The sequence below is a fragment of the Paraburkholderia sp. SIMBA_027 genome (assembly GCF_046535315.1).
In the GTDB taxonomy this organism is placed as follows: domain Bacteria; phylum Pseudomonadota; class Gammaproteobacteria; order Burkholderiales; family Burkholderiaceae; genus Paraburkholderia; species Paraburkholderia tropica.
Genome location: NZ_JAWRWY010000009.1, coordinates 1 through 56911, shown reverse-complemented (window position 1 = coordinate 56911; position 56911 = coordinate 1). Strand labels below are relative to the sequence as shown.

The 56911-nt window shown below is 66.6% G+C and carries 50 protein-coding genes (1 of these 50 cut by a window edge); 14 read left to right on the top strand and 36 right to left on the bottom strand.

The genetic code is table 11. The features are described 5' to 3' along the window. Nucleotides 1-1836: the 5' portion of a transketolase gene (tkt, locus tag SB764_RS18100; protein ID WP_074981522.1), read on the bottom strand. The gene continues 207 nt to the left of window position 1, outside the view; 1836 of the gene's 2043 nt are visible here — the first part of the coding sequence; the start codon lies at nt 1834-1836; its stop codon lies beyond the left edge, outside the window. Between the two features lie 576 nt (nt 1837-2412). On the opposite strand from tkt, the gene speE reads away from it, so the two are divergent. The 3 genes from speE to SB764_RS18085 all read left to right on the top strand — a co-directional run bounded on the left by speE (nt 2413) and on the right by SB764_RS18085 (nt 4553). Beyond that, nucleotides 2413-3276 carry a polyamine aminopropyltransferase gene (speE, locus tag SB764_RS18095; RefSeq protein ID WP_176080365.1) on the top strand — a complete coding sequence of 288 codons (864 nt, stop codon included), beginning with the start codon at nt 2413-2415 and terminating at the stop codon, nt 3274-3276. A 103-nt stretch (nt 3277-3379) separates the two neighbouring features. Then, the gene (locus SB764_RS18090) at nt 3380-3793 is read left to right on the top strand and encodes a VOC family protein (RefSeq protein ID WP_065065161.1); all 414 of its coding nucleotides are present in this window, start codon (nt 3380-3382) and stop codon (nt 3791-3793) included. A 19-nt stretch (nt 3794-3812) separates the two neighbouring features. Continuing rightward, a complete protein-coding gene (locus tag SB764_RS18085; RefSeq protein WP_065065162.1) occupies nt 3813-4553 on the top strand; it encodes a 16S rRNA (uracil(1498)-N(3))-methyltransferase in 741 nt (246 codons plus the stop codon). A 144-nt stretch (nt 4554-4697) separates the two neighbouring features. Here SB764_RS18085 and SB764_RS18080 read toward each other — a convergent pair whose 3' ends face one another. The 3 genes from SB764_RS18080 to SB764_RS18070 form a co-directional block, all read right to left on the bottom strand. Further along, nucleotides 4698-5270, bottom strand: coding sequence for a barstar family protein (locus SB764_RS18080; RefSeq protein ID WP_065065163.1), 573 nt, complete (start codon nt 5268-5270; stop codon nt 4698-4700). A 16-nt stretch (nt 5271-5286) separates the two neighbouring features. Then, nucleotides 5287-5658 (bottom strand): ribonuclease, encoded by a 372-nt coding sequence (locus SB764_RS18075; RefSeq protein WP_373681568.1) that lies wholly within the window; start codon nt 5656-5658, stop codon nt 5287-5289. A gap of 455 nt (nt 5659-6113) precedes the next feature. Next, complete coding sequence (locus tag SB764_RS18070) at nt 6114-8408, bottom strand: NADP-dependent malic enzyme (protein WP_065065164.1); 2295 nt, start codon at nt 8406-8408, stop codon at nt 6114-6116. A gap of 183 nt (nt 8409-8591) precedes the next feature. On the opposite strand from SB764_RS18070, the gene thiL reads away from it, so the two are divergent. Genes thiL through SB764_RS18050 form a run of 4 tightly spaced genes read left to right on the top strand, consistent with a single transcriptional unit; the run spans nt 8592 to nt 11379 of the window. Further along, complete coding sequence (gene thiL / locus SB764_RS18065) at nt 8592-9605, top strand: thiamine-phosphate kinase (RefSeq protein ID WP_065065165.1); 1014 nt, start codon at nt 8592-8594, stop codon at nt 9603-9605. Next, nucleotides 9595-10209 carry a phosphatidylglycerophosphatase A gene (locus tag SB764_RS18060; protein WP_410864247.1) on the top strand — a complete coding sequence of 205 codons (615 nt, stop codon included), beginning with the start codon at nt 9595-9597 and terminating at the stop codon, nt 10207-10209. The genes thiL and SB764_RS18060 overlap by 11 nt, the downstream gene beginning before the upstream one ends. Nucleotides 10210-10258: 49 nt before the next feature. Further along, nucleotides 10259-10759, top strand: a complete 501-nt coding sequence (locus tag SB764_RS18055; protein WP_065065166.1) for a CinA family protein — start codon at nt 10259-10261, stop codon at nt 10757-10759. 59 nt (nt 10760-10818) lie between these two features. Further along, a complete protein-coding gene (locus SB764_RS18050; protein WP_410864245.1) occupies nt 10819-11379 on the top strand; it encodes a cupin domain-containing protein in 561 nt (186 codons plus the stop codon). Between the two features lie 113 nt (nt 11380-11492). On the opposite strand, the gene SB764_RS18045 is transcribed toward SB764_RS18050, so the two are convergent. The 14 genes from SB764_RS18045 to SB764_RS17980 all read right to left on the bottom strand — a co-directional run bounded on the left by SB764_RS18045 (nt 11493) and on the right by SB764_RS17980 (nt 27900). Beyond that, complete coding sequence (locus SB764_RS18045; protein ID WP_074981515.1) at nt 11493-12443, bottom strand: OmpA family protein; 951 nt, start codon at nt 12441-12443, stop codon at nt 11493-11495. A gap of 57 nt (nt 12444-12500) precedes the next feature. Then, nucleotides 12501-13583 carry a YadA-like family protein gene (locus SB764_RS18040; RefSeq protein ID WP_410864243.1) on the bottom strand — a complete coding sequence of 361 codons (1083 nt, stop codon included), beginning with the start codon at nt 13581-13583 and terminating at the stop codon, nt 12501-12503. After that, complete coding sequence (locus SB764_RS18035; RefSeq protein WP_410864241.1) at nt 13580-15157, bottom strand: ESPR-type extended signal peptide-containing protein; 1578 nt, start codon at nt 15155-15157, stop codon at nt 13580-13582. The genes SB764_RS18040 and SB764_RS18035 overlap by 4 nt, the downstream gene beginning before the upstream one ends. Before the next feature lie 780 nt (nt 15158-15937). After that, on the bottom strand, nt 15938-16753 hold the full coding sequence (gene pyrF / locus SB764_RS18030) for an orotidine-5'-phosphate decarboxylase (RefSeq protein WP_065063119.1): 816 nt from the start codon (nt 16751-16753) through the stop codon (nt 15938-15940). Nucleotides 16754-17042: 289 nt separating this feature from the next. Continuing rightward, nucleotides 17043-18233: an aldose 1-epimerase gene (locus tag SB764_RS18025; RefSeq protein WP_410864239.1), complete on the bottom strand. Its 1191-nt coding sequence runs from the start codon at nt 18231-18233 to the stop codon at nt 17043-17045. A gap of 381 nt (nt 18234-18614) precedes the next feature. Continuing rightward, on the bottom strand, nt 18615-19547 hold the full coding sequence (locus SB764_RS18020; RefSeq protein WP_410864237.1) for an SMP-30/gluconolactonase/LRE family protein: 933 nt from the start codon (nt 19545-19547) through the stop codon (nt 18615-18617). Further along, nucleotides 19544-20344, bottom strand: coding sequence for an SDR family NAD(P)-dependent oxidoreductase (locus SB764_RS18015; RefSeq protein WP_176079407.1), 801 nt, complete (start codon nt 20342-20344; stop codon nt 19544-19546). Before SB764_RS18015 ends, SB764_RS18020 begins: the two co-directional genes overlap by 4 nt. A gap of 39 nt (nt 20345-20383) precedes the next feature. Further along, the gene (gene araH, locus SB764_RS18010; RefSeq protein WP_074981509.1) at nt 20384-21424 is read right to left on the bottom strand and encodes an L-arabinose ABC transporter permease AraH; all 1041 of its coding nucleotides are present in this window, start codon (nt 21422-21424) and stop codon (nt 20384-20386) included. Between the two features lie 13 nt (nt 21425-21437). Then, nucleotides 21438-22949, bottom strand: coding sequence for an L-arabinose ABC transporter ATP-binding protein AraG (gene araG / locus SB764_RS18005; RefSeq protein ID WP_065063111.1), 1512 nt, complete (start codon nt 22947-22949; stop codon nt 21438-21440). A gap of 107 nt (nt 22950-23056) precedes the next feature. Next, nucleotides 23057-24058 (bottom strand): arabinose ABC transporter substrate-binding protein, encoded by a 1002-nt coding sequence (locus SB764_RS18000; protein ID WP_065063109.1) that lies wholly within the window; start codon nt 24056-24058, stop codon nt 23057-23059. A gap of 210 nt (nt 24059-24268) precedes the next feature. Beyond that, on the bottom strand, nt 24269-25048 hold the full coding sequence (locus tag SB764_RS17995) for an SDR family oxidoreductase (RefSeq protein WP_110325406.1): 780 nt from the start codon (nt 25046-25048) through the stop codon (nt 24269-24271). Further along, a complete protein-coding gene (locus SB764_RS17990) occupies nt 25045-25731 on the bottom strand; it encodes a 2-dehydro-3-deoxy-6-phosphogalactonate aldolase (RefSeq protein ID WP_410864234.1) in 687 nt (228 codons plus the stop codon). The genes SB764_RS17995 and SB764_RS17990 overlap by 4 nt, the downstream gene beginning before the upstream one ends. A gap of 103 nt (nt 25732-25834) precedes the next feature. Further along, on the bottom strand, nt 25835-26863 hold the full coding sequence (locus SB764_RS17985) for a 2-dehydro-3-deoxygalactonokinase (protein ID WP_234774596.1): 1029 nt from the start codon (nt 26861-26863) through the stop codon (nt 25835-25837). Nucleotides 26864-26886: 23 nt separating this feature from the next. Further along, entirely contained in the window at nt 26887-27900 is a 1014-nt protein-coding gene (locus SB764_RS17980) for an IclR family transcriptional regulator (protein ID WP_410864233.1), read from the bottom strand. 472 nt (nt 27901-28372) lie between these two features. Here SB764_RS17980 and SB764_RS17975 point away from each other — a divergent pair, with 472 nt between their 5' ends. Continuing rightward, on the top strand, nt 28373-28750 hold the full coding sequence (locus SB764_RS17975) for a type II toxin-antitoxin system RelE/ParE family toxin (protein ID WP_244145573.1): 378 nt from the start codon (nt 28373-28375) through the stop codon (nt 28748-28750). Then, nucleotides 28747-29067, top strand: a complete 321-nt coding sequence (locus tag SB764_RS17970) for a helix-turn-helix domain-containing protein (protein ID WP_110325400.1) — start codon at nt 28747-28749, stop codon at nt 29065-29067. The genes SB764_RS17975 and SB764_RS17970 overlap by 4 nt, the downstream gene beginning before the upstream one ends. A 70-nt stretch (nt 29068-29137) precedes the next feature. Here SB764_RS17970 and SB764_RS17965 read toward each other — a convergent pair whose 3' ends face one another. From SB764_RS17965 to SB764_RS17955, 3 genes are all read right to left on the bottom strand, one after another. Continuing rightward, complete coding sequence (locus tag SB764_RS17965; RefSeq protein ID WP_065063098.1) at nt 29138-29527, bottom strand: RidA family protein; 390 nt, start codon at nt 29525-29527, stop codon at nt 29138-29140. Nucleotides 29528-29607: 80 nt separating this feature from the next. Then, nucleotides 29608-31098 (bottom strand): N-acyl-D-amino-acid deacylase family protein, encoded by a 1491-nt coding sequence (locus SB764_RS17960; RefSeq protein WP_410864230.1) that lies wholly within the window; start codon nt 31096-31098, stop codon nt 29608-29610. Between the two features lies 1 nt (nt 31099). Beyond that, the gene (locus tag SB764_RS17955) at nt 31100-32080 is read right to left on the bottom strand and encodes a MurR/RpiR family transcriptional regulator (protein ID WP_074981505.1); all 981 of its coding nucleotides are present in this window, start codon (nt 32078-32080) and stop codon (nt 31100-31102) included. Nucleotides 32081-32245: 165 nt separating this feature from the next. Between SB764_RS17955 and SB764_RS17950 the strand changes: the two genes are divergently transcribed. Next, nucleotides 32246-33538: an amino acid deaminase gene (locus tag SB764_RS17950; protein ID WP_065063094.1), complete on the top strand. Its 1293-nt coding sequence runs from the start codon at nt 32246-32248 to the stop codon at nt 33536-33538. Nucleotides 33539-33622: 84 nt separating this feature from the next. Here the strand turns inward: SB764_RS17950 and SB764_RS17945 are convergent, their stop codons facing one another. Continuing rightward, nucleotides 33623-34075 carry a MarR family winged helix-turn-helix transcriptional regulator gene (locus SB764_RS17945; RefSeq protein ID WP_065063092.1) on the bottom strand — a complete coding sequence of 151 codons (453 nt, stop codon included), beginning with the start codon at nt 34073-34075 and terminating at the stop codon, nt 33623-33625. Between the two features lie 72 nt (nt 34076-34147). Beyond that, nucleotides 34148-35743, bottom strand: a complete 1596-nt coding sequence (locus SB764_RS17940; protein WP_410864227.1) for an MDR family MFS transporter — start codon at nt 35741-35743, stop codon at nt 34148-34150. Between the two features lie 196 nt (nt 35744-35939). On the opposite strand from SB764_RS17940, the gene SB764_RS17935 reads away from it, so the two are divergent. Next, on the top strand, nt 35940-36821 hold the full coding sequence (locus SB764_RS17935; protein ID WP_373681567.1) for an EcsC family protein: 882 nt from the start codon (nt 35940-35942) through the stop codon (nt 36819-36821). Nucleotides 36822-36866: 45 nt separating this feature from the next. Here SB764_RS17935 and SB764_RS17930 read toward each other — a convergent pair whose 3' ends face one another. From SB764_RS17930 to SB764_RS17920, 3 genes are all read right to left on the bottom strand, one after another. Continuing rightward, a complete protein-coding gene (locus tag SB764_RS17930; RefSeq protein WP_065063086.1) occupies nt 36867-37850 on the bottom strand; it encodes an alpha/beta hydrolase in 984 nt (327 codons plus the stop codon). Nucleotides 37851-37929: 79 nt separating this feature from the next. Further along, nucleotides 37930-38364 carry a CHRD domain-containing protein gene (locus tag SB764_RS17925; protein ID WP_065063085.1) on the bottom strand — a complete coding sequence of 145 codons (435 nt, stop codon included), beginning with the start codon at nt 38362-38364 and terminating at the stop codon, nt 37930-37932. A gap of 284 nt (nt 38365-38648) precedes the next feature. Further along, nucleotides 38649-39764 (bottom strand): porin, encoded by a 1116-nt coding sequence (locus SB764_RS17920; protein ID WP_410864225.1) that lies wholly within the window; start codon nt 39762-39764, stop codon nt 38649-38651. A 542-nt stretch (nt 39765-40306) separates the two neighbouring features. On the opposite strand from SB764_RS17920, the gene SB764_RS17915 reads away from it, so the two are divergent. Then, a complete protein-coding gene (locus SB764_RS17915; RefSeq protein ID WP_410864223.1) occupies nt 40307-41248 on the top strand; it encodes a LysR family transcriptional regulator in 942 nt (313 codons plus the stop codon). Between the two features lie 197 nt (nt 41249-41445). Here SB764_RS17915 and SB764_RS17910 read toward each other — a convergent pair whose 3' ends face one another. From SB764_RS17910 to SB764_RS17885, 6 genes are all read right to left on the bottom strand, one after another. After that, nucleotides 41446-45963: an ATP-binding protein gene (locus SB764_RS17910; protein WP_234774585.1), complete on the bottom strand. Its 4518-nt coding sequence runs from the start codon at nt 45961-45963 to the stop codon at nt 41446-41448. Nucleotides 45964-46220: 257 nt separating this feature from the next. After that, a complete protein-coding gene (locus tag SB764_RS17905; RefSeq protein WP_110325396.1) occupies nt 46221-46982 on the bottom strand; it encodes an aquaporin in 762 nt (253 codons plus the stop codon). Between the two features lie 286 nt (nt 46983-47268). Next, nucleotides 47269-47946 (bottom strand): response regulator transcription factor, encoded by a 678-nt coding sequence (locus tag SB764_RS17900; protein ID WP_237181315.1) that lies wholly within the window; start codon nt 47944-47946, stop codon nt 47269-47271. Between the two features lie 12 nt (nt 47947-47958). Continuing rightward, nucleotides 47959-48639, bottom strand: a complete 681-nt coding sequence (locus tag SB764_RS17895) for a response regulator transcription factor (protein WP_183712779.1) — start codon at nt 48637-48639, stop codon at nt 47959-47961. Nucleotides 48640-48667: 28 nt separating this feature from the next. Beyond that, complete coding sequence (locus SB764_RS17890) at nt 48668-49426, bottom strand: response regulator transcription factor (RefSeq protein WP_080180187.1); 759 nt, start codon at nt 49424-49426, stop codon at nt 48668-48670. 161 nt (nt 49427-49587) lie between these two features. Further along, on the bottom strand, nt 49588-50925 hold the full coding sequence (locus SB764_RS17885; RefSeq protein ID WP_237181314.1) for an MFS transporter: 1338 nt from the start codon (nt 50923-50925) through the stop codon (nt 49588-49590). A gap of 124 nt (nt 50926-51049) precedes the next feature. Here SB764_RS17885 and SB764_RS17880 point away from each other — a divergent pair, with 124 nt between their 5' ends. Continuing rightward, nucleotides 51050-51958 carry a LysR family transcriptional regulator gene (locus tag SB764_RS17880; protein ID WP_065063071.1) on the top strand — a complete coding sequence of 303 codons (909 nt, stop codon included), beginning with the start codon at nt 51050-51052 and terminating at the stop codon, nt 51956-51958. A 72-nt stretch (nt 51959-52030) separates the two neighbouring features. Here the strand turns inward: SB764_RS17880 and SB764_RS17875 are convergent, their stop codons facing one another. The 4 genes from SB764_RS17875 to hcp all read right to left on the bottom strand — a co-directional run bounded on the left by SB764_RS17875 (nt 52031) and on the right by hcp (nt 56519). Continuing rightward, nucleotides 52031-53002, bottom strand: a complete 972-nt coding sequence (locus SB764_RS17875) for a threo-3-hydroxy-L-aspartate ammonia-lyase (protein ID WP_065063069.1) — start codon at nt 53000-53002, stop codon at nt 52031-52033. Then, nucleotides 52999-53679 carry a transcriptional regulator gene (locus SB764_RS17870; RefSeq protein ID WP_065063067.1) on the bottom strand — a complete coding sequence of 227 codons (681 nt, stop codon included), beginning with the start codon at nt 53677-53679 and terminating at the stop codon, nt 52999-53001. Before SB764_RS17870 ends, SB764_RS17875 begins: the two co-directional genes overlap by 4 nt. 112 nt (nt 53680-53791) lie before the next feature. Next, on the bottom strand, nt 53792-54832 hold the full coding sequence (locus SB764_RS17865; protein ID WP_410864219.1) for a 2Fe-2S iron-sulfur cluster binding domain-containing protein: 1041 nt from the start codon (nt 54830-54832) through the stop codon (nt 53792-53794). Nucleotides 54833-54851: 19 nt separating this feature from the next. Next, entirely contained in the window at nt 54852-56519 is a 1668-nt protein-coding gene (hcp, locus tag SB764_RS17860) for a hydroxylamine reductase (protein WP_065063063.1), read from the bottom strand. 192 nt (nt 56520-56711) lie between these two features. Between hcp and SB764_RS17855 the strand changes: the two genes are divergently transcribed. After that, on the top strand, nt 56712-56870 hold the full coding sequence (locus tag SB764_RS17855) for a hypothetical protein (RefSeq protein WP_410864217.1): 159 nt from the start codon (nt 56712-56714) through the stop codon (nt 56868-56870). The last annotated feature ends 41 nt before the right edge of the window (nt 56871-56911 follow it).

Below are 56911 nucleotides of genomic sequence, written 5' to 3'. Positions count from 1 at the left end.
GTACTCGGCGTCCTGACGGTCGAACACGTTGGTCGACGGCATGGACACGACGCGGGCGCCGATGCCTTCGCGCTGCAGCGCTTCGACGGCCTTCATCGCCAGTTCGACTTCCGAACCCGTGGCGATCAGGATGATCTTGCGGCTCGGGATGTCGTCGTTCCAGTCCTTCAGCACGTAACCGCCCTTGGCGATGTTGGCGATCTGCGCATCGGTGCGTTCGTTGAACTGCAGGTTCTGACGGCTGAAGATCAGCGACGACGGGCCTTGATGCGCAATAGACTCGGTCCAGGCCACGGCCGTTTCCACCGTGTCGGCCGGACGCCAGAGCGTCATGTTCGGGATCAGGCGCAGGCTCGGGACCTGTTCGATCGACTGGTGCGTCGGGCCGTCTTCGCCGAGGCCGATCGAGTCGTGCGTGAACACGAAGATCGACGGGCACTTCATCAGCGCGGCGACGCGCAGCGCGTTGCGGCTGTAGTCCGAGAACGTCAGGAAGGTGCCGCCGAAAGCCTTGTAGCCGCCGTGCAGCACGATGCCGTTGAGCGCGGCGCTCATGCCGAACTCACGCACGCCGTAGTTGACGTGGTTGCCCCACTCGATGCCGGCTTCGCCTGCCTTGGCGGCGCGCACGGGCTTCGAAGCCTTCCAGTTCGTGAGGTTCGAGCCGGTCAGGTCGGCCGAGCCGCCGAGCAGTTCGGGCAGCGCTGCGGCGAGACCTTCGATGGCTTGCTGCGACGCCTTGCGGGTCGCGACGGTTTCCTTGCGCGAGTCCGCGCCCGCGACGATCGCGGCAGCCTTCTGCGCCCAGTCGGCGGGCAGCTTGCCGGCCATGCGGCGCTCGAATTCAGCGGCTTCCTGCGGATATTTCGACTTGTACGCGCCGAACGATTCGTTCCATTCGCCTTCGAGCTTCGCGCCCGTGGCCTTCGAATCCCAGTCTGCGTAGACTTCCTGCGGCACGACGAAGGGCTCCCACTTCCAGCCCGCCGCTTCGCGCCACTTGGCGATTTCTTCGGCGCCGAGCGGCGCGCCGTGCACGTCGTGACCGCCGGCCTTGGTCGGCGCGCCGTGACCGATCTGCGTCTTGCAGCAGATCAGCGTGGGCTTGTCCGATGCCTTCGCCTGGGCGATGGCCGCGTCGACGGCGTCGACGTCATGACCGTTCACGTCCGCGATCACGTTCCAGCCGTAGGCTTCGAAACGCTTCGGGGTGTCGTCGTGGAACCAGTGCTCGACGTGGCCGTCGATCGAGATGCCGTTGTCGTCGTACAGCGCGATCAGCTTGTTCAGCTTGAGCGTGCCGGCGAGCGAGCAGGCTTCGTGCGAGATGCCTTCCATCAGGCAGCCGTCGCCGAGGAACACATAGGTGTGGTGGTCGACGATCTTCGCGTCGGCCTTGTTGAACTCGGCGGCGAGCAGCGCTTCGGCCAGCGCCATGCCGACCGCGTTCGCCAGACCCTGGCCGAGCGGGCCGGTCGTGGTTTCGACGCCCGGCGTGATGCCGAATTCCGGGTGACCCGGCGTCTTCGAGTGCATCTGGCGGAAGTTCTTCAGCTCTTCGATCGGCAGATCGTAGCCGGTCAGATGCAGCAACGAGTACAGCAGCATGGAGCCGTGGCCGTTCGACAGCACGAAGCGGTCGCGGTCGTTCCAGTGCGGGTTCGTCGGGTTGTGGCGCAGATGGCGCGCCCACAGCGCGACGGCGATCTCGGCCATGCCCATGGGCATGCCGGGGTGGCCGGAATTCGCTTGCTGAACGGCGTCCATGGACAGCGCGCGGATCGCGTTGGCCATCAACGAGGTGGTAGCGGGGGAGGCGGAGGACGAGGTCGTCATGTCGAGTCCGGGGATCGAGTGCAAAAAGCGGCGTGGGCGGGCAAACGATGAAACGGTTTGCGGATCGCGCACAGCAGCGAGACTTCCGGAAGCTCGGCAAACGCCCGCTCCGGCGCGCGATGCGGCGCCAGGTAGACGCAAACGGCCAGAGCAAACGGACAGGGCTGCAAAGGCGGACATTCTAGCAGATCATGGGGATTTTCCCGGATCGGCAGGAGCAGGATCAAACTCTGGCACGCGGCGATTGGACCCTGTTATGACGCGATCGACGTTGCGTTATGACGCGGCGACGTTGCGGCGCGGCAACTCGGCGGCAATCGGCGGCAACTCGGCGGCAACTCGGCGGCAACTCGGCGGCAACTCGGCGGCAACTCGGCCCCGCCTGCCGGCACACGGCGGCGCCCAGCACGCGGCGGCGGGCCACACGCCAGCCGCCTTTATAATTGCGACAGATGCCGATGTCGCCCTGATTCGCGCCTGCCTGCCGGGTTCGGCCAGCGCACCACGCTCGCCCTGCTCTCCATAGGGTCGCATCGCTTTTAGAAACGAATCCGCACCGATCGCCTCGACTCCGCCGTGACCGCTCCGCTCGTCTTCCGCCCCGCCGCCGACGCCGAATACGGCTTCCCCGGCGCGCGCCTGCTCGCCGCCGCCGATTCGGTCTGGCAGCACATCGAGGTCTGGGACACGCCGCAGCTCGGCTGCCTGTTCACGCTGGACGGCCGGCCGATGACCTCGGCCGGCGACGAATTCATCTATCACGAGTGCATGACGCACGTGGCCGCGCTCACGCATCCCGCGCCGCGCGCGGCGCTCGTGCTGGGCGGCGGCGACGGCGGCGCGGCGCGCCAGTTGCTGCGCCATCCGGGCATCGAGCGCATCGTGGTGGCCGAACTCGATCCGGACGTCGTGCGGCTGACCGGCGACTATCTGCCGGACGTGCGCGGCGGCGCCTTCGACGACCCGCGCGTGGAACTGGTGATCGGCGACGCCGCCGACTTCGTCGCGCGCGCCGCAGAACGGTTCGATCTGGTCGTGTTCGATCTGACGCCGCCCGACTCGCCCGCCGCGGGCCTGTACACTGCCGCGTTCTACGCCGCGCTCAAGCGCGTGATGAACGACGATGCGCTGGTTTCCTTGCATCTGGGCGCGCCGTATCATCACGCCGCGCGCATCGGCGCGCTGCTGGCCGGATTGCGTGGCGCGTTCGCGCGGGTGCGCCCGCTCGGCGCCTACGTGCCGCTTTACGGCGCGTTCTGGCTGATGGCGGTGGCAAGCGACCGTCTCGATCCGATGACGATGGACGCCGCCGCGATCGAAACGCGCCTCGCCGCGCGCCAGATCGAGGAACTGCGCTTCTACGACGCGCAGATCCACGGGGCACTCCTGGTCGCACCCCGGATGGCGCGCGATAAACTAGGCCAATTCCTACAGCTTTAGCAGGTGTGACGTTGGAGAATCGCTGGGTTCCTTACACTTTTTTGCGTACCCGCCGAAATCCGCCCACCCAGGTCCTTGCCCGAACCGAATCTGGAGAGACTCGATGACCCCACCCCGCCCCGCCGGTGTGCCGTGGCTGACGCCGTATCTGACGGTGCGCGATGCGCGCGCCGCGATCGCCTTTTTCGTGGCGGCATTCGGCTTTGCGGTACGCGACAGTGTCGAGGACGACGGCGCGGTCATGCACGTGGAAATGACCTATCACGATCAGCTGATCGTGATGTTTGCGCCCGAAGGCGCGTTCGGCTCGACGGCGCACACGCCCAAAAGCTCGAACACCATCGCTCCCCAATCCTTTTATCTGTATGTCGACGACGTCGACGCGGTGTATGCGCGCTCGCTCGCAGCCGGCGCCAAATCGTTGAGCGAACCACAAGACCAGTTCTGGGGCGACCGTTTCGCCCAGGTCGAGGACCTCGACGGTTACCGCTGGGCGCTTGCCCGCCATTTGTCATGAAGCAATGAGAACCTGTCTTATGCCCCGCTTTTTCGTCGGCAATTCCCTGGAATCCGGCGACGTCTTTACCCTCCCCGACGAAGTCACGCGACACGTTCAGGTGCTGCGTCTGCAACCCGGCGACACGGTCGTGCTGTTCAACGGCATGGGCGGCGAGTTCAGCGCCGAAATCGTCGAAATGGAGCGGCGCGAGGTGCAAGTGCGCGTCGGCCCGTATCGCGACATCGAAACCGAGCCGCCCTACCGGCTCACGCTCGCGCAAGGCATCGCCGGCAGCGACAAAATGGACTGGCTGATCGAAAAGGCGGTCGAACTGGGCGCGACGAATTTCGTGCCGCTCACCACCTCGCGCAGCGTCGTGCGCCTCTCGGGCGATCGCGCCGTGCGCCGCCAGGCGCACTGGCAGCGCATCGTGCAGGCGTCGTGCGAACAATGCGGGCGCAACCGCATGCCGGAAGTCGCGCCCACGCGCGAGATGGGCACCTGGCTCGGCTCGCTGTCGAAAACGCCTGCCGAAGGCGAGTTGCGCGTGCTGCTTTCGCCGCGCGCGAATGTCTCGTTTGCCACCTTGCCGGGCACGCCGCCGCACGGCGAAGTGACCGTACTGGTGGGGCCGGAAGGTGGGTTTTCGTCGCCGGAAGAAGCCGCCGCGCTCGATCACGGCTTTATCGCCGTCGGCCTCGGGCCGCGCATCCTGCGCACGGAAACGGCGGGGATCGCCGTGCTCGCGGCGCTTGCGGCGCGCTGGGGCGGCTGGTAATCCGCTTGCGCAGATAACGCAGACGTCGCCTGAACGGGCGATCGAGCACGTAAAAATGACAAGGCCCGCCGAAAGGCGGGCCTGTGCGTTTGTGTCGCGCGAATGCGACGATGGATGCGCGGCGACCGCGCCAAACCGGTCCGTTCAGGCGAACGAATAAAAGACCCGGAACGGCACGCCGCGCTCGGCCCAATATTCGGATGCCTCGCGGAACACGTCGAGCAGCGTCTCGCGGCCGTCCTTGTCGAACTTCTGCGCGATCGGCAGACCGTCGAGCACGACCACGAAGCCCGGCTGCTCGCCGGCTTTCTGCACCAGATCGGTCAGGCAGTCGTACAGGCCGTCGTAGTTCTTGCCGAAATGCTTCGGAAACAGAAACGACGTGGCAATGGTCTCCAGCACTTCCTGCTTGGTCAACGCATTGGCGCAGAACGCATACAGGAAATGCTGCTTCAGACGCTCAGCCTCGTCGGCGAGATCCTGCACGCGGAACGCGCGGATCGACTGGACGATGTTCGGCCTGACGGTCGAAAACAGGCTCATGGCCGCCTCGTTCGATGAATGCGCCTCGTCCGTGTGCACGCTGCCGTGCTGCTGATCCTCGCGTTGCTGATCGTCCTGCTTCATCTGCATGACGCGCTGGAACAGGTTGCCCTCGCCGGACGCGAACAGATCGCTCGCGACCCGCGGGTCGTGTGCGTAAGTGTTATCGCTCATGCCGCTCTTCCCGGTGTCATTCAACAATTCGCTTAAAACTGGCGTAGTGGTCGTCGGAGTAATAGCAGTTGTCGGTATGCCTGAGCGGCCCGCCGCAGACGATGCGCCGTGCGCCGCGATTGCGCGCATGCGGCGTGGGGACGGTGTACTCGTGATAGAAGCCGCGCCGGTGATGCGGCAACTGCCGCTCGAAATTGCCGAACACGACACCGTCCTTCTCGTACGGATAAGGCCCGCCCTCGCCGATCAGACCCAGCGTGGCAACCGCCTCGCGCGGCAACTCGCCCACGTTGACGGTTCCGACCGGCACGTCGGCCGCGTTGCCGCCGGATTGCTCCCACGACGAACCGCGCGCCGCCGCGCCTTGCGCGAACGCCAGCGCCGCCACCAGAAAAAAGCCCGAAACCGCGCGCCCAAGCCGACCGGCAGCGCCGCCGGCGCGACCGCGAAATGCTCTTGGGGAACAAGGATTTACTCGAACCTGACTGGTCGATGCGACGCCATCTTGCGCGCGATTTTCGTCAGGCAGTCCTATGCATGCCATCTGCGCACCATTTATGGATTTCCGCCCCAAGTTTTATCTTGGGGATTACGCGTTCGACGACCATGAAAGATGTAAGGGTATCGCTAATGGGACCTGGAAGCAATCGCAGCCAGGCGCCGATACCACACCGTTGACCCCGCACAAGCGGCAAACCGGTAATTATTACAACACTGAAAAGTGCAAAAAAACGGCGCGCCGGAAGCCCGGACGCGCCGTTTCGGGACTGCCGCCGAGGCGGCCAATCCGTGGTCCTATCGTGACACTTCGCGTGACATCGCGCGTGACACGCCGCGCAAAACTTAACGCGCCGCGTTCACATCCGCGACCAGCAGCGCCGTCATGTTGACGATGCGGCGCACCGTGGCCGACGCCGTCAGCACGTGCACCGGCTTGGCCGCGCCCAGCAGGATCGGCCCGATGGCGATGTTGTTGCCGGCCGCCGTCTTCAGCAGGTTGTACGAGATGTTGGCCGCATCGATGTTCGGCATGATCAGCAGGTTCGCCTCGCCTTCGAGCGTCGACTCCGGCAGGATTTCCTGGCGCAGATTCGCGTCGAGCGCGACGTCGCCGTGCATTTCGCCGTCAACCTGCAGATCGGGCGCGCGCTCCTGGAGAATTTCCAGCAGGTCGCGCATTTTCTGCGCGGAAGGCGCGTTGCTCGACCCGAAGTTCGAATGCGAGCACAGCGCGATCTTCGGCTCGATGCCGAAGCGGCGCACTTCTTCCGCCGCCATGATCGTGATTTCGGCGAGCTGCTCGGGCGTGGGATCGACGTTCACGTGCGTGTCGACGATGAAAATCTGGCGGTTCGGCAGCACCAGCGCGTTCATGGCGGCGAACACGTTGCAGCCCGTCTTCTTGCCGATCACCTGGTCGATGAAGTGCAGATGGCGGTGCGTCGTGCTGACCGTGCCGCAGATCATGCCGTCGGCTTCGCCCTTTTCCACCAGCATCGCGCCGATCAGCGTGGTGCGGCGGCGCATTTCGAGCTTGGCCATTTGCGGCGTGATGCCCTTGCGCGCCATCAGCTTCGCGTAGGTCTGCCAGAAGTCGCGATAGCGCTCGTCGTGATCGGTATTGACGACCGTGTAGTCCTGACCCGCGACCAGACGCAGCCCGTAGCGCGCCATGCGCTGCTCGATCACCGCCGGGCGGCCGATCAGGATGGGCTTCGCGAGCTTTTCGTCGACCACGATCTGCACCGCGCGCAGGATGCGCTCCTCTTCGCCCTCGGCGAACACGATGCGCTTCTTCTCCGGCTCCACGGCGCGCGCGAGCTGGAAGATCGGCTTCATGGTCGTGCCGCTGTGGTAGACGAACTGCTGGAGGTGCTGTTCGTAGGCGTCCATGTCCTCGATCGGACGCGTGGCGACGCCCGCGTCCATCGCCGCCTGGGCGACCGCCGGCGCGATCTTCACGATCAGGCGCGGGTCGAAGGGCTTCGGAATCAGGTATTCGGGGCCGAACTGCAGATCCTGAATGCCGTAGGCCGTGGCGACGACGTCGCTCTGCTCCTGGCGCGCCAGTTCCGCGATGGCGTTCACGGCGGCGATTTCCATCTCGCGCGTGATCGTGGTCGCGCCCACGTCGAGCGCGCCGCGGAAGATGAACGGGAAGCACAGGACGTTGTTCACCTGATTCGGATAATCCGTGCGGCCCGTGGCGAGCACGGCGTCCGGGCGCACTTCCAGCGCCAGTTCCGGCAGGATTTCAGGCGTGGGGTTCGCGAGCGCGAGAATCAGCGGCTTCGCGGCCATCTGCTTGACCATGTCCTGCTTGAGCACGCCGCCCGCGGAGAGGCCGAGGAAAATGTCGGCGCCTTCGATCACTTCGGCGAGCGTGCGCGCCTCGGTTTCACGGGCGAAACGCTCCTTGTCCGGGTCCATCAGCTCGGTGCGGCCCTTGTAGACCACACCCGCGAGGTCGGTCACGAAAATGTTTTCGAGCGGCAGGCCGAGGTCGACCAGCAGATCCAGACACGCCAGCGCTGCCGCGCCCGCACCCGAGGCCACGAGCTTGACCTGCTTGATGTCCTTGCCGACGACCTTCAGGCCGTTGGTGAACGCCGCCGCCACCACGATGGCCGTGCCGTGCTGGTCGTCGTGGAAGACCGGAATCTTCATGCGCTTGCGCGCTTCGCGCTCGACGATGAAGCATTCCGGCGCCTTGATGTCTTCCAGATTGATGCCGCCGAAAGTGGGTTCGAGCGCGGCGATCACGTCCACGAGCTTGTGCGGATCCGACTCGTTCAGCTCGATGTCGAATACGTCGATGCCCGCGAACTTCTTGAACAGCACCGCCTTGCCTTCCATCACGGGCTTCGAGGCGAGCGGCCCGATGTTGCCGAGGCCCAGCACGGCCGTGCCGTTCGACACGACGCCGACGAGATTGCTGCGCGCCGTAAAGCGCGCGGCGTTCAGCGGATTCTCGACGATCGCCTCGCACGCGAACGCAACGCCCGGCGAGTACGCGAGCGAGAGGTCGCGCTGGTTGATCATTTGCTTGGTCGGCGCGATCGCGATCTTCCCGGGGGTGGGAAACTCGTGATAGTCGAGGGCGGCTTCGCGAAGCTTGTTCGTGGCGGAATTCGACATGGGAGGCAGGGCGTGAGTGCGGATTAGAATGACAGTTCGAACGCGAATGTGCCCGATTGTAGCGCCATTCCCCAGCAGGATTCCTTTCAGTTCAGGCGCAGCTGCCGCGACCGCCATGGAGACAAAGCCGCGCCGGCGGCCCGCTCAGCGGGCTCGCCATTCATTCGTCATACACCTTTCGTCATGCTTTCCGAGTTCACCCTGATCGACCATTATTTCGCGCGGCGCGCACGAGAACACACACGCCGCGCCGCGCTCGGCATTGGCGACGATTGCGCGCTGATCGCGCCCGCGCCAGGCGAAATGCTGGCCGTCTCCACCGACATGCTGGTCGAAGGCCGCCACTTCCTGCCCGACGTCGATCCCCACGCGCTCGGCCACAAGACGCTCGCCGTCAATCTCTCCGACCTCGCGGCGATGGGCGCGAAGCCGCTCGGCTTCACGCTCGCGTTCGCGCTGCCCAAGCCGCGCGAGGACTGGCTCGCCGCCTTCAGCGCGGGCCTCTTCGAGCTGGCCGATCTGCACGACTGCGAGCTGGTCGGCGGCGACACCACGGCCGGGCCGCTCAATCTCTGCATCACCGTGTTCGGCTCGGTGCGGCAGGATGTCGCACTTCGGCGCGACACCGCCCAGCCCGGCGACGACGTCTGGATCTCGGGCACGCCCGGCGACGCGCGCGCGGGTCTCGCGGTGTTGCGCAACGACTGGCCGCAAATGCCCGTCGACGCCGCCGATGCCGCATATTTCCGGCGCGCGCTCGAATATCCGCAGCCGCGCGTGGCGCTCGGTCTCGCGCTCGCGGGCGTGGCGCGCGCGGCGCTCGACGTGTCGGACGGGCTGGCCGGCGATCTGCGGCACATCCTCGAACGCTCGCGGGTGGGCGCCGCCATCAACGTGGACGCGCTGCCGGTCTCGCCCGCGCTCGCGCGTCTGCCGCGCGAGCTTCAGGTGCAATGCGCGCTCGCGGGCGGCGACGACTACGAACTGTGTTTCACCGCCGCGCAAGCCCGGCGTGACGATGTCGAGGCGGCGGCGCAACAGGCCGGTGTGCGCGTGACGCGCATCGGTACAATAACTTCGCCTCAAGGCGGGATCGGCGCGAATCAGGACGCGCGGCCCGCGATCGCCTGGCACGACGCCGCCGGCGCGCCGCTCAACCTGACGTTGCAAGGCTTCGATCACTTCCATGCAGACTGACTCCACGCCCTCGCCCGCCGGCAACGGTGCGACGCATGCCGATGCGCCCGGCGGCGCTTCGGAGCCGCCCTCATCGCTGACCTCGCTGCCCGGGGCCGAAACCGCAAGCACGCCGAAAGGCCCGCGCCGCGCCGATGCGCCTTTCATGCTCACGCATCCGCTGCACATCGTTTCGCTCGGCTTCGGCTCGGGCCTCTCGCGGCTCGCGCCGGGGACGGCCGGCACACTGTTCGCGTGGGCCGCGTTCGAAGTGCTCAACCGCTATCTGAGCGTGCTCGACTGGGGCGTGCTCATTATCGGCGGCTTTCTCGCGGGCATCTGGATCACCGACTTCACGGCGAAGAAACTGCGCAGCGACGATCCCTCGTCGATCGTCTGGGACGAAATCGTCGCGTTCTGGCTCGTGCTGCTGATGGTCACGCCGATCGAATTCACCGGCAAGCTCTGGGCCTTCGTGATCTTCCGTTTCTTCGACATGGTGAAGCCGCCGCCCATCCGCTATTTCGACCGGCGCTTCAAAGGCGGCTTCGGCATCATGATCGACGACCTCGTGGCCGCCTTTTTCACGCTGCTCGTGATCGCGCTCTGGCGCATGTCGGTCTGATTTTTCGCGTCGCTCCCCCACCCTCGGCCACCGCCACGGACACACCGCCATGCCCACCGATTCCGTCGTCCACCAACTCGCGATCCGCGCCGGCAACAAGCTGCGCGACGCGCGCCTGATGCTCGCCACCGCCGAGTCCTGCACGGGCGGGATGGTCGCCGCCGCCATCACCGACATCTCCGGCAGCAGCGGCTGGTTCGAGCGCGGTTTCGTCACCTACTCGAACCAGGCGAAAACCGAAATGATCGGCGTGCCCGCCGAGATGATCGACAAACACGGCGCGGTGAGCGAACCGGTCGCGCGCGCGATGGCCGAAGGCGCGCTGCGCAACAGCCGGGCACAGGTTTCGCTGGCCATCACCGGCATTGCCGGTCCGGGCGGCGGCACGCCGGAAAAGCCGGTCGGCATGGTGTCGTTCGGCTGGAGCAACCGGTTGCACACGAACGTCGAGACGCTGGTTTTCAAAGGCGATCGCGACCAGATTCGCGTGCAGGCCGCCGCGCACGCGCTGCGCGGGCTGCTGGCGCTGATCGACGAACAGGAACGCTGACGAAGCGCGAATGCCCACGCCCGCGCGTGGCCGGACTCGCCCACCAGGAGACGCATGCCATGACGCAACCGACTACCCCGTCCACCGCGACGACGAGCGGCGCGGTCGAAGAACTGATTCGCCGCTTCGGACTCGAACCGCATCCCGAAGGCGGTTACTACAGCGAGACCTATCGCTCCGACAAACTGGTGTTGCGCGACGGCGGCAACGACGCGGACGGCACGCGCGCGGCATCGACCGCGATCTATTTCCTGCTCGCCGACGGCGCCTATTCCGCCTGGCACCGCATCCGTTCCGACGAACTCTGGCATTTCTACGCGGGCACGCCCATCGAGATCCATTCGATCGACGAGCGCGGCGTGCTGTCCACGCGCAAGCTCGGCCACGCGCTCGATCATCCGGGCACGGTGTTCCAGGCCGTGGTGCCGGCGGGCCACTGGTTCGCCGCGCGCTGCGTGAATCCGTCGAGCTGGGCGCTGGTGGGCTGCACGGTCGCGCCGGGCTTCGAATTCAGCGAATTAGAAATCGCCGACGTCGATGCGCTGCTCGAGCGCTATCCGCTGCATCGCCCGATCATCGAACTGTTCCGCAAGCCCGCGGCGGCGGCGAAAAAAGCGTGAGCGCATAAAAAAAGCGGCGTGCCCGAAGACACGCCGCAAATCGCCCTACATCCTCGGGCGGCGCTGCGCGCGCCGCCCGGCTCACACCCCGCTCAGCGCGTGCGAACGCACGCTTACTTCGCGGAGATCTCCACGCGCCGGTTGGGCGCGAGACATGCCACCACCGCCGGCGTCGCCGTCTTGCCCGGACACGACTTGACCGGATTCGACGCCCCGCGCCCGTTGATCTCGAAACGCTGCGCCTTCACGCCTTGTGCCTGCATCTCGCGCATCACCGCCGCCGCACGCTGATTCGAGAGGCGATCGTTGTGCGCGGCCGAACCGAAACGGTCCGTGTAACCGGTGATGCCGACCACGCCCAGCACCGCGCCCGACTCGCGCCACTGCTGCGCGAGCAAGGCGACCTGACGATGGCCTTCGGGCTTGAGCACGGCGCTGTCGAAATCGAACAGCGCGTCGGCCGACAGCGAGACCGGCTTCACGACCGGCGCGACCACCGGCACGACGACAGCCGGAGCGGGCGGCGGCACGCACTGATCAAGCTCGCCGTTCACCTTCTGCGCGAGTTTCTGCGCGCGCTCGATGGCGTCCCAGCCGTGCACCCAGCGCGTGCCATGCGTTTCGTCCTGTTCCTTCCAGGCTTCGTCGGTGAGCGCGCGCAGACGGCCCGCGTCCTCGCCCTTGCACGGCGACTGATCGGCGCGCTGGTTGGTGCGCTCGATCTCCTGCAAGGCCTTCACCCACTTCTCGCGCGTCTCGACGGGCGGCCAGTTCTTCTGGCCGTAGACCGGCTGAAACGGCACGCTGCCGTCGATATAGTGGCGCCCGTTGTTGAGCGCGCGCGCCGCCGCATCGTTGTAGACCTTCGAGACGAGCACATGGCTGTCCTGACGATCCGCGATTTCCAGCCAGCCTTCGGCCAGACCGCGCTGATACGGATCGGCGAGACGTTGCGCGGCGGGCATGAGCGCTTCGGCGTCGCTGCCCACGCCGGCAAACGCCGGAGCGCTCGACAACGCGGACAACGCCGTGGCCAGCGCGCCACATAGCAATAGTTTCTTCATGACTTCAATCTCCGTGCCCGCCACGGCTTCCCGTGGCGGGCCTGGTTAGCGCTCCGCTCAGAAGCCGAACGTTGCACCGACCGATGCGCCCGTGCTGCCGCCGGCGCCCGTCGAACGCGCGACGTGCGCGTTCAGCAGGAGACGGTCGCTGACGTACCAGTTCGCACCGAGCGCCAGCGCGCTTTCACCGCCGTACGTACCCGCCGCGACGGCCATCTGGAAGTTGCCTTCCGCCCGCGCGTTCGGGATCAGCGACGACGCCGCCATGGCCGCCGCACCCAGCGAGTTCATCTCGCGACGAACCTGACCGATCTGCTGGTTGGTGTACGCGTTGGCTTGCTGCACGCCTTGCGCCACCGCCTGCGTCGTGTACGACTGGGCATTGACCACCGCATCGTTCAACTGGCTCACGTTGACGGCGTCGGTGCCTTGCGTACCTTGCAGCGTCGTCACCGCACCTTGCACGTTGCTGATGCTCGTCGTGTTCGCCGTCACCTGCGTGTTGGTCGCATACAGCTGCGAACCGTTCACCGCATCGGTGCTCGTCGACGTCACGCGACCCGCCGCGACGTTCGACACCTGACGCTCGGCCCCGGCCGCGCCCACGCTCACCACGCCGGTCGGCGTTGCACCGGCATACGTGAACGTCTGACCGCCGATCACGCCATTGGCCGTGCCGACAGCAGCAGCCGTCGTCGCGCCGTTACCCAGCGCCACCGAATTCGCCGTCGAAGCATTCGCACCGTTACCGATCGCGATCGCGTTCGACGCGCTCGCCGACGCCACCGGCCCAATCGCCGTCGCGTTAGTACCCGTCGCCGACGAATCGGCCAGCGTCGAGTTGGTGTGGACGTACTTGATGCCGCCACCGCCGTTCACGATGTTGTTCACCGTGTTCGAAACGTTCGAGACATTCGCATTCGTCGCGTACAGCTGCGAACCGTTCACCGCATCCGTGCTCGTCGACGACAGCGTGCCTGCCGCCACGTTCGTCAGCTTGACGTTCGTGCTCGCGCCCACGCCGCCCAGCGTCACCGAGTTGTGCGACGACGAGTCGTACAGCACCGCATCAGCGAGCTTGCCGTTGATGTTCGTAATCTGGCCTTGCAGCGTCGTGACATTGCCCTGAAGCGTCGTCACCGCAGGGTCCCTTCAATGTACGCGTTGCGACCAATCGCGATAGCACCACTACCGGTATTGTTGATCCGGGCGCTTGCGCCCAATGCGATATTGCCGTCCGCAGTACCGCCGGCACTGGTCGCGGCGTTGTAGCCGAGTGCGATGCTGTTCGCGCCCGAGGCGACGGCCGCCGGCCCGATCGCCGTCGCGTTCGTACCCGTCGCCGACGAATCGGCCAGCGTCGAGTTCGTGTGGAAATACTTGATGCCCGTGCTGCCGTTCACGATGTTGTTCACCGTGTTCGAAACGTTCGACACGTTCGCGTTCGTCGCGTACAGCTGCGAACCGTTCACCGCATCCGTGCTCGTCGAGGTGACTGCGCCGGCCGCCACGTTGACGACCTGACGCTCCGCGCCCACCGCGCCGACTGAGACCGAATTGGCACGGTCCGCGATCGAGCCGTAGCCCAGCGCAACGGAGTTGTTGGCTGCCGCCGTCGCGTTTTGGCCCAGCGCGATGCTGTTCGTGCCTTGCGAGGTGCTCGACTGGCCAATCGCAATCGCGCCCGCGGCGGAGCTTTTCGCGCTCGGGCCCATTGCAATCGCGTTGTCCGCCGAGGCAACCGAAGCATCACCCAACGCCATGGCGTACGCTCCCGACGCGTTCGATGTGCGACCGAGCGCGATCGCATAGTCACCGGCGGCCGTCGAAACGAAACCCAAAGCGGTTGAGCGGGCGCCGCTTGCAGTACTACGCACGCCTACCGCGACCCCGCCAACCTGCGAGGCGGTGCTGCTTGCGCCAATTACAATCGAGGCCCCGTTGGAGGCAGTCGCGCCGATCCCGATGACCACGTTGGCGTTGACGGGATTGTTACCGGCTGCGTTGGTCGGGTCGCTCACCGCGCCCGCGCCGATCACCACGCCGCCGACCTGGGGCGTCGTCGCGCCATTGCCGATAGCGACGGAGTTCAGGCCAAGCGCACCGGCGTTTTGGCCCAGCGCGACCGCACTGGTGCCGCTCCCCATCGAGCCACTGCCGAACGCGATCGCATTCGACGCGCTCGCCGACGCATTCGCGCCGATAGCAACAGCGTTCGCTGCACTGCCGGTCGCCTTATAGCCTAATGCAGTTGAATTCGCGCCGGTCGCGTACGCCTGAAACCCGATCGCGGTAGCGTTGGCTGCCGCGTTGGCGCCGAATCCGAATGCCGCCGCATAGTCGCCGGTGGTCGAAGCGTACGCGCCGAACGCCGTTACGGCGACATGATTTCCGCCCGACGCCGAGCAGCCGGCGATCAAAGAGTAAGTTCCGCTGCCATCGATCGGATCAGTTTCAGCGGCATACGTAATTCCGCTCAGGGTCGTCCCACCCGTGGTGCAGCTACCGCCCGTCGTGGTTCCGGTATAGCCCGTGATCATCGCCGCATTAGCGTTTGACGCGACCCCGCCGACGCCCGCTATCACGGAAGCAGTCACCGCCACCACGCCGACCGCGCTGCTAGTCGCTCGTTTCCCCCGCCCCTTCGCGTTCTCCTGCACCGCCATCCACGTCCCCGCGGACTCGTTCCATACTGATCGATATGCCTTATTCATTTTGCAATCCTTAATAAATTCCCTAGTCCCGTGAGCTTTTTCATTCGTGCCCCGGTCTCAATTCATTTCCGGCCTACGCCAGGCGACCACACAGGTCGATGCGCCTGGCGAAGCGCTTTTGTTCCAACGGCGCGCACACGTCAGAACGTGAGCGCGCCACCTGTTCGCGCGTTATTTCGTGTTCGGCTTGTGCCGCTCGCTTGCTGCTTCCGTCTGGCCTGTCACGGAAGGCGCGACCGCGACACAGCCGCCGTTACCGGTTCATCCGCACGGCGCACCTCGCATCAACCTGGAATTGTTCAAGCGAGTCCGTGACGGATCGCTACCCGCGAACGCAGACGTGCTCGCGCACGCGAGAATCGAGATCCTCGCGGCGCGAAAAATGGTGATTTTCATGACAGAACCCGTCCAGACTCCTGCAGATCGGTTCTACCGATCGCTACGAGCGCGAGAGCGCCCCGGTCAGCGGGCCGCGTGGGCGGCCCAACCAGGTGTCGCGACGATGCTTGCCGTCACGACGCCAGCGGATCGAGGCACGATGCAGCCAGCTGCACGGCGCGCCGCCTGAAGCCCAGGCAGCGGGAAAATTGCGGCGTTTAACATCCGGGCATCGCAAATTCCACATCGACCATGCCATGTTAAGAACTGACGGCGGTGCGACGAATCAGACGGTTCTTAAAATCTGAGTGAGCGATCTGACGTTTTCTGAATATTTATGTGTGTCAGATCGAAAAACCGAGAGGCGAACGATTCGAATACCGAACCGTTCGCCCGAACGCATCAACGGCAGGCGTTGATCGCGTCGCGCGTCTTTTCAGCAGCCGTTGCAGCCGCTTGCGCGTAGTCCTCGCCCTTGCTCGCGAAGATGATCGCGCGCGACGAGTTGATCAGCATGCCGGTGCCGTTGGCGCTGCGGCCGGCCTTGACGGTCGCTTCCACGTCGCCGCCTTGTGCGCCGATACCCGGAATCAGCAGCGGCATGTCGCCGACGATGCCGCGCACGATCTCGATTTCCTTCGGGAACGTTGCGCCCACAACCAGTCCGAGTTCGCCGCTCGCGTTCCACTTGTTCGCGGCGAGGTCGGCCACGACCTGGTAGACCGGCTTGCCGTCGACGGTGAGGAATTGCAGATCGGAGCCGCCGGGGTTCGAGGTACGGCACAGCACGATCACGCCCTTGCCCGCGTGGGCGAGGTAAGGCTCGATCGAGTCGAAGCCCATGTACGGGTTGACCGTCACGGCGTCCGCCTTGAAGCGCTCGAAGGCTTCGCGGGCGTACTGCTCCGCCGTGCTGCCGATGTCGCCGCGCTTGGCGTCGAGAATCACCGGCAGGCCCGGATGCTTCTCGTGGATATGCGCGATCAGCGCTTCGAGCTGGTCTTCGGCGCGATTCGAGGCGAAATAGGCGATCTGGGGCTTGAACGAGCACGCGTAGGGCGCGGTTGCGTCGACGATATCGCGGCAGAATTCGAAGATCGCGTCGCTGCGGCCGGCCAGCGCGGCCGGGAACTTCGCGGGCTCGGGATCGAGGCCGACGCACAGCAGCGAGCCGGTGCGCTGCCAGGCGGCGGCGAGGTCTTGGGTGAACGAGGTCATGATGGATCGGGCGGCGAGCCCGGTGCAGGGAAAAGGGAAACAGGGGAAACGGCGCGTATTTTAACCGGCTTGCCGGGTGGCTTCCCGACAAGGCGCACGCGGCTTCGGCAAGCGCCGGGAAGCGGCGCCGGGCGCAAGCCGCCGGCGGCGAAGCGGCGAAACGCCGGCCAACGAGCAGTTGGCCACCGCGAGCCGCTTCCGGGCTGCGGCGCAATGATCGGAGGAAACGCCGCGAGGCCGCGCGCGCCGCCGCCGGATTGGCCGTAGGCGTCGCCGAACCCCGCCGCGTTCAGGCCGCCTGCGTGCGCGCCCGGCCGCCCTTCGGCCCGCGCGCGCCGGTCCGGCCCCGCGCGCCCGAGCGATGCGGGCTGGCCGCCGCGCGCAGGTCCATCCGCTCGACCGTGAAGCTGAACCGCCGCGCGAGGCGCTCGCCCGGCGCGAGCACGGTCATGCCGTGCGCGCCGCCGCCGCCCGCCAGATTGACCGCGTTGATCGGGTGATCGACGGGCTCGAAGCAGAAGAAGTTTTCGCCCGGCGGCGTGTAGAGCACGTAATAGTCCGTGTTCGCGCAGATCGACAGCGACAGGCGGCGGCGCTCCCAGACCACGGCCGCGCGTCCGCTCCAGCCGCTGAACGCGTGATTCACCATCTGCTCGGGCAGCGGATACGCCACGCCGAACTGCCAGGCGGGCGGCGCGGGCACATGGCGCACCGGCAGCCAGTCGGCGCCCGAGAGCCACAGGCCGCTTGCAGGCGCCGAGAGTTCGGTGCTCGCGTCGCGCGCGAGAAACGGATGGACGCCCAGCCCGAACGGCAGCGCCTCGCGGCCCACGTTCTCCACTTCGAGCGACATCGCGAGCGTCGGGCCGTCCAGCGCGTAGGTGAGCGCCGCGCGATACGCGTAAGGCTCACCCTCGCTGCGGTCGAGCACGAGACGCACGCGCTCGCGCTCGGCGCTCTCGACGCTCCAGTTCGCCAGCCAGCCGTCGCCGTGAATCGGCAGCGCCTCGCTCGCGCGATTGCGGGCGATTTCGACGTCGCGTCCGCCGAACTGGAAGCGCCCGGCGGCGATCCGATTGGAATACGGCAGCAGCGGATAGCACGCCAGTTCGTTCGGGTCCATGCGCGCGCTCACCTGCTCGCAGCGGCGGAACACGGGTTCGAGCGCGCCTTCGCTGCGCCAGTCGAAGCGCGTGATGCCGCCGCCCAGTTGCGGCGCGACGTCCAGACGGAGATACGCGTTGATGAGGCTGACGCAGGCCACGTCGCCCGTGCCGGCCGCGCCGATGGCCACGGCGGACGTGCTCGGCCCCGGCATGACGGGATGCGTGGTCGCTTCCAGCCGCGCGCGGCGCGCGGCGGCGGGCGAACCGGCGGCGGGCGGCGATGCGGCGGGGTCGGCCGTGCCGGCGGCAAGCGGCGACCGGGAAGCGTTACGGGAACGAGCTGTTGGACGCAAAGCGGAATTCGCGACGCTCATGAGCGGCTCCTCGAGAGGCATGATGGATCGCCGCCCAGGATGGCGGCGCATTGGCGGCCTGCCGGTCGCATCGCCACGACGGTCCTTCAGCGCGCTTCGATCGCCGCGCGCTGCCTGCGTCGTGTGACGGCCGCTTCTTGTTCAAGTCCTGCTGAATCGTGCTGACTGGTGCTGATCGGTGCTGCCTTGTACAGCTAGCACCTTAGAGACGGCGGCGGTTTGGCGCCACACCGGCGCGCATCCGCCCCGCTCTTTTGCGCCTTTTTGTTGTCTCGCTACAACGCAGGCCCCGCTCGAAAACGATTCCGCGCTGCGCTCATGTCGCTCACGCGAACGCGTCGGCGAGCACGCCCTCACACGACGAACGATCGTTCGCTTTCCTTACCGTTTACCCTGGACACCGCCCTGGAAGCCACCCAGGAAGCGCGGCTCGGCGAGCCCCGTGCGGCGCGTCTGCGCCACGAACACGCCGCCCGCGTGCGGTTCGCGCTCCAGCGTGTCGCTGTCGAGGCCGTCGCGCGCGCTCGTCACATACAGCATCGAATAGTCTTCGCCGCCGAGCGTCACGCAGGTCGGCTGCACCGTGGGCACGCGGATGCGCTCGGTTTCCACGCCGTCCGGGCCGTAGCGCACGACACATTCGCCCGCCCACTGCGCGTTCCAGAGGCCGCCTTCGCTGTCGACCGTCGAACCGTCCGGCTCGCCTTCGTGCGACGGCACCTGCACAAAGAGCCGATCGTTTGCAATCGTTCCATCGGCGCCGTAATTGCAGGCGCGAATCTCGCGCGTGAACGAATCGGCGTAATACATCGTGCCGCCGTCGGGACTGAAGCCGATGCTGTTCGAAATCGCCGCCACCGGCAGCGGCAGTTTCTCCAGCGTGAGATCGTGATTGAGCCGATAAAAGCCGCCGATCTTCTCGAACGGCTTGCGCTCGTACTTCGTGCCGAACACGAAGCGGCCCTGACGGTCGCAACGGCCGTCGTTCAGACGCGTCGGCAGATCGGGTTCCACGTCGACGATCGGCGTGATCTCGCCCGTGCGCAGATCGAAGAACGCAAGCCGCGAGGCGAGCCCGATCAGCAATGTGTCCGCGTCTTCGCAAAGCGCGAAGCACGCGAGACGCTCGGGCATCGGCCAGACGCGATGCGAACCGTCGGCCGCGTCGTAACGCGCCAGGCTCGCGCCTTCGATATCGTTCCAGTAGAGCCGCCCGCTGCGCGAGCACCACGTTGCGCCTTCGCCGAGCGCGTTCTTTGCGTGCACCAGCAGTTCGGCGACGTCGCCCCGCGCCGGTTGAAGCTGATCGCTCATGCCCAGCCTCCGTCCACCACGATGTCCTGCGAAGTGATCATGCGGCTGTCGTCGGCGGCCAGAAAGAGCGCCATGCGCGCGAGGTCTTCGGGCAGCAGTTCGGCGTCGATGCACTGGCCACGCTTGATCGCCTCGCGGCCTTCGTCGGTGAGCCACAGGTCGCGCTGCTTTTGCGTCATCACCCAGCCCGGCACCAGCGAATTCACGCGAATGCCGTGCTGGCCGAGATCCTTCGCGAGCCCGCGCGTGAGTCCCTGCACCGCCGACTTGCTCATCACGTAGACGGGATAGTCGGCGTTCTTGAGCATCCAGCTGATCGAACCCAGATTGATGATCGAGCCGCGCCCCGCCGCTTTCATGTCCTCGGCGACGGCCTGCGCCGCGAACAGTTGATGACGCACGTTCACGGCGATGCCCGCGTCGAAGAACTCGGGCGTGACCTCCGCGAGCGTGTGACGCTTGTCGTTCGCGGCGTTGTTCACGAGCACCTCGATCGGACCGAGCGCGGCCTTCACGTCGGCGATGGCGGCGCGCAGCGCGGCGATATCGGTCAGATCGACGCGCGCGAACAGCGGCTTGTGACGCGAGTCGCCGAGTTCGTCGGCGAGCGCTTCGCCCGCCGTCGCGTCGATATCGAAGAACGCCACGCGCGCGCCCTGGGCCGCGAAGTGCTCGACGAACGACGCGCCGATGCCGGTCGCGCCGCCCGTGATCAACACGACGCGGTCCGCAAGGCTCGGATAACGCGCGAAGTTTTCATGCGCGTGGCGCGCGACGGCATTGGCGGGTGAAGACATACGTTGAGCTTCCTGGTTTTTTGAGTCGTGGCCGCGGGCTTAATCGCGCGCGCCGCGGTTCTTCAACTGGTCGAGCAGCACCGCCGCGAGCAGGATCGCGCCGCGCACGAGGTACTGATAGAACGCGTCGATGTTGAGCAGGTTCATCACGTTCTCGACCGTGCCCATGATCAGCACGCCGATCACCACGCCCGAGATCGTCGCGCGGCCGCCCAGCAGCGACACGCCGCCCAGCACGCACGCCGAGATCACGTTCAGCTCGAAACCTTCGGCCGCGTTCGGCTGACCCGAGGTGATGCGCGCGGCGAGAATCACGCCCGCCAGCGCCGTCACCGCGCCCTGAATCAGGAAGATCCACACGCGCGTGCGCTCGACCTTGATGCCCGCGAGCCGCGACGCTTCCGGATTGCCGCCGATGGCGAGCGTGTTGCGTCCGTATACGGTCTGATTGAGCATCACGCCGAACACGATGAAGCAGAACAGCGTGACCCAGATCGGCAGTTGCACGCCGAAGAAGGCCATCGTGCCCATCGCGATGAACGTATCCGACGACACACCCACAGCCTGACCGTGCGAAACGATGAAGCCCAGGCCGCGCACGATTTCCATCGTCGCGAGCGTGGTGATCAGCGCGTTGATGCGCAGATACGCAATGACCGCGCCGTTCACGAAGCCGATCGCCGCGCCCGCCGCCACCGCCGCGACGATCGCGATGAAGGTGTTGTTGGTCGCGTTGAGCACCATCGCGCAGAGCACGCCCGCGAACGCCACGGTCGAGCCCACGGAGAGGTCGAAGTCGCGCGAGGCGAGGCAGAACATCATCGTGCAGGCCACCATGCCGATCTGCGAGATCGACAACGCAAGACCCAGCATGTTCTCGATCGAGAAGAAGTGATCGACGGTCAGCGACATCGTGATGAACATGACCGCGAAAATCACGATCAGGCTGTACTCGGTGATCTGCTGCCACCACTTCTGCTTGTCGCTGGTCTTCGGGATCAGCGCGTCGGCGGCGCTGTGCGCCACGCTCTTCGCTGCGTCGGCGGCTTCGGCCGCAAGATTGTCTCGTTGCATTTGCATCACTCCTTCCCCATCATGCGGCGCGACGCTGCGCGCCTTGCGGCAGCGCGAGGTCCAGCACCGCGTGTTCGCTCGCCGCGCTGCGCGGCAACTCGCCCGAAATCCGGCCTTCGCGCATCACCACGATGCGGTCCGACACGCCGAGCACTTCAGGCAATTCCGATGACACCATCACGATCGCGCAGCCGCGCTGCGCAAGCTGATAGATCACGTTGTAGATTTCGTGCTTCGCGCCCACGTCGATGCCGCGCGTGGGTTCGTCGAGAATCACGACCTTCAGATCCGGCTCCGCGAGCCAGCGCGACAGAATCGCTTTCTGCTGATTGCCGCCCGAGAGAAAACGGATCTTCTGGCGGCGGCTCGGCGTCTTGATCTTCAGCAGCTTGATGAAGCGGTCCGCCGTTTCGGCCTCTTTCTTGCGGTCGAGGAACATGCCCGCGCGCAGGAAATGGCGGCGGCAACTGATGTTGATGTTCTCCGACACCGTGGCCATCGCGACAATGCCCTGCTCCTTGCGATCCTCCGGGCACAGCACGATGCCGTTGCGAATCGCGTCGCTCGCGCTCTTCACGCTGATGCGCTTGCCGTCGAGTTCGATCTCGCCCGCCTTGCGCTTGTGCGTGCCGTAGACGAGCTGCATCAGTTCGCTGCGGCCCGCGCCCACCAGACCGAAGAAGCCGAGAATCTCGCCCGATTTCACCTCGAAGCTGGCCGCCTCGTTGAGCGGATGCCCTTCGATGCCGCGCACCGCAAGGCGCACGTTGCCGTGCTCGCGCGGCGTGTAGTTGTAGATGTCGCTGATCTCGCGGCCCACCATTTCCGCCACGAGCGTTTCGCGCTTCACCTCGTCGAGCTTCTCGTGCGAGGCGACCTTGCGGCCGTCGCGGAAGATCGTGCAGGCGTTGCACAGCTCGTAGATCTCGTCCATGCGGTGCGAGATGTAGATGAGCGCGCGATTGTCGGCGCGCAGTTCACGCACGAGCTTGAACAGCACTTCGGTCTCGCGGTGCGAGAGCGAACTCGTGGGTTCATCGAGCGCGATCACGCGCGCATTGCGCAGCAGCGCCTTGCAGATTTCCACCATCTGGCGCTGCGCGATCGAGAGCTTGCGCAGCTTCGCGGCGGGATCGAGATCCACGCCCATCGACGCAAGACGCTCGCGCACGAACTTGCGCGCTTCGCCGCGCTTCACCCAGCCGAGCGCATTGGGCAGCGCGCCCAGCAGCAGATTCTCCGCGACCGTGAGGTCGGGCACGTATTGCAGTTCCTGGTGAATCACGGCGATGCCCGAACCGATCGAGGCCGCGGCATCCGCGAACTTCACTTCGTTGCCATCGACGAGAATGCGGCCCGAATCGGGCTGATATTCGCCGCCAAGAATCTTCAGGAGCGTGGACTTGCCCGCTCCGTTTTCGCCCATCAGGCCGTGCACTTCGCCGGCGTTCACCTCGAACGACACGCCGTCGAGCGCGCGCACGCCTGGGAACACCTTGCCGATATTGTCAAAACGCAGTGTCGCTGACACGTCGGTTTCCTCTCATTCGATACGCTGCGGGCACGGCGGCCGGATCCATCCTCGGACCGGCCGCCGCCCCGCAGCGGGAAACACCTCAAAACCCTACGATCAGGCGCTTACTTCGACGCGAGACCCATCTGCTGACGCACGCTTTCCACATTGTCGCGCGTGGCCAGCATGCCGGTCGTCAGCGTGAGCTTCGGCGGTTCCTTGCCTTGCGTGATCCACGCGTACATCAGTTCCGAGGTTTCCTCGCCGTGACGCTTCGGGCTGATGATGACGGTGCCGTAGAAGCCCGTCGGCTGCGGCTTCTTGAACTCGTTGAGCGCCGAATCCGAACCGCCGATGCCGATGCCGATCATGTTGTCGGCCTTGAAGCCGCGGCCTTCCGCTGCGCGCACGGCGCCCAGCACGGCTTCGTCGTTCAGGCCGTAAGCGACCCAGTGCTTGAACTGCGGGTTCTTCGTCAGCGCGATGTTGGCGGCGTTGAAGGCGTTTTCCGTGTCGGTCTTGGCTTGCGGCGCAGCGATGATGTTCGCCTTCGGGAAGCCCGCGGCCACCAGTGCGTCGGTCGCGCCGGCCGTGCGGTCGTGCGCCGTCGGCAGCTGCTCGTAGGTCACGTCGATCGCGCCGACGTCCTTCATGTCCCAGCCGCGCTTCTTGATTTCGGCGGCGATGCCGTCACCGACCTGCTTGCCGATGTTGTAGGCCGAAATGCCCATGTGCGGCACCGACTCGATCGGCTTGCCCGCGCCGTCGACGAGGCGGTCGTCGACCGTCATCATCTTGAGGCCGTCGGCCTTGGCCTTGGCGACGATGCCCGGTCCGAGCTTCACGTCAGGCGTGCAGATGATGAAGCCCTGGGCCTTTTGCGCAGCCAGGTTGTCGATCGCGCTCATCACCTTTTCGCCCGAGGGCGCGCCGATCTTCACCAGCGTGAAGCCCTTTTCCTTCGCGGCCGCTTCCGCGAACTTCCATTCGTCCTGGAACCAGGGTTCTTCGGGCTGCTTCACGAGAAAGCCGATCTTGACCGGATCGGCGGCTTGCGCGACGGGCATATGAGCGAGCACGGCCGTGGTCGCGGCGGCGATCAGCGTGAGGAAAATCCTGCGTTGCATGGTGTCAGTCTCCTGTCTTCTTCAGTCACGGGAAGGGTAGCGGCCGCTTGTTTTCGTCCGTCCGCTCGCGCGCGCGGCCAGCGCTGCGGCGAATGTCCTGCGTTTTTCTTTTTGCCTTCGTGCTGCGTTTTTTTACTGCTGCCTTCTCTTCTTCGTTATTGCTTTTTTTGTTCGTCGTTACTGCGTTACTGCGGATTCGTTACTGCGGATTCATTCGTGATGCAGCGCCGTGCGCCCGCCGTCGATGGTGATGCAGCTCGCGTTGATGAACGGCGCTTCGTCGGACGCTAGAAACACGGCCGTCATCGCCACTTCCTCGGGCTTGCCGATGCGCTTCATCGGCGGCAGTTCGAGCGTCGCGCGGCGCGCCGCGTCGGGATCGGGCTGCGCGTTCCACCAGTCGTGCGTCAGTTGCGTCTCGATGTAGCCGGGCGCGATCGCGTTCACGCGCACGTTCTTCGGCGCGTATTCGATGCCGAGCGCACGCGTGAGGCCGATCACGCCGTGCTTGGCGACCGGATACGGGAAGCAGCCCGGAATGATCTGAAACGCGTGTGTCGAGGCGATGTTGACGATGCTGCCCGCGCGGCGCTCGACCATGCCTGGCAGCACGGCGCGGCATCCGTTCCAGACGCCGTCGAGGTCGACGGCGAAACAGCGGCGCCAGTCGTCGTCGGTCATCGTCAGCGGATCGGCGAACACGTTGATGCCGGCGTTGTTCACGAGCACGTCGACGGGACCGAACGTGCGCTCCGCTTCGCTCACGGCCGACTGGACCGAGGCCGATTGCGTGACGTCGGTTTTCACGGCGAGCACGCGAGCGTTGGCGTCTGCAGCGGCGATGTCTTTGGCCGTGGCCTGCGCCGTGTCCAGATCCACCTCCGCGAGCACGACGGCCGCGCCCTCGGCGACGAACGCGCGCGCGATCGCCGCGCCAATGCCGCGTCCGGCGCCGGTCACGAGCGCAACCTTGCCCGCGAGACGATTCATGCCTTTGCTCCCAGCGCCTTGGCGGTTTCGCGCCAGCCCGCGATGAACGCGAGCGCGTTGGCGCGTGTGGCCGCCACGTCCTGGCCCGGCTTGTAGAGCGCCGAGCCGAGGCCGAAGCCGCTCGCGCCCGCCGCGAGTTGCGGGCCCATGTTGTCGGGCTTCACGCCGCCCACGGGCAGCAGCGGCACGATCGCCGGAATCACCGCGCGCCACGCCTTCGTGACGTCGGGGCCGAGCTGCTCGGCGGGGAACATCTTGAGGCCGTCCGCGCCGTGCTTGAGCGCGGCGAACGCTTCGGTCGGCGTGGCGACGCCCGGCACGCACGCGAGACCTTGCAGCTTCGCGGCGAGGATCACGTCGGTGTCGGCGTGCGGCATCACGATCAGTTCGCCGCCCGCGGCTTTCACGTCGCGCACGCGCTCGGTCGTGAGCACGGTGCCCGCGCCGATCAGCGCATCGGCGGGCAGCGTGGCGCGCAGCGCGGCGATGCTCTCCAGCGGCGACGGCGAATTCAGCGGCACCTCGATGATCCGGAAACCCGCTTCATAGATCGCGCGGCCATGTTCGGCGGCTTCGGCGGGCTTGATGCCGCGCACGATCGCGACCATGCGGCACGCGGCGAACGCGGCCACGAAGCCCGCGTGCGGCGTGTAGGGAGCGGGCAGGTTCAGTTCGGGTTGCATGACGGGTCCTGTTCGTGTGTTCGGTGCTTGACGTTGCTCGAGGTTGCTTTGCTTGCGTATCTGTTTACGTATCGGCGTGCGATGGCGTCGTGCGTCGCGTCGATCAGCTCGCGGACACGAGGCCCGCGCGCACCGCGATGCGCCACAAGCCGCGCTCGGTCGCATGGCGCACAAGATGCGCGCCGGTGCAGCCGAACTGCGCGAGCGCGAGCTTGTAGCGCTCGCACAGCGCATCGGCGCCGATCAGTTGCGGCGCGCAGGCGGCCAGCGCGACGTCGCGGCGCGCCAGCACGGCTTCGAGTCCCGCGAGTTCATGGCCGATCACGAGGCCCGAGAGGTAATCGGGCTGCTCGTCGGGCGCCAGTTGTTCGGTGAGGCCGAGCGTGCGCGTGCTGAACGCCGTGGCGAGCAGGCCCGCGCTGCCGTGTTCGCGCGCGACGCTCACGCCACGCAAAAACGCCGCCGTATCGGGCGCGGCCGGACGCTTCATCGTGCGGCCGAGAATCGTGTGCGCCGAAAGCGCCGCATAGACCTCGCCCGTCATGAAGGTGTAGAAACGCGCGATGCGCGCGTCTTCCACCACGGCCCATTTCGCGTGCGTGCCGGGCAGGCCGATCAGCGCGGCTTGCGTGCCGGCGGCGCTGTCGTCGGCGGCGTCGCTTGCGGGTTGCGCGCTCAATGCGCCGAAGATCTGCGTTTCCTCGCCGCGCATCACGTTGGGCAGCGCGCCCGGTTCGAGCACGCCGGGCACCACGGCCACGTCCACGCCGCACGCCGCGCGCACCTTGACGATGCCGCCCACCAGCGCGTCCTCGCCCGCGGGCGTTTCCACGTAAGGCGCCTGCAACCAGCCTTGCGCGCTGCCGACCATGCCGGCCGCCAGCACCGGCAGCGCCGGCGTTTGCGCGAGCCAGACACCGCAGGCTTCGTCGAAGGCGGCGTCGAAGCCGCCCTCTTCCGCCGGCACCGGCAGATTCATGATGCCCGCCGTCGAAACGCGCGTGTCGAGCACCTCGCCCGCCGCATCGAACAGATACGCGCGCAGCGAAGTCGTTCCCCAATCGAGCGCGATCAACGCGGCCTGGCGCGTGCCCGGCTGCGCCGCGGCGCGGGTGTCCTTGCCCTGTTCCATGTGTTCTTGTGTGGTGCGGCCTGTCATCGGCGAATCCTGCGCGTAGCGGGTTGCGGCGCGCGCCAGCCGAGTTCCTGCGAGATCGCGCGCGCTTCGCGCTGCACGACCGGAATCAATTCGTCCATGCGTTCGAGCGGCATATAGGGAATCGTGCTCGCCACCGAGAGCGCCGCGACGATCGCACCCGACGCGTCGCGCACGGGCGCGGCCACGCAGCGGATCGACACTTCGTTCTCCTCCAGATCGAACGTGTAGCCGCCCGCCGAATAGGTGGCCATGCGCTTGATGAAGGTGTCCGGGTCGAGGCTGTGATCGGGGCGGAAGCTCACGCCCGCGAGCGTGCGGCGCGACGCTTCGAACAGATCGCGCCACGACTGCGGCGGGAGGTCGAGCATCATCGCCTTGCCGATGCCGGTCGACGCGAGCGGCATCCGGTGACCGACGCGCGAGCGCATTTCGAGCCCGCGCTGGCCGGGGATCTTGTCGATGTAGAGCACGTCGTCGCCGTCGCGCACGCCCATGTGGATCGTGTCGAGCGTGGCGTCGGCGAGCGCTTCGAGATGCGTGCGCGCGACCGCCGTGAGCGGCATCTGTTCGAGCGCGATGGTGCCGAGTTCGATCAGCTTTGGGCCGAGCAGATAGCCGCCCTGCACCTGACGCAGATAGCGCGCCTGCACGAGGCTCGACACGAGGCGGTGCGTGGTGCTGCGCGTCGTGCCGAGCACCGCGCCGAACGAACGCAGATCGCGCACGCCGGCGGCGGCCGCTTCGAGGATCGCGAGGCCGCGCAGCAGCGTCTGCGTGCCGGCTTGCGTCGAGCCGTCGAGCAGCGCGCCCGGCAGACCGAGGATTTCATCGCCGCCGGAGCGGGCTTTCGTGGGAGACGCAGATGCCGACGCGGACGACACAGCGCGCTGGGCGGCGTGCACGGCGTGCACGGCGTGCGCGGCATGGGCGGCGGCGGCTTCGGGCGCGGCCTGGCCGTTCGAAGCGGCGGCGAGGCGTTCGGCGAGCGTCGGGGACATCGCTTTATTCATGGCGAGGTCGATCAGATGGACGTGGGGAGAGCGCGCGGCGTCAGACGACGGCGCGCGGGCCATGGTTCGGTGAGGGACGATGCGCTCGGGCGCAAGGCGGCGCCCGGTGCGTGGACGCACGGCGAGTGGCCGCGTTTTCCGCAGGCTGGAACATGGCAAACGTCTCCGGTTTTCGCCTGGCTGGACGGACGCTGCGCGCCGCCGCCGGGCTTTGTCTTGAGTGGTGCCGACTGCGTCGGGTGCGCCTGTTTTGCCATTGCTGGGCGCGCCCTGTCGGATGGGTTGGATTGTAGGGCGGTTTTTCCGCGATCTCCAATATGTGATTGGGGCGTTCATATATTGGGATATCCGCCCCCCCTGGCCGGACGGCCAACGCTGCGGACGCGCTTGATGGAATCGGGGGCGCAATCCGGCGGCGATCCAGAGACTTGAGCGATGTCAGGCCCGGTGCGCATCGGGCCGGAATCGGTGCTTGGTCCTCTGGAGGAGATATAAAATTTTGTATAAGCTCACCCTCGAAAAGCCGGTGAAGTTTTGCGGCTGCGCGCGCGACGACCTGAACAGGTTTCCGGTTGCGGCGCGCAAGGAAGCCGGGCGGCAACTACGCCTCGTGCAAAGCGGCGAAGATCCGCAAGACTGGAAGCCCGTCAATCCGATCGGTCCCGGCGTACGTGAAATACGCGTGCGCGAAAAACGCGGCGCGTTCCGCGTGATTTATGTCGCGACTTTCCGCGACGCGATTTACGTGCTCCACTGCTTCCCAAAGAAGAGCGAAAAAATCACGTTCGCCGACATGTCGCTCGCAGCGCGCCGTTTTCGCGCCATTCGCAATCAGGAGAACCTGCCATGAAAATCGAGACCTTCGACAACGTCTGGGACGCCATCGAGGACACGCCCGGCGAGGCCGCCAACATGGACCTACGGTGTCAGTTGATGTTCGCGCTCGAAGAACACATCAAGCGCCACAACATGAGCCAGAAAGAAGCGGCGAAACTCTTCGGCGTCACGCAGCCGCGTATTTCCGATCTCGTACGCGGAAAATTCGAACGCTTCGGCATCGATATGCTTGTGAATATGGCAGCCACCGCCGGCATGAGAATCGAGTTGATCATCCACGAAGCCAAACCGCGCGAAGCCAACGCCCAGAAAAAAACGGCCGCCCGCTAACCGGACGACCGTCTTTCGCTTTTCGCCTCCCACAGCCAGAGCGCCAGCGTGCTTGAACCAGGCAAGCGCCTTACTTCCCAGCCGGCGCCTTATACGCCACGCAGTCCACTTCCACCTTGCAGTCGATCACCATGCTCGACTGCACGCAGGCGCGCGCGGGCGGATGATCGCCGAAGTACTCGCGGAACACCTTGTTGAACGACTGGAAGTCGCGCGCGTCGTCGAGCCAGACGCCGCAGCGCACCACGTGCTCCGGGCCGTAACCCGCTTCCTTGAGGATGGCGAACACGTTCTGGATCGTCTTGTGCGACTGCTCGACGATGCCGCCGTTGATCACCTCGCCGTTTTCCATCGGCGTCTGGCCCGAGACGTAGAGCCAGCCGTCGGCTTCCACCGCGCGCGCGAACGGCAGATGTTGACCGCCCTGGCCCTTGCCGCCTTCCACTCCATATCGTTTCATCGTTTGCTCCTTTGAGATCGCTTTGAGATCGTGCGGCGCGCGTCGTCCTGCGCCGCGCCGCGTGTCGACATTGAATCGGCTTAAAAAGCCACGTTGGCGCTGGTGTTCGCACTCGCCTCGCGCGGACCGCGCGCCACGAAATGCCCGGCGCGCTCGCCGGTCGGCTGGCCGTCGCGGTATGACAGCACGCCGTTCACCCATACCGCGTCGATGCCCTCGGCCACTTGCTGCGGCTTGTCGAAGGTCGCGGCGTCGCGCACCTTCGCGGGATCGAACAGCACGAGGTCGGCGTGCCAGCCCACGTGCACCTCGCCGCGCTGCGCGAGGCCGTATCGCCGCGCCGACAAACCCGTCATCTTGCGCACCGCCTCTTCGAGCGGCAGCAACTGCTCGTCGCGCGCGTAGTGGCCGAGCACGCGCGGAAACGCGCCCCACAAGCGCGGATGCGGCAGCGGATCGTTCGGCAAGCCGTCGGAGCCAACCATCGTCGCGGGATGCGAGAGGATGTGGCGCACGTCGTCCTCCGACATGTTGTGATAGACCGCGCCCGCCGGTTGCAGGCGCTTGCCCGCCTCCTGCTGCGAGACGCCCCATTCGGCGGCGATGTCCTTGATCAGCTTGCCCGCCTGCTCGGGATGTGGCGTGGACCACGTGATCGTGATGTCGATGTCGCCCGTCACCTGCTTGAGGTCGAGCGTCGACGAACTGCGGCTGTACGGATAGCAATCGCAGCCCACCGGCTGATACTTGCGCGCGCCGTCGAGCGACGCGAGCACTTCCGCGCTGCGCCCCCAGTTCGACGGCCCCGCGCATTTCAGATGCGAGATCACCACCGGCACGCGCGCGTGCTTGCCGATGTGATACGCCTCCTCCATCGCGTCGAGAATTGCGTCGAATTCCGTACGCATATGCGTGGTGTAGAGCGCGCCCGCGGCGGCGAGCGGTTCGGCGAGCGTGGCGACTTCCTCGGTCGAGGCTTCGTACGCGGAGCCGTACGCAAGACCCGTCGACAAGCCGAGCGCGCCATTCGCGAGCGCTTCTTCGAGTTGCGCGCGCATGGCCGCGACTTCGTCACGGGTCGCCGCGCGCTTGAGGTCATCCAGATGATTGTTGCGCAGCGCCGTATGGCCGATCAGCGCGCCCACGTTCACGGCGGGCTTCGCCGCGTTCACGGCCGCGACATACGCGGCGAAGGTCGGATACGCGAATGCCTCGCGCGTGCCGAGCAGGTTCATCGGATCGGGCGGATCGCCCTTGAGCGCGACCGGCGCGGCGCTGATGCCGCAATTGCCGACCACCACCGTCGTCACGCCCTGGCTGATCTTCGGCAGCATCTGCGGCGAGCGGATCACGTGGGTGTCGTCGTGCGTGTGCACGTCGATGAAACCCGGCGCGAGCGCGCGCCCGTTCGCCTCGATCACTTCTTCGGCGAGCCAGTTCGACAGATTGCCGATGGCGACGATGCGTCCGTCGCGCAACGCCACGTCGCGTTCGACGGGCGGCGCGCCCGTGCCGTCATACAGCATGGCGCCGACGATCAGCGTATCGGCGGCTTCGGGGTGCGAATGCATGTCAGTCTCCCAGTGGCTGGCGCTCGCCGCCGCGCCCGGCGGTGCCGCGATGCGCATCGAGCGTGTGCTTCATGCGGCGCAGCAATTCGCGGCTGGACTCGGGCTGCGCGAGCGCGAGTTCGGTCACGAGCACGTCGAGCGCCATCAGCATCGCGTAACGCGACGACGACGGCTTGTAAATAAAGTCGGTCTCGCTCGCGACGATCGGCACGAGCCAGTCGGCGAGCGCGGCCAGCGGCGACGCGGGCGCGGTCACGGCGATCAGCTTCGCGCCGTAGTCGCGCGCGATGCGGCACGCGTCGAGCAGTTCGGGCACGCGTCCTGTTAGCGACAACGCGACGACCACGCAATCGGGCGCGAGCGTGCTCGCCACCATCCGCTGCAACAGGCTATCCTGGTATGAGGCGACGGGGCGTCCAAGGCGTACGAGGCGAAAGCGCATTTCGTCGGCGAGCGCGCTGGAGCCGCCGCCCATGCCGAACACATAGATCATGCGGGCCTGCGCGAGCGCGGCGGCGGCCTCGGCGAACGGCGCCTGGCGCAGCAATTCGTGATTCTGCTCGAGTGCGGCGTGAATCTCGCCGTAAACCCGGGTAGCGAGCGGTGCGTCTGCGTCGGGTGTGGCATTGGCTTTGCTGGCATCGCGCCTGGCGCCTTTGGCGCCCTTGGCGCGCTTTGCCTTCGCAGGCTCGCCCTGCCCGGCCGCGCCGCGCAGGAATCGCTCGCCCACGGCAGCCGCCTGGGCGAGGCGCAGTTTGAGTTCGCGCACGTCGTGGCAGCCGACGGCCTTGGCGAAGCGCGTGACGGTCGCGATGCTCACGCCCGCGCGCCGAGCCAGTTCGCCGATGCTCGCGCGCGCGGCGCTGGCGAGATCGTCGAGAATCAGGGCGGCGACGTCGCGCTCGGCGGGACGCAGATCCGGCACGCATTGCGCGATGCGCGCGACGATGTCGAAGCGGCCCGGTTCGGCGGCAGAATTCATGGCAGGCAGGACGTAAGCGGACGGAACGGAGGGGAACGGCGAAAGCGCCGTGTTAGTAAATAACAATTCACGAAGCGATGGTACTTTGTGTACTATCACCGAGTCAACGGCGAACCCGTCTGTACCGTAATATCAGGCGCAATGGAGAATATGGAGCGAACCGAGATGAAAGTTACAAACTATCAGAGTGCGACGATCGACCCGAACAGCAAGGGCCTCGGCAACGTGCCCGGCGCGAGCGTGCCGTTGCAGGACGCGGGCCGTCTCGAATGGAATCTGCTCGCCGAAGACGTGAGCCTGCCGGCCGCCGTTCTGTATGCGGACCGCGTCGAACACAATCTGAAGTGGATGCAGGACTTCGTCACGCGCTACGGCGTGAAGCTCGCGCCGCACGGCAAGACCACGATGGCGCCGCAACTGTTCCGCCGCCAGCTCGAAACCGGCGCGTGGGGCATCACGCTCGCCACGGCGCATCAGACGCGCGCCGCGTATCGGGGCGGCGTCACGCGCGTGCTGATGGCCAACCAGCTCGTGGGCCGCCGCAACATGGCGATCATCGCCGAACTGCTCAGCGATCCGGAGTTCGAGTTCTTCTGTCTCGTCGATTCGGTCGCGGGCGTCGAACAGCTCGGCGAATTCTTCCGCGCCTCGCGCCGCACGCTGAACCTGCTGCTCGAACTCGGCGTGCCGCGCGGGCGCACCGGCGTGCGCGACGCCGACACGCGCCGCGCCGTGCTCGAAGCCATCGCGCGCTATCCCGATTCGCTGCAACTCGCGGGCGTCGAGATCTACGAAGGCATCCTCAAGGAAGAAAGCGAAGTGCGCACCTTCCTGCGCGACGCGCTCAACGTGACCGAGGAACTCGCCGCCGCGGGCCGCTTCTCGCGCTCGCCCGCGCTGCTCTCGGGCGCGGGTTCGGCGTGGTACGACGTGGTCGCCGAAGAATTCGCGCAGGCCAGCCAGGCGGGCACGATCGACGTGGTGCTGCGCCCCGGCTGCTATCTCACGCACGACGTGGGCGTCTACAAGCAGGCGCAATCGCAGATCCTCACGCGCAATCCGGTCGCGCGCGAAATGGGCGTGGCGCTGCTGCCCGCGCTGCAACTGTGGGCTTATGTGCAGTCGATTCCGGAGCCGGGCCGCGCGATCATCGGCTTCGGCAAGCGCGACGCCGCCTTCGACGCGGGCTTTCCGGAAGCCACGCGCCACTATCGTCCGTCACGCGACGGCGAGGTGACGGGCGCGCCGCGCGAGATCGCCGCGAGCGAAGGCTGGGAAGTGTTTCAGATGATGGATCAGCACGCGTATCTGCAGATTCCGGCGGGCGCGGACATTCAGGTCGGCGACATGATCGGCTTCGACATCTCGCACCCGTGTCTCACGTTCGACAAGTGGCGCCAGTTGCTGATGGTGGACGGCCAGTATCGCGTGACCGAAGTGATCGAAACGTTCTTCTGAGTTTTCCGCGTCCGGATGTAACAAGGCGGCGGTCGCACAGTGTGCGCCGCCGCCTGAATTTTTTGCGCGTGCGTTAAACGGCGTTCACGCCCCGTCCTGAGCACCCGCCTGCATCGCCGCGACGCCGATCCGCTCTTCCATCATCTTCAACGCGCCCGACAGCGCGGTGAGCGCGTCGTCGGGCAGCGACATCGTCTGGTTCAGAAACGCATTGCGGCGCGGCAAGCCCGCTTCGATCACCTCGCGCCCGGCGGCCGTGAGCTTCACATTGGTGATGCGGTTGTCGCGCTCATCGGCGCTGCGTGCGATCCAGCCAAGCGCTTCGAGCGGCTTCAACTGACGCGTGAGCGCGCCCGGGTCCACGCGCAGACGCTCGACAAGCCGCTTCTGCGACGACTCGCCGTTCTGGTCGTGCAGCGCGAGCAGGATGCGCCAGCGCGGCAGCGGATGCCCCACCTGCGCCTCGAACGCCGACATGAAAGCGCGATAAGTGCGTCCGAACTGCTGAACGATGGCGATGCGGTCCTGAGTTTCCATGCTGAAAAATCCTGCCTGGCGGTTAAAGCGGGGTTGGGCGGTGTTGATAAAAGACGCGGCAAACACCCGCCATCAGTCCGCGTGAATCACGGGCTCGACCTTGCGCTGAAGCTTGATGAGCGGCACGCGCCGCGTCTGCCATAGCGAGACGAGCGCGACCAGCGCCGCCAGCGCGATGCCCAGATGGATCGCGCCCACCAGCGCCTCGCGCGCGGCTTCGAGCAGCGGCGCGCCATTGTGCCCGGCCTTGGCGAGTTCGCCAATCAGCGCGGTCTGCGCGTCGCGATTCACCAGAATCTGCGGATCGGCGAGTTGCGGCAGCCAGTGCGTCGCCTGATCGGCCGCGAGCGATTTTTGCACGCCGCTCGCGTAGAGCTGCGTGATCATCGTGCCGGTCAGCGCCGTGCCGATCATCCCGCCGATCATGCGCAGCGATTGCAGCAGCGCCGTGGCGATGCCCAGATGCTCGCGGCCCGCCGTCTGCTGCGCGAACACCGTGAGATTCGGCATCACGAAACCGAGCCCAAGGCCGCCGACGATCATGAACGTCATCAGCAGCCCGCGCGGCATGGAGCGCGTCGCGAGCGCGACCGCGAAACAGGCGATCGCGAGCATCGTGAAGCCGATATAGAGCATCAGATTCGGATTGCGGATGCGCGAGACGATGCGCCCGTTCGCAATGCTGCCGATCGTGATGAACACCACCAGCGGCGTGATGACGACGCCCGCCTCGTTCGGCGACATGCCGAAGCCGCCCTGGAACAGCAGCGGCGCGTAGAACAGCAGCGAGAACATCGTGAAGCCGCCGAGCACGGCGAGCGTGAACAGCGCATTGAGGCTCGCGTTGCGGAACATGTCGACGGGCAGAATCGCCTGCGGGCAGCGCCGCTCCCATTGCCACAGCGCCCACGCCGCCGCGACGGCGAGCGCGAGCAGGCCGAGCGCGCCGAACGTCACACCATGCTCGGGCAGACGTTCGACGAACAGTTGCAGGCAGCCGAGCGTCACGGCGATCAGCAGCGCGCCGGGCCAGTCGAGCCGCATGCGTCCGGTGTGCGCGACCTGGCGCAGATGCGGCAGGAAACGCCAGACGAAGTACAGCGAAAGCAGGCCGACCGGCAGGTTCACGTAGAACACCGAACGCCAGCCGTAGTACTGCGTGAGAAAACCGCCGAGCGACGGCCCAACCGCGTTGGCGATGCCGAACGCCGAACTCATCAGCACCTGCCAGCGCAGGCGCACGACCGAATCGGGAAAGAGATCGGGAATGCAGGCGAACGCGGTGCCCACGAGCATGCCGCCGCCGATGCCTTGCAGGCCGCGCGCGATCACGAGGAACAACATGCTGTTGGCCGCGCCGCAGAGCACCGAGGCCGCCGTGAAGACGACGATCGATGCGATCACGAAGGGTTTGCGCCCGTAGTAATCGCCGAGCCGGCCAAAAATGGGGACGGTGACAACCGAAGTGAGCAGATAGGACGTGGCGACCCACGCGTAAAGCTCGAAGCCGCGCAGGTCGGCGACGATGGTCGGCAGCGCGGTGCCGACGACGGTCTGATCGAGCGCGACCAGCATGGTCACGAACGAGACGCCGAGCATGGCGAGCAGCGACTCGCGGAACGGCAGCACCTGCCCGCTGGAATGGTGGGCGGCGGTATGAACGGCCATTTTTTGATCCCGCAACGTTTGACGCGTCAAAGATTACGAATCATAGCATGGTGCGATCCTCTACACTGGGCGTCTAATGGACGGTTTGGCTCGACGAGGCGCACGCTTTTTGCGTGTTGCCGGGTGTTTTCCCGGCGCGCTCAATCCGTCGCGCCACGCCGCTTTCATCGGGAGATTTATGGGGCCAAATACTAATTTGTCCAATTTTGCCGATTTGTCCGACGTCGATCTCGCCGCGCTCAAGCGCGCGAAGCACGAACTCGAAACGCCGCCGCTGGGCATGAAGCTGGCCGCCATCGTCGGCGCGCCGGTCGAAAAGCTGATCGCGAAGCTGCCTGCCATGGCCAACGACAAGGTCAACGACGCCACCCAGGCCGCCTTGCGCAAATGTCTGCAGATCGCGCTCAAGACGCTCGGCAAGCAGGGCGAAGGCGCGCTGACGAGCGTCGGCTTGAATAGCGGCCCGAACGGCGGCGGCCCGAACGGCGCGGCGGCGCAGGTCGTATCGAAACCCAGCAACCTGCTGCACAAGTTCGCCGTCGCGACCACGGGCGCGGCGGGCGGCGCGTTCGGCCTGTTCGCGCTGCCGGTCGAATTGCCCGTCACGACTACGCTGATGTTCCGCTCGATCTGCGATATCGCGCGCAGCGAAGGCGAGCAACTTGCGAACGCCGACACGCAATTGCAATGTCTGACGGTGTTCGGCATGGGCGGCCGCTCCGCCGCCGACGACGAAGCCGACTTCGGCTACTTCATCGTGCGCGGCGCGCTGGCGCAGGCGGTCTCGAAGGCGTCATCGGAAATGGCGACGAAGGGCTTCGCCGCACATGGCTCGACCGCGCTGCTCAAGCTCATGCAGACGGTCGCCACGCGCTTTTCCGTGCAGGTCAGCGAGCAAGTGGCCGCGAAATCGATTCCGGCCATCGGCGCGGTGTTGGGCGCGATGGTCAACACCGTGTTCATCGACCACTTCCAGAACGTCGCGCACGGTCACTTCACCGTGCGGCGGCTGGAGCGCAAATACGGCGAAGCCGCGATCCATGCGGCCTATGACGCGATCGATCTCGCGCTGGAATGAGCGCGCTGCACGCAACCGCGTCGCGCAATCCCGCGCGCACCTGCGTCACGCGACGGTTTGCGTCGGCAACGCGGCGGCCTTGCGCGCCCGCGCGGTGACGTCGGCGGCGCTGACCTGCTTCACGAAACGCGCGGAGGCATCGAGCGCGCGCCGCGCCTCCGGCATGAACGGCGCGTAGATCGGCCAGATATGCGGCAGATCGCGCCCGATCTCGCACTCGACGCTCACGCCCGCGGCGCGCGCACGCTCGGCGACGCGCAAGGTGTCGTCGAGCAGCGTTTCGGTGCTGCCCGCGAGAAGAAAGAGCGGCGGCAAGCCGTGGAAATCGGCATAAAGCGGCGACACATAGGGATGCGTTGCACGCGTTGCGCCCAGATACATCGACGCGATGCGCGCGAAGACGTCGCCGCAGAACATCGGATCACGGCCATCGTTCGCGCGGATCGACGCGCCTGTGCACGCCAGATCGGTCCACGGTGAATAAAGCAGCGCGCCGCCCGGCAACGGATCGCCGGCATCGCGCAAGGCGACCAGCGTGGCGAGCGCGAGTCCGCCGCCTGCCGAATCGCCCGCGATCACCAGCGACGCAGCCGGCGCGCCCTCATCGAGCAGGCGCCGGTAGGCAGCCAGCGCATCGTCGAGCGCGGCGGGAAACGGATGCTCGGGCGCGAGGCGATAGTCGAGCGAGAAAACATCGGCATCGGCGCGCGTGGCGAGCCCGAACGTAATCGCGCGATGCGTGCGCGGCGAACAGAAGTAGTAGCCGCCGCCATGCAGATAGAGAATCGTGCGCGGCGCCCCGCCCTCGCGCACCAGCCATTCACCGCGCACGGACGGTTCGTCGGCGCCACCTTGACCTTGTTCGCGCTGTTCGGGCTGCGCGTAAAGCTGCCAGCCCTTCGGCACCGGCGGCAGCCAGACGCGCTTTTCCGTGAGCGCGCGGGTGCGCGCCACGTCGACCGGCTTGCGCGTTTCGGGCAGAAAGCGGCGGCGCAGCCCCCAGCAGATCAGCTTGTTTTGCAGGCTCATCGTGCGGATTCCCGTGCGCCGCCTGAACGACTCGTCGATGGGGTCATGGGCTCCCTGGCGGTGAACGCTTCAAGGCCGCTCAGTTCGCGGGCAGCACCTGGCCGCGGATCTCGCCGGACGGATTCTGCTGGGTATGCACGTTGAAGTACCACTGGCCGGCCATCAGATCGGTGACCTGCTTGTCGTTGAGCGTCGCCGAACCCTTGATCGGGCTCGCCAGTTCACCCTTCGGAATCGGCACCTGCACGCCGGCATTCTGGCCGACGGGCGCAGGACCGTGAAAGTGCGCGGCCGTGACCGGCGTCGTCAGACCTTCGTAGGTGATGGTCCAGTTGAGCGCTTTTGTCGACGTGTCGAAGGTCGCGTTGAGCATGCCGTGGCCCTTGCTCACGCGCGGCGGCACTTCACTGGACGGTTCGAGATCGGCCTTGAGCGCGACGGTGTCGGCGAAGGCGGCGCTGGAGGCAAGGACACACAGTGCGAGAGCAAACTGCAGCGGACGAAGCGCTTTCATGGGAGTTCTCCGTTTGTTGTGACGCAGCGCACCAGACCGTTTGCGATGGCCGCGCGCGTGCGTGTAGGCACATGCTAGAGCAAATCCGACAACGACGTCGGATTCCGATTGCAGCATGCCGCATTCCACCCCGTGAAGCGGAAAGCCCGATGAAAGCAGCGGGCGAAAAAAAAGAGCGCCGCAAGCGACGCTCTCCAACCCAAGTACGACTTGATTGCCTACCCAACTTGTTGTGCAACGATCGCGCGATCCGGCCGGGACCCGGATCGCGCGGTTCATGCTTTTTAGAAGCGGTGACGGATACCCGTCGTGATGATGCCTTGGTTCTTCGACGACGAGACACCACCGCCGTCCGTGCCGTAGCCCACTTGCGTCATGCCCACAGCGTTCTGGCCCGAACCCCACAGGCCGACGCCTTCGAGGTAGACATCGGTGCGCTTCGAGAGCGCGTAGTCGGCTTGCAGGCCGAACTGATGCCAGTGCACCGAGCGGCTGCCGGTGCCGCGGTCGACGCCGTCACCATTCGCGTTCGTGTACGTGTACATCGCGCCGATGCCGAGTGCCGGCGTCAGGTTGTAGCGCACGTTGCCTTCGATGTTGTTGTAGCGGATCGACTTGTCAGTGGTGAAGTTGCTCTGACGCGTTTGCGTGAACACCACGCCGCCGACCACCGGGCCGTACGTGTAGCTCGCGCCTGCGCCCCAGGTGCGCTGACGTTCGCTCGCGCCCAGCGAATCGCCAGCGACCGCGCCGCTGTCGTTAAGATTCGCGCCCTGCGCCTGCAGGTAGCCCGCGCCAACGCGCAGACCGGCGTTCTGGTAGCTTGCGCCCGCACTGTATGCGCGGTTGTTCGCGAAGCCGCCGGCCTGGTTCGAGAAGGCGTACGTGCCGCCGAACTGGAAGCCCGAGTAGTTCGGGCTCGTGTACTTGATCGAGTTGTTCAGCGAGAACGTGCCATTGCCGTTGTCGTTGTCCATGACGTGCGCCATGTAGGTGCCGCCCCACGTGCCGACTGCCATCAGCGGGCCAACGTAGTCGATCACCGAGTCGAACTGACGGCCGAACGTGACCGTGCCGAACTGGGCGTGCGAAAGACCGACAAAGGCCTGGCGATTGAACATCTTGCCGCCGACGGCGTTGTTGCCGTTCATCACGTCGAAGCCACTTTCGAGGTTGAAGACAGTCTTCAGCCCGCCACCCAGATCTTCAACGCCGCGCAGGCCCCAACGGCTCGCCTGGACGTTGCCGCTCGTCAGGGCGTAATTGCGTTCGCCGCCGACGTTCGTCGTGTACGTGAAGCCCGCGTCGACGATACCGTACAGCGTGACGCTGCTTTGCGCGTACGACGCCGATGCGAACGTCGCAGCGACTGCCGCTGCGATTACCAGATGCTTTTTCATATGCTTCCTTCGATGCAAAGCCTTTCGGCAAAAGTGGATGTCGCCGCCGGGCAAGGTGCCGGCCTCGCCAGATCCCTCGCGCCGCGAGTGTGGCGCCGCATTGATATGCAAACCGAAGTTTATGGGCGTGCGTTTTAAAGCAGCCATCCCGGCATCGAGCAAAAGCATTTTCGACAATGTCGAATGATTGCACGCGTTAACCCTGCAATCGCTTGAGTGGCAATGCGCACGCTTTATCTCTATTTTTCGTGGGCGCGCATTGTGCGAAACATTATCCCGATATAACGTTGCCGATAGACAACACGCTGCCAGCTCGACGCAGCAAAGATTCGGAGCAGTCTCATTTTCATGGGCCGGTTTCGATCGGTACTATCCGGCAGACACCGTGTAAATTCCCGCCTTCGATTTCGTTTCGCCCCACTACTTTTATTCGTCGAATGCAAAACGGAATTTAACGCTTTTACCGCTTATTCATTTTTATATTTTCCGCCTCCTTTACGCGGTCCACTCCACACGCGCTCACGTCGATGCGACCGAAGAACATGAATCAATTGCAGGCAATGCGCGTATTCGTCAGCGTTGCCGAACACGGCTCGTTCGGGCGCGCAGCCGCGAGTCTCAATCTCTCGAACGCGGTCGTGACGCGCTACGTGGCGCTGCTCGAAGCCCATCTCGATACGCGCCTCATCAACCGCAACACGCGCAGCGTATCGCTGACCGAGGCCGGCAGCGCGTATTCGCAGGCGTGCCGCCATCTGCTCGAAGATCTCGAGCGCGTCGAAACGCAGATCGCGCACGGCGTCTCGGTGCCGTCGGGCACGTTGCGGGTGGTCGCGCACGCGTCGTTCGCGCTGCACGGCCTCACGCCCCTGCTCAAGCAGTACCTCGCCGAGTTTGCGCACGTGCGGCTCGCGCTCACGCTGCTGCATCGGCCCGTCGATCTGATCGAGGAAGGTTTCGACGCGGGCATCGTCGCGCCGCGCCAGGTGAGCGGCGGCACGCTGATCCGCCGGCCGCTCGTCACCATCGCGCCGGTCGCCGTGGCGTCGCCCGACTATCTCGATCGACATCGCGCGCCCGCGCGTCCCGCCGATCTCGCGCGCCACACGCTGCTTGCGCCGTCCGCCGACATCCACGGCAACGAGTGGCACTTCGCGTCGCCCGGCGGCGCGCGCGAGCCCGTGCTGATCGAACCCGCCTACGCGGTCAACAATTCGGCGATGTTGCGTCAAGCGGCGCTCGCGGGCATGGGCATCACGATCCTGCCCGCCAGCCAGGTGGCCGCCGACCTCGCGCAGGGTGCGCTCGTGCGCGTGCTCGACGGCTATGAGATCCGCGACGCCGACAAGGAGCTGTCGCTCATCTATCCGGGCCGCCGTCACGTGCCCGCAAAAACACGCTCGTTCGTCGATTTCACCGTCGAGTGGTTCCGACGGCACGAGTCGCCGCGTCAGACGATTATCGACACTTCGTGTAATAGTTAATTGACCGTTTTTATCTCGATTTTTGTCGGCACGCGGACTAAGCTTCCCGATGCGAGAAGTGACTCTTCATCGAAGGGTCTCCAAGCTTGAACGCGGCTTCGGCCGCGTTTTTTTTATACTGCGTGCGCCCGCACGACTGTTCGCATTCCTTTCTGGCAGTTCTGTCAGTTTCGCGCCATTCGACTGACAGAAAATACTTAGGCCAATAGCGCCGCCTGCTGCTCGATGTTGTCGAGCAGCGCATGGCAAGTGCGAATCAACTCGAAGCCCTCTTCGCGCAATTGCTCCGCTGTGTGACTGTTCATGTGACGGCGATACGTTTCGAGCACCGCAAGCAGCGCCGGATATTGCAGCACGCCCACCGCGCCCGCGAGCCGGTGATGCCAGTCGCGCAAGCCCGCGATATCCACGTCTTCGAGCAGCGGCGGCAGCGCGTCCAGATCGTCGCGCACGGCGCTCACGAACGAAGCGAGCAACGTCTTCACCGTCGCTTCGCTGCCCCACACCTGAATCATGTGCGCGAGGTCGAGCGGTTCCAGCTCGCGCGTTCCCGATCCCGTTGCCCCCGAGTCGGCGGCCGAGACCTGGCATTCCGCGCTTGTGGCGCAGCCGGCGCAATCGTCGCGCTGCGCGCGATGCGGACAGGCAGCGCCGCGCTCCGCCGACGCCTCCGCCGCGCGATGCACGCCCTCCGCGCCGAACCAGCGCGCGAGATGCTCGCGCAGCGTCGCGACGCGCGTGGGCTTGATGAGGCAATCGTCCATGCCCGCCTCGTAGCACAGGCGCACATTTTCCGGCGCGGTGTTGGCGGTGATGCCGAGAATCGGCAAGCGGGCGGCGGCACTCGCGGGTGCATCGGCTGTCTTTCGGCTTCCTTCCCGGCCGCCTTCTCCCCCGCGTTCTCCCCCGCCCCCGCGCTCGCCTTCGAGTTCGCGCACGCGGCGCGCGAGGTCGTAGCCCGAGACGTTCGGCATATGACAGTCGGTGATGAGGCAGCCGTAGCGCTCGCTCGCCAGCGCCTCGAGCGCCTGTGCGCCGTCGTCGACCACGTCGCACGCGAAGCCGAGCAGCGCGAGCTGATGACGGATCAATTCCTGGTTGACCGGATGATCTTCGGCCACGAGGATCAGGCGGCCCGCCGCGCGCTCCTTCTCGCGATCGGGCGCGGCGAGTCCGCTTTCCGACGCGTCGGCCGGGCGCACCGCGACGTTCGGCAGCCCCGAGAGCGCCATCGCACACGCCGCGCTCAGCCCACGCCACGAAAGCGGATTGATACTGACGCGCACGCCGTTCTCCGCCACGCGATAGCCGCTCGGCTTGGGATTTTCCGTCAGACGCAGCAGCGGCACGCCCTGCCCCTCCAGCGCGCCCGCCAGCGCTTCCGACGCGAACACGAGATCGACGCCGCCGCGTTTGACCATCGTGCGCAGCGCCCGCAGCGGACGCGCGCCGGGCTCCAGACGCGTCATCTCCATGCCGAGCGACACGCCGAAATGCATCAACGCGCCCGCCACGCCGCCATCGTCGCAGACCACCAGCGCGCGCTTGCCGCGCACACCGTTCGCCTGCACGGCGAGCGTTTCGACCGGCAGATCGATATGCAGTGCGAGGCGCGTACCGCGACCCAGTTCGCTCTGCAATTCGAGCGTGCCGTCCATCAGCGCCGCGAGCTTGCGGCAGATCGTCAGGCCCAGACCCGTGCCGCCGAAGCGCCGCGTGGTGGAGGTTTCGGCCTGCACGAACGGCTCGAAGAGTTGCGCCTGAGCCTGCGGCGCGATGCCGATGCCGGTGTCGGAGACCGACAGCGTCACGCGCTGGCGCGCGGGCGCGTCGGCGGCGTGCGCGAGGTTCTGCGCCGCCACGCCCACGCTCACCTCGCCGTGCGGCGTGAATTTGATCGCATTGCTGAGCAGATTGAAGAGAATCTGACGCAGGCGCCCGCTGTCGCCGCGTAGCTGCGCCGCCACGCCGGGTTCGACGTCCACGCGCATGCGCAGCCCTTTCTCGTGCGCGCGGCCGGCGAGCAGCCCAACGGCGTTGTCGACCAGCTCACGCACGTCGAACGGCTCCGAGTCGATCACCAGCCGCCCCGCCTGGATTTTCGAATAATCGAGCAGGTCGTCGAGGATCTGCAGCAGCGCGCCCGCCGATTCGTGCACCATGCCCACCATCTGATGCTGATCCGGATTCAGCGGCGTGCGTTCGAGCACCTCCACGAGGCCGAGCACGCCGTTCATGGGCGTGCGGATCTCGTGGCTCATCATGGCGAGGAAGTCGTCCTTGGCGCGCGAGGCCGCCTCGGCGAGATCGCGCGCGCGGGCCAGCTCGTCGGCGCGCGCGTGTTCGACGCTCGCGTCCACCGCATAGCCGCTCCAGACGACCGCGCCGTTTTCGACACGGCGCGGCACGAATTCCGCGCGCACCCACAGCGGGGCGGGCGTGCACTCGAAACGAAACTCGGTGTTGACCGGCGCGAGCCGCCGCGCCGACCGTTCGAGCTTCGCCGCGAGCCGCGCGCGGTCGCGGCTGTCCACGCGCGACAGATCGAGCGCGTTCGCGCGCATGAGTTCGGCGGCGGAATCGCCGAGCGGCCCTTGCGTGTCGCCCGCGAGATACGGGAATGCGTAGTGTCCGTCGGCATGACGGCGCAGCTGGAACACGATCACGGGCAGCGAGCCGGTGACGTCCGACAGCAACCGCTCCGACTCGCGCGCGCGCATTTCGGCGCGGCGGATATCGGTGATGTCGATCATCGTGCCGAGTACGCAAAACGGCGCGTCATGCACGTCGCGGCACAGGCGCGTCCAGAAAATGCCGTGGCGTTTTTCGCGTTCCGCCCCGGCGCCCTGGCCCGCCGCGCCGGAAGCGCCCGGTCCCTCGAAGGCCAGTTCGACGCGCTGGCTCTCGCCCGTCTCCAGCGCCTTGCGGTACAGGTCGTCGACGCGCTCGCTGTTCTCCGCACCCCACGCCGCCACCGTCGCGCCGGTGCGGCCCAGCACCTCGCCGCGCGACAGCCCGGTCACCTCCTCGTAGGCGCGGTTTACCGCGAGATAGCGGTTGTCGAGGTCGCGCGCACCGAGCGGGTACGGGATCATCTCCATCATCGTGTCCTGCAGCTCGACCTGTTTGGCGAGCACCTGCTCGGCGCGCCGGCGGCGGCGCATCTCGCGCTGCAGCAGCGCATGGGCGCGCAGTGTAACGAGCAGCACCACGCCGAACACGATCAGAAGCGGCAACAGACGCAGCGCATTCACGCTCCAGCCGCCGCCGCGCTCAGTTGCCGCGGCGGTCCAGCGATTGCGGATCTGCTGCTGCTCGAACGGCGACATGGCGTCGAGCGCGCGGTCGATCAGCGTGACGAGCGGAGTAAGGTCGCCGCGCACCGCGAAGGCCGTCGACGCGTCGATGCCGGTCGCGCCGAGCACCTTGAGCGTCTCCAGATAGCGCGCGCTCAGCGGTCCGTCGAGCGCCGCCGCGTTGCCGATCAGCACGTCGGCCTGATTGCGCTCGACGAGCGCGAGCCCGGCTTCGAGCGTGGGCGCGCGCACGATCTGCGCCGGCACCGCGCTGCCGAACAGCAAGGAAGACGGCGGCGCATGCGGCGACAACACCACGCGGCGTGTCGCATAGTCCTTGAGACCGCGCGACATCGGCTCGTCGCGACGCCCCACGATCACGAGTGGATAACGTTCGTAGGCCTGCGTGTAGCGCGTGCCTTCGGACAACACGCCTTCGTCGGTTGCGGCGGCGAGCAGCGCGAAATCGCCGCGCCGGAACGGCGCGTCGACGCCCAGCCAGTTGGCGACCGGCACGCGCGTGAAGGTCACGCCGAGCGTGCGGCTCAGGTAATCGAGATAATCGTTGGCCATGCCCGTCGCACCGTCGCGCGCAGCCATCGCGCTGAACGGCAGCCAGTCCGCATCGAAGCCCACCTTGAGCGGCGGCAATGCCGCCAGCCACGCGCGCTCGCGGGCGTCGAGCGTAAACGGCGGCACGCGTTGCGCGCCGGTCGTCTGGGCGTCGTCTGCCCCTGCCGCCGGATGACCGTCGAGCCAGCGCGCCTGCAGCGCTGTCGCGGCGGCCGGACGCACGCCGCTCGCCAGCACGTTCAGGCGGTCGCGCAGCGCGATCTTCGAAACCGGCACGCCAAAGCGCAGTTCGCGCACGTTGACCCGCACTTCGAACGCCACGCGCAAACCGGCGTAATCGTCGAACGAAAGCTGGTAGCGCACGACGGGCGCGAATCCCGCATAAACGTCCGCCGCGCCGTGAGCGACGGCATGAAGCGCCGCGCCGGTATTCGCGAAGGTGACGAGGGTGGCTTGCGGGAAGCGCTCGCGCAGCATCGCCTCTAACACATAGCCTTTTTCGACCGCGATGCGCGCGTGCGCGAGCCGCGACGCCGTGGTGGCGACCGCCTCGTTGCCCGCGCGCGTGACGAACGCGCTTCCGCCGCTCAGGTAGGGCACCGTGAACGCGAGACAGCGCTCGCGCTGCGGCACGCGCGCGATGCTCATGATCACGTCGACCTCGCCCGCGCATGCGCCCGCGAGCAAGGCGCTCATGTCGGGATAGACGCGCGGCACGAGTTGCACCGACGGCCCCACGAGCAGACGCAGATACTCCGCGCTGAAGCCGCTGAGCGCATGCTCGTCGAGCACTTCGAGCGGCGGCCAGCCGCCCGTCAGCACGCCCACGACGAGGCGTGACGGCATGCTGGCTGTCTGGCTTCCGGCGGCGACACTGTTCGCGTTTGCGACTTGCTGCGCTCGGGCGGGGGCGGCGAATGCTGTCGTCAGCGTGATCGCGAGACAGAAGGCCAACGCCAGGGCCAATGCCAATTTCGCCGCCTGACAGACAACCATGCCGATGACCGTGCCGATCGCCCCGCCGCGCGCGCCGCTTCCCCACGCGCAACGTTGCGCGACGCGAGTGGAAAGGAGCGGCGGAGTCGGCAAGAGAATGGCCTCGCTCAGCTCGGGCCGTGGCCGTTGCGAGACGCGCCGCGCTGCGCACGCGACCGGATACGCCCCCTCGCACGCAGACGCAGCGCCAGCCGGTGAGCGATGCCCGCCGCGATGCCGCCCAGCATCGGCGCGGCCCAGAACAGCCAGAGCTGATCGAGCGCCCAGTCGCCCACGAACAAGGCCGGCGCGGTGGACCGCGCCGGATTCATGCCGCCGTTGCTCACCGGAATCGCAATCAGATAGATTGCGGCGAGGCAGGCGCCGAGCGCCATGGGCGCGGCCTTGCGCCGCTGCGGCGAGCGCGACATGACAAGCTGTAGCAGCACGAACGCGAACGTCATCACACACTCGACGACCGCCACCGCACCGAACGCATACTCGCAGGGCGAATGCTCGTCGTAGCCATTGCTGGCGAAATCCGACACCGCGAAGGAAAAACCCGGGCGGCCGCTCGCGACGTAGGCAAGCAAGGCCGTGCCGAGGAGCGCGCCGACGGTTTGCGCGGCGATATACGGCACGACATCGCGTACCGGGAATCGCCCCGACGCCGCAAAGCCGATCGTCACCGCGGGATTGAAATGCGCACTCGACACCCGCGCCGACGCGAAACCGGCCACCGCCAGCGCGAGACCGAACGCTGCCGCCATTTCGAAGACATTCCAGCCCTGCGCGGGCACGGCGCCATTGAGCGCGGCGCTCGCGCAGCCGACGAACACGAGCCACGCGGTGCCCGCGCCCTCCACCGCCACACGGTCTACGAGCTTCATGGTGTTGTCTCCTTGTCCAGCTGGCGCGACGCGCGCGTTCCCGCCGGCAGCCGGCGAGGGCTGCCGCACGGGTGGCCAGCGATGTCAGGAAGGGGAAATGCCGAAGGGAGAAAGCCAAACCGGCGCTATCCGACAATTCGCGCGTCGAGCTTTAAATTATGGTGAGCGGCGTCCCATCGTCCGATAGGACAACTCCTAAAAATGCGAAGGCGATTCAGTCGAAGTTGCGCGCGAAATCTGACAGAACGTCGGATCGCGGGGCGGCGGCGCGGCGTGGTCGAGCGTTTCAGGTGAGGCCGATCTGCGTGGCGAATTCGATCAGTTCGCGCTCGGTGGCGAGGCCGAACTTGCGCATCGCGTTGCGCTTTTGCGTGCTGACGGTCTTCACGCTACGCCCGAGCTGCCGCGCGATGGCGCCAATCGGCATGCCATGCACGTAGAGCTGCAGCACTTCCCACTCGCGCGCGCTCGGCACGCCGACGCATGGTTCGCAGCCCGCACCCGCGCGCTCGAGCACCGAGCGCGTGCAGGCGGACTGAAACGGCTCACGAACGCGTGCGGCGTCGATCGCGGGCAGCAAGGCGTACGGCACGTCGCGCTTGTCGACGATTACCTGCAAGCCGTGTTGCAGCAAGCCGCTGAGCATGGGCGCGCTGGAGATCATGGTGAGCACGACGACAGCGGGCGCGCGCGGCGTGCGGACCAGACGCCGCAGCATGGAGAGCGAACTGTATTCGCCGTCCATGCCCGGCATGCAGACGTCGGAGATCACCACGTCGCAGGCGTGCGCGTCGAGCTGACATGCAAGCGAGTGCGTGTCGCTGGCTTCGGCCACCACGTCGATGCGCGGCGACGCGCGCAGCAAGCCGGTCACGCCGATGCGCACGCACTCGTGATCGTCCGCGACGATCACGCGCACGCGTTCCGCCTGTTCCGTTTGTTCCGCTTGATCGGCCCTCGCCACCTGCGCCCCCATTCAGCGGCCCTCGCCCTGCACGACACCGCACTCGAGCGCGAAGCGGTACAGGTCGATATCCGTCGTGAGCGCGAGCTTCTTCATGGCCGCGCACTTCTGCGCGCTGATGGTTTTCACGCTGCGCCCGAGCAGACCCGCGATCTCGGTCACGCCCAGCCCCGACGCGTAATGCGTGAGCACCTCGAACTCGCGCCGGGACAGCAGCCGCAGCACCTCTTCGCGCCGCTGCTCGCGCTCGGCCTTCTTCAGCAGTTCGCGCACGACCGGGCCGATGTAGTGCTCGCGCGCCATGGCCGAAGCGATCGCCACGGGAATCAGGTCGATGCGGTCGCGCTTGCTCAACACCGCCTCGACGTTCAGATTGATGGCGCTGCGCAGCGCCGCCGCCTCGTCTTCCATGGTCAGCACCACGACGGCTTTGTCCGGGTAGGTGCGCTGAAAGCGCTGCACCGCGTCGTGGCCTTCCTCGCCACGCTCGCCGGGCATGTAGAGGTCCAGCACGGCGAGGTCGAAATCGTGCTGCAGCGCCTCCTCGAACAGTTGCGGCACCGATTGCGCGCGCGCCACGACGCGCAGATTGGACAGCGAAGCAAGCAGATTCTCGAGTGCGAACAGCACCAGTGGATGATCGTCCGCGACGATGATCCGCGCGGGCCGCGTCAATTCATGAGTCTCGGGCATGGCAATTTCCGGCGTGCGGCGTGGCCGCTCATAGCAGTCCGTGCGCGCGCACGAAGGCGAACAGTCCTGCGTCGTTGCTGACGCCCAGCTTGGCCATGGCGTCGCGCTTCTGGCGGCTCACCGTGCGGACGTCGCGGTCGAGCTCGCGCGCGATTTCGGTGATGGTGCGGCCGCAGACGAACTGACGGACCACTTCCGACTCGCGCGGCGACAGACGCGGCGCACGCGTTGAACCCGCGCGCTCCGCGCCCGCGATGGCGAGGTCGCTCAGAATCGACCGGCTGACGTAGCGCAAGCCATTTCCGGCGCCGCGTACGGCGGCGGTGAGCTCCTCCATCGGCTCGCTCTTTCTGAGCAGCGCCGTGACCCCCGTGTCGAGCACGGCGCGCAGAATGGCCACGTTGGTGATGCTGGTGAGCACGACGATGCGGCATTGCGGCCAGTCGCGGCGCAGACGACGCACGAGCGGCAGACCGTCTTCGATCTCGCCCGGCGCGCTGGGCATGGTGAGGTCAGTGACCGCGACGTCGCAGGGAAGGCGCTCGAGCGCGCTGATGAGTTCGCACGGGCTGGCTGCCTCGCCAACGACATGGACATCGCCTGCGGCTTCGAGCGCGGAACGAACGCCCAATAAAACGAATGGATGATCGTCCGCGAGGACGACGCGTAGCTTCAAGTTGGCTCTCTCTCGATGTGACAGGGAAGGGGCGGCGATGTGCGCGCGGCGGACGCGCCAACTCGCTCTGTGCCTTGTCTGCGTAGAGCGGTACGCAGCAGGGTCTCCCATCTGAACATCGATTAACGATTGCCAGTATCAGAGATTTCCGAATCGTTAAACTTACTTTAAATACGCATCACGTATCGCTTATTCGAATCAAATAATTCGATATGCGAATTAAATAAAAAAACTCAGAACATCCTGTCAGCGAATGACTGATACGGCGACAGTCAAACGGAAACGCGCTGTCTCGCACCGCGCGACGCGCGGCTTTGCTGACGTGCCAGCGGCGTGCGTGCAAAGGCCGGCCACGCCAACGCTGCGCAGGCAGCGCCCGCGAGCCACACGGCAGGCCAGCCGAACGCCGACAACAGGACAGGAATCGCGGAAGGCACCAGCCAGAAGGCGAGAAAGGCGCCGCTGTTGCCCATCGCCAGCGCCGTGCCGGTGCGGCTGTGGCCCGCCTGCGTCGCAAGCTCGGTGTACGCGACGCCGTGCCATGCCGATGCCGCAATGCCGCCCGCCACGAGCAACACGAACAATGCCGACAACGCCGCCGCCGATTGCACGCCCTGCCCGGTGTTCCCCACGAGCGCGGTCGAGATCGCCAGCAGTACGAACAATCCGACGGTGAGCGCCGCGCACGCGCGCAGATAGGCGTTGCGGTTGCCGCGCCGATCGGTCCAGCGGCCGCTCCAGACCCGCATGACTGCCGCCCCGCCCTGCACCGCCGCGAGCGCCGCGCCGATCGCCACGCCATGCATGTGGCCGAAATCGTGCAGAAAGACGCTCGCGAACGAGATCACCGCGACTTGCGGCATGCACAGCGCCGCGATGCCGATCGCCACGCGCCACACCGGCGCGCTGCGCAACGGCGAGACGGTCGGGTCCGATGCGGCGTCGGCGTTCGCTGTCGGCGTGACGGGCAGCGCGTCCGGCTCGCGCACCCACAGCATCGTCAGAATGGCGGAAGCAAGACACATCGCCGCCAGCGCGCCGTACATCCACACAAAGCCCGCGTGCTGCGCCAGCGGCGGCAACAGCAACGCGCCGATGCCGGCGCCCGTCGGCACGGCGGTCTGACGGATGCTCATTGCGAGACCGCGCTCGGCGGGTCCGAACCAGGCCATCACCGCGCGTCCGCTCGAACCGTTGACACTGCCGCCGAGCAAGCCGATGGCGAGGAACCCCGCTTCGAGCAGCGGCAATCCCGGCACGCGCGTCTCGGTCGGCGTGACCCACACGGCCATGGCGAGCAGCGCCGCCGCCGTCGAGACGAGTCCCGTGAGCAGCACGCGCCGGTCGCCCCAGCGGTCGGTGAGCATGCCCCACGGCAATTCGCTCAGGACGATCCCGAGACCCAGCATGCCGAGCAACAAGCCGAGTGCGCCCGTGTCGATACGGTAGCCCGAGCGGATCAGCACCGCCGTGGCCGGAATGCCCGAAAACGCGGCCGCGAAACTGGCGTTGGCCGCCACGCCCACGCTCAAGACTTTCCATCGATGCGGCGCGGCGCGCCCCTGTGCGTACTCCATGATGCGCTCCAGAAAGAGGTTGACTGCGCTCATGCTAGAGGCGCACCATCTATCGGAAAAGCGGGAATATCCAAACGGTTGAATCGGAATTTCCGAAATCTGAAATCCCGGGTTGCCAGCCCGGTTCGCAGCCGGTCCGGCTCATCCACACACACTTATGAACGCACGCGGTCTCGACTTCGCGCAGTTGCGCACCTTCATCGCCGTCACGGAGGCGGGCAGCGTCTCGGCGGGCGCCGAGCGCGTGTTCCTCTCCCAGTCGTCGGTGAGCGAGCAGTTGAAGAAGCTGGAGGAGCGCATCGGCCAGCCGCTGTTCGTGCGCGGCAAATACGGCGTCGCGCCCACGCCCGCGGGTGCGAAGCTGCTCGATCACGCGCGCCGCATCGTGGCGATGTGCGACGCCGCGTTCGACGACATGCAGGGACGTTCGCTCGACGGCGAGGTGCGCATCGCCATCACCGATTACTACCGCCCGCAGGATGTCGCCGCGATCATCCGGCGCTTCGCGAGCCAGCATCCGCGTCTGCGTCTGCATGTAACGGTGCTGCCCAGCGCCGTGATCGACGCGAGCGCGGACGACAACACCTTCGACATCGGCCTGTCGCTGCGCATGGTGGAGGGCACGGGAAAGCGCGGCGCGGCGAAGCCCGGCGCGCAGACCTCGGCGGCCACGAGCACGGTGATCCGCCGCGAGAAGCTGGTGTGGGTCAGCGCGCGCGAGACGCTGCGCGAGCGCGGCGCGCTGACGCCGCCCTGGCCGCTCGTGCTGCTGCCCGCGACGTGCCAGTTGCAGCGTTACGTGGTGAGGCTGCTCGACGAGGCGCGCATGCCGTATCTGATTTCGCATTCGGCGTCGGGCGTCGCGGGGCTGCAGCTCGCGTTGAAGGCGGGGCTGGGCATTTCCTGCCTGAACGAATCGGCGATCGGCGACGGGCTGATGGCCTGCCCGGCGTCGTTCGGCTTGCCCGCGTTGCCGTTCGCCGAATTTCATCTGCTGCCGGGGCGTCCCGGCGAAAGCGCGCACGTGACGAACGCGCGCGAGGCGCTCGCCGGATTGTTCGGCTAGCGGCCCGCTTGGGTTTATTCGGCTTCCTCGGCTTCCTGCGCCGATTCGCAATGCGGACGACCCGCGCGCCGATCAGGGCTGCGCGCTCACCAGCTCGGCGAAACGCAGCAGATCGACGTTGCCGCCCGAAATGACGATGCCCACGCGCTTGCCCTGCACATCCACCTTGCGTTGCAGGACCGCCGCCGCCGCGAGGCAGCCCGTCGGCTCGACGTAGATCTTCATGCGGCTGGCGAAGAACTTCATCGTCTCGACGAGTTCCGCGTCGCTGACCGTCACGATCTCGCTCACGCGCTCGCGGATCACCGCGAACGTGTGGTTGCCCAGATGCTGCGTCTGCGCGCCGTCGGCGATGGTCTTGGGCGTCTCGATGTGGACGATCGCGCCGCCTTGCAGACTGCGCTGGCCGTCGTTGCCCGCTTCCGGCTCCACGCCGATCACCTGGCAATCGGGCGCGAGCGCATGCGCCGCCGTCGCGCAACCCGAGAGCAGGCCGCCGCCGCCGAGCGGCGTGAGCAGCACGTCGAAACCGCCCGCTTCCTCGAACAGTTCCTTCGCCGCCGTGCCCTGCCCCGCCATCACGTGCGGATGATCGTAGGGCGGAATCAGCGTGAGGCCGCGCTCGGCGGCAAGACGCTGGCCGAGCGCTTCGCGGTCCTCGGTGTAGCGGTCGTAGAACACGACTTCGCCGCCGTAGCCGCGCGTGGCCGCGACCTTCACGGCGGGCGCGTCGTGCGGCATCACGATCACGGCCTTCACGCCGAGCAGTTGCGCCGAGAGCGCAATGGCCTGCGCGTGATTGCCCGACGAAAACGTGATCACGCCGCCCTGCTTCTGCTCCGGCGTGAACTGCGCGATGGCGTTGTACGCGCCGCGAAACTTGAACGCGCCCATGCGCTGGAAGTTCTCGCACTTGAAGAACAGTTCCGCGCCCGCGAGTTCGTTCGCGGTGCGCGAGGTCATCACGGGCGTGCGGTGCGCGACGCCGCGAATGCGCTCGTGGGCGGCGACGACGTCGTCGAAAGTGATGGGCAGAGTGCTCATGGTCGGTGCTCGCTGGGCAAGTAGGTGTAGACGGTGGAGCGCGCCACGCCGAGCGTGCGCGCCACTTCGGCCAACGCGTGGCGCAGGTTCAGGTGGCCGCTTTCGGCGAGTTCGCGCACGGCGTCGCGGCGCTGCGCGAGCGTCATGCCGATGGGCGTGGTGTTGCGCGCGGCGGCGTAGCGTTCGAGTGCGGCGCGCACGCCGTCGCCGGTGCGCGGCGCGAGCGATTCGGGCAGCGGCGCGGCGGCGCCCGTCTGCATCAACTGGCCGAGGCCCGCCGTGACCGCGCCGAGCAGCGAGACGTCCATGTTCAGGCAGACGGCCGCCACGTATTCGCCCGCGCTGTTCTTGAGCCCGATCGACGTGCTCTTGACCGGCCGGCCATCGGGAAAGCGATTCGGATAATTGGCGACGACTTCGGGGAAGCCGGGATCGTTCAGACGCGCGAGCCCCATTTCGGTGGCAGCGTCGCCGACCTGACGGCCCGACAGGTTGTTCGAGATCGCGACGACCGACTGCTCGGGCGAGGTCAGATCGTGCAGCACGACCTCGACAAGCGGCGCGAGCGTCTGCCCGAGCGCCTCGACGATCTTGCGGCCTTCGCGCAGCAGCAGCGCGTTCTCGCGCGCGCTGACGCTCGCGCCGGAGACTTCGGTAGGTGTCTTGATCTTCGCCATGCGTGACATTTTGACGATTTACGACAAAATGTCAATCACTGACAACACACACCGCGCGGCATAAACAAACTCGCCCGAAGGCGAGTTCGCAGGGACAACGCGAGGCTTCGTCTCAGACAGCGAAGCGCTCGCTGGCGAATTGCGACGACGGCACGCGCGCCGCCACGGCGGCGGCTTGCGCGGCGCTCACCATCGCGGGCGGCCCGCACACGTAGAGATCGGGCGACGTGTCCACCGAAACGGACGCCAGCGCCGCCTCCAGCGCCTCGACCGGCGTGCCGTGAAAGCCGCGCCAGGCATCGTCGGCTTCGCGCACGCAGAACTCGACGCGCAACTGCGGAAGCGCCGTCTGCAAGCGCGCGAGTTCGTCGGCCATGAACAGATCGCTGACGCGGTTCACGCCGAAGAACACGCGCGCCTCGTTCATCTCCTGGTATTCGGCCATGCGCCGCAGCATCGACAGCACGGGCGCGAGCCCGGTGCCGCCCGCCACGAACCAGCGCGGCCGCAGGCTGTCGGCGAACAGGCCGAAACCGCCTTGCGGGCCGTGTACGGTCAGCGCATCGCCCACGCGCGCGCGCTCGCGCAGCCAGTCCGAAAAAGCGCCGCCGGGCCGCAGACGGATCAGCAATTCCAGCCGCCCGTCCCAGTTGCTCGTGTTGGCGAGCGAGAACGGACGACGCAGATCGCCTGCGCCTTCGTCATCCGGCAGCGCGAGTTCGACGAACTGGCCCGCTTCGAACTCGGCGGCGCTGCCGTTGAGATCGTCGGCATCGAGTTGCAGTTCGAGGCGGCGCGTGTCCTCGGTGAGCGTGTCCAGCGACACGACGCGCGCGCGCCGCACCGCCACCGGCTGGCGCAGCACTTTCGCGCTGTCGTACGGCGCGACGATGCGCAGATCGCTACGCGGCGTCGTGCGGCACAACAACACCGCGCGCGGATCGCCCGCCGGGAGCGCATCGGCGGCGTGCTCGCCCAGCGTGTAATCGCCCTCGGCGACGCTCGCGTGGCACGCGCCGCAACTGCCGCGCTTGCACTGCGACGGCAGCGTCAACTGCGCCGCCGCGGCCGCCGCCAGCACGTCCTGCTGCGGCGCGCACTCGAAGCTCAAGGCCGCGCCGTCACGCGTGAGAATCTCGATTCGATGGTTCATCGGCTTGCCTGTGCCCGCCTCACGCGGCCTTGCGCGCGAGCGCGGCGGCGAGATCGGCGTGCGCCTCGCCGATCGGCTGGATACCGAACTGATCGACGAGAATCTGCACCACGCCCGGCGTGAGGAAGGCCGGCAGCGTCGGTCCGAGCCGGATGTTGCGGATGCCGAGCGCGAGCAGCGTCAGCAGCACGGCGGCCGCCTTCTGCTCGAACCACGAAATCACCAGCGACAGCGGCAGATCGTTGACGCCGCACTCGAACGCTTCGGCCAGCGCGAGCGCGATCTGGATCGCCGAATAGCTGTCGTTGCACTGGCCGAGATCGAGCAGACGCGGAATGCCGCCGATGTCGCCGAACGCGTGGCGATTGAAGCGGTACTTGTTGCAGCCGAGGGTCATGACGACGGTGTCGTCGGGCGCGGCCTGCGCGAACTCGGTGTAGTAGTTGCGGCCGGGCGCGGCGCCGTCGCAGCCGCCGATCAGGAAGAAGTGGCGGATCTGACCGGCCTTCACGGCGTCGATCACCTTGTCGGCCACGCCGAGCACGGTATGGCGCGCGAAGCCGATCGTCACGGTTTCCTCGGGCGCGGTCTCGCGGAAGCCCGGCAGCGCGAGCGCGGCCTGCACGAGCGGCGCGAACGCGTGATGCTCCAGATGGCGCACGCCCGCCCAGCCGACCGGGCCGGTCGTGAAGATGCGCTGACGATAGTGCGGCAGCGGCTCGATCAGGCAGTTCGAGGTCATCAGAATCGGGCCGGGGAAATTCGCGAAGTCGGACTGCTGGTCCTGCCACGCGCCACCGTAGTTGCCTGCGAGGTGCGCATACGCCTTGAGCTTCGGATACGCGTGCGCAGGCAGCATCTCGCCGTGCGTGTAGATCTGCACGCCCGCGCCTTCGGTGGCTTGCAGCAACGCTTCGAGATCGCCCAGATCGTGGCCCGAGACGAGGATCGCCTTGCCCGCGACCGGCGTCATGCGCACGGCGGTGGGCTGCTGGTTGCCGAAGCGGCCGGTGTTGGCGGCGTCGAGCAACTCCATCACCTTGAGGTTCAGGCTGCCGAGCGCGAGCGCCTGTTCGAGCAGTTCGCCCGCCGCGACGGGCTCGCGCGCGAGAAAGTCGAGCGCCGACGCCACGCCCGCGTAGACCTCGTCGCTTTCGTAGCCGAGCACGCGCGCGTGATGCGCGTAGGCGCACACGCCCTTGAGGCCGTAGAGCACCAGCGCGCGCAGCCCGACGATGTCGGCGCCCACGACATCAAGACCTGCATCGACGCCGACGTCCGCGGCCTGCGCGAGCAGTTGTGGCAGATCGGCGCCCGGCTGCCAGCGTGCGGGACCGGCGGGCGCCTGCGCCGCGACGCCCTGCGCGAGCGCCATCGTTTCATACGCGGCCTTCACGCAGTCGCGATGTTGCGCGGCTTCGCGCAGCATCGCCACGAAGCGGCCGGCGTTGAAGTTCACGTTGGTGAGCGTGGTGAACATCGCGTAGAGGATGAAGCGGTCGGCTTCGCGGTCGGCGCTGCCGAGACCGCGCGCGAGCGCGTTGTACTGGGCGATGCCCTTGACCGCGTGGATCAGCAGATCCTGCAGATCGGCGGTGGTGGCGTCCTTGCCGCAGTTGCCCTTCGCCGACGCGCATCCGGGCGCGCCGTGGGCGCGGTCGGTCTGTTCACATTGGTAGCAAAACACGCTGCTCTCCTTGCTTGTGGGGATGGCTCGCGCCACGCGTCAGACGATCGTCGATCGGCTGACGGAGCACGGCGTTGTCCGAGGGCGGCGACCCGCGCCGCATCGGACGTCTTGTAAGATGCAAAATTGATGCATCTTTTTTATCGTCGCCTGGGCGCGCCAGGTTTGCCGTGATGCAAATCAAAGGAGAGCGTGGCGGCGCAGGACGGCGGCACCATGAAAAAAGCCCGCGACCGGAAAGGTCGCGGGCTTTTCGTCGGATTCGCGCCCGAAGGAATCGAGCGCGAGTCGAGCAGGCTTAGAACGGTTCTGTTCGTAAGCGACTGGGCAACCCATCTTGAAATGCCCTAAAGGTCTTGGGAGTATCGTGTCCACCTAACGAATAAGCGGAC

What these genes read in the sequence shown, in the direction of transcription:
- SB764_RS17905 (WP_110325396.1), bottom strand. Translation starts at nt 46,982, where the DNA reads ATGAAGCTCGTAGACCGTGTGGCGGTGGAGGGCGCGGGCACCGCGTGG.
- SB764_RS17920 (WP_410864225.1), bottom strand. Translation starts at nt 39,764, where the DNA reads ATGAAAAAGCATCTGGTAATCGCAGCGGCAGTCGCTGCGACGTTCGCA.
- SB764_RS17930 (WP_065063086.1), bottom strand. Translation starts at nt 37,850, where the DNA reads ATGAGCCTGCAAAACAAGCTGATCTGCTGGGGGCTGCGCCGCCGCTTT.
- SB764_RS18085 (WP_065065162.1), top strand. Translation starts at nt 3,813, where the DNA reads ATGCCCCGCTTTTTCGTCGGCAATTCCCTGGAATCCGGCGACGTCTTT.
- SB764_RS17870 (WP_065063067.1), bottom strand. Translation starts at nt 53,679, where the DNA reads ATGGCGAAGATCAAGACACCTACCGAAGTCTCCGGCGCGAGCGTCAGC.
- SB764_RS17980 (WP_410864233.1), bottom strand. Translation starts at nt 27,900, where the DNA reads ATGAATAAAGCGATGTCCCCGACGCTCGCCGAACGCCTCGCCGCCGCT.
- SB764_RS18035 (WP_410864241.1), bottom strand. Translation starts at nt 15,157, where the DNA reads ATGAATAAGGCATATCGATCAGTATGGAACGAGTCCGCGGGGACGTGG.
- SB764_RS17915 (WP_410864223.1), top strand. Translation starts at nt 40,307, where the DNA reads ATGAATCAATTGCAGGCAATGCGCGTATTCGTCAGCGTTGCCGAACAC.
- SB764_RS18015 (WP_176079407.1), bottom strand. Translation starts at nt 20,344, where the DNA reads ATGTCTTCACCCGCCAATGCCGTCGCGCGCCACGCGCATGAAAACTTC.
- araH (WP_074981509.1), bottom strand. Translation starts at nt 21,424, where the DNA reads ATGCAAATGCAACGAGACAATCTTGCGGCCGAAGCCGCCGACGCAGCG.
- SB764_RS18000 (WP_065063109.1), bottom strand. Translation starts at nt 24,058, where the DNA reads ATGCAACGCAGGATTTTCCTCACGCTGATCGCCGCCGCGACCACGGCC.
- SB764_RS17995 (WP_110325406.1), bottom strand. Translation starts at nt 25,048, where the DNA reads ATGAATCGTCTCGCGGGCAAGGTTGCGCTCGTGACCGGCGCCGGACGC.
- SB764_RS18070 (WP_065065164.1), bottom strand. Translation starts at nt 8,408, where the DNA reads ATGTCGAATTCCGCCACGAACAAGCTTCGCGAAGCCGCCCTCGACTAT.
- thiL (WP_065065165.1), top strand. Translation starts at nt 8,592, where the DNA reads ATGCTTTCCGAGTTCACCCTGATCGACCATTATTTCGCGCGGCGCGCA.
- SB764_RS17925 (WP_065063085.1), bottom strand. Translation starts at nt 38,364, where the DNA reads ATGAAAGCGCTTCGTCCGCTGCAGTTTGCTCTCGCACTGTGTGTCCTT.
- SB764_RS18050 (WP_410864245.1), top strand. Translation starts at nt 10,819, where the DNA reads ATGACGCAACCGACTACCCCGTCCACCGCGACGACGAGCGGCGCGGTC.
- SB764_RS18055 (WP_065065166.1), top strand. Translation starts at nt 10,259, where the DNA reads ATGCCCACCGATTCCGTCGTCCACCAACTCGCGATCCGCGCCGGCAAC.
- SB764_RS18045 (WP_074981515.1), bottom strand. Translation starts at nt 12,443, where the DNA reads ATGAAGAAACTATTGCTATGTGGCGCGCTGGCCACGGCGTTGTCCGCG.
- SB764_RS17950 (WP_065063094.1), top strand. Translation starts at nt 32,246, where the DNA reads ATGAAAGTTACAAACTATCAGAGTGCGACGATCGACCCGAACAGCAAG.
- SB764_RS17885 (WP_237181314.1), bottom strand. Translation starts at nt 50,925, where the DNA reads ATGAGCGCAGTCAACCTCTTTCTGGAGCGCATCATGGAGTACGCACAG.
- SB764_RS17940 (WP_410864227.1), bottom strand. Translation starts at nt 35,743, where the DNA reads ATGGCCGTTCATACCGCCGCCCACCATTCCAGCGGGCAGGTGCTGCCG.
- SB764_RS17945 (WP_065063092.1), bottom strand. Translation starts at nt 34,075, where the DNA reads ATGGAAACTCAGGACCGCATCGCCATCGTTCAGCAGTTCGGACGCACT.
- SB764_RS17910 (WP_234774585.1), bottom strand. Translation starts at nt 45,963, where the DNA reads ATGCCGTCACGCCTCGTCGTGGGCGTGCTGACGGGCGGCTGGCCGCCG.
- SB764_RS17990 (WP_410864234.1), bottom strand. Translation starts at nt 25,731, where the DNA reads ATGCAACCCGAACTGAACCTGCCCGCTCCCTACACGCCGCACGCGGGC.
- SB764_RS17890 (WP_080180187.1), bottom strand. Translation starts at nt 49,426, where the DNA reads ATGGGAGACCCTGCTGCGTACCGCTCTACGCAGACAAGGCACAGAGCG.
- SB764_RS18090 (WP_065065161.1), top strand. Translation starts at nt 3,380, where the DNA reads ATGACCCCACCCCGCCCCGCCGGTGTGCCGTGGCTGACGCCGTATCTG.
- SB764_RS17985 (WP_234774596.1), bottom strand. Translation starts at nt 26,863, where the DNA reads ATGGAACAGGGCAAGGACACCCGCGCCGCGGCGCAGCCGGGCACGCGC.
- SB764_RS18060 (WP_410864247.1), top strand. Translation starts at nt 9,595, where the DNA reads ATGCAGACTGACTCCACGCCCTCGCCCGCCGGCAACGGTGCGACGCAT.
- SB764_RS18025 (WP_410864239.1), bottom strand. Translation starts at nt 18,233, where the DNA reads ATGAGCGTCGCGAATTCCGCTTTGCGTCCAACAGCTCGTTCCCGTAAC.
- SB764_RS17865 (WP_410864219.1), bottom strand. Translation starts at nt 54,832, where the DNA reads ATGAACCATCGAATCGAGATTCTCACGCGTGACGGCGCGGCCTTGAGC.
- SB764_RS17880 (WP_065063071.1), top strand. Translation starts at nt 51,050, where the DNA reads ATGAACGCACGCGGTCTCGACTTCGCGCAGTTGCGCACCTTCATCGCC.
- SB764_RS17875 (WP_065063069.1), bottom strand. Translation starts at nt 53,002, where the DNA reads ATGAGCACTCTGCCCATCACTTTCGACGACGTCGTCGCCGCCCACGAG.
- SB764_RS18020 (WP_410864237.1), bottom strand. Translation starts at nt 19,547, where the DNA reads ATGAGCGATCAGCTTCAACCGGCGCGGGGCGACGTCGCCGAACTGCTG.
- SB764_RS17970 (WP_110325400.1), top strand. Translation starts at nt 28,747, where the DNA reads ATGAAAATCGAGACCTTCGACAACGTCTGGGACGCCATCGAGGACACG.
- SB764_RS17960 (WP_410864230.1), bottom strand. Translation starts at nt 31,098, where the DNA reads ATGCATTCGCACCCCGAAGCCGCCGATACGCTGATCGTCGGCGCCATG.
- pyrF (WP_065063119.1), bottom strand. Translation starts at nt 16,753, where the DNA reads ATGACCTCGTTCACCCAAGACCTCGCCGCCGCCTGGCAGCGCACCGGC.
- SB764_RS17965 (WP_065063098.1), bottom strand. Translation starts at nt 29,527, where the DNA reads ATGAAACGATATGGAGTGGAAGGCGGCAAGGGCCAGGGCGGTCAACAT.
- SB764_RS18080 (WP_065065163.1), bottom strand. Translation starts at nt 5,270, where the DNA reads ATGAGCGATAACACTTACGCACACGACCCGCGGGTCGCGAGCGATCTG.
- SB764_RS17955 (WP_074981505.1), bottom strand. Translation starts at nt 32,080, where the DNA reads ATGAATTCTGCCGCCGAACCGGGCCGCTTCGACATCGTCGCGCGCATC.
- SB764_RS17895 (WP_183712779.1), bottom strand. Translation starts at nt 48,639, where the DNA reads ATGCCCGAGACTCATGAATTGACGCGGCCCGCGCGGATCATCGTCGCG.